This is a genomic window from Paenibacillus tyrphae (genome assembly GCF_027925525.1).
Classification (GTDB): domain Bacteria; phylum Bacillota; class Bacilli; order Paenibacillales; family NBRC-103111; genus Paenibacillus_G; species Paenibacillus_G tyrfis_B.
Map to the genome: position 1 here is coordinate 1 of NZ_BSDJ01000042.1, position 57,671 is coordinate 57,671.

The 57,671-nt window shown below is 53.2% G+C and carries 43 protein-coding genes and 2 pseudogenes (1 of these 45 running past the window's edge); 15 read left to right on the plus strand and 30 right to left on the minus strand.

What is annotated here, in order from left to right; all coding sequences use genetic code 11:
* The first annotated feature begins 423 nt into the window (after positions 1-423).
* On the plus strand, positions 424-573 hold the full coding sequence (locus QMG93_RS31630; RefSeq protein ID WP_281943685.1) for a hypothetical protein: 150 nt from the start codon (positions 424-426) through the stop codon (positions 571-573).
* 15 nt (positions 574-588) lie between these two features.
* Entirely contained in the window at positions 589-750 is a 162-nt protein-coding gene (locus QMG93_RS31635; RefSeq protein ID WP_281943687.1) for a hypothetical protein, read from the plus strand.
* Between the two features lie 58 nt (positions 751-808).
* Here the strand turns inward: QMG93_RS31635 and QMG93_RS31640 are convergent, their stop codons facing one another.
* The 4 genes from QMG93_RS31640 to QMG93_RS31655 form a co-directional block, all read right to left on the minus strand.
* The gene (locus QMG93_RS31640; protein WP_281943688.1) at positions 809-1,909 is read right to left on the minus strand and encodes a WD40 repeat domain-containing protein; all 1,101 of its coding nucleotides are present in this window, start codon (positions 1,907-1,909) and stop codon (positions 809-811) included.
* A gap of 46 nt (positions 1,910-1,955) precedes the next feature.
* Positions 1,956-3,641 (minus strand): DUF6138 family protein, encoded by a 1,686-nt coding sequence (locus tag QMG93_RS31645; protein WP_281943691.1) that lies wholly within the window; start codon positions 3,639-3,641, stop codon positions 1,956-1,958.
* Between the two features lie 21 nt (positions 3,642-3,662).
* Positions 3,663-4,631, minus strand: a complete 969-nt coding sequence (locus tag QMG93_RS31650; protein WP_281943693.1) for a DUF4261 domain-containing protein — start codon at positions 4,629-4,631, stop codon at positions 3,663-3,665.
* Between the two features lie 363 nt (positions 4,632-4,994).
* Positions 4,995-5,345: a VOC family protein gene (locus tag QMG93_RS31655; protein WP_281943695.1), complete on the minus strand. Its 351-nt coding sequence runs from the start codon at positions 5,343-5,345 to the stop codon at positions 4,995-4,997.
* 223 nt (positions 5,346-5,568) lie between these two features.
* Here QMG93_RS31655 and QMG93_RS31660 point away from each other — a divergent pair, with 223 nt between their 5' ends.
* Positions 5,569-6,258, plus strand: a complete 690-nt coding sequence (locus tag QMG93_RS31660; RefSeq protein ID WP_281943697.1) for a YHYH domain-containing protein — start codon at positions 5,569-5,571, stop codon at positions 6,256-6,258.
* 92 nt (positions 6,259-6,350) lie between these two features.
* Here the strand turns inward: QMG93_RS31660 and QMG93_RS31665 are convergent, their stop codons facing one another.
* The 12 genes from QMG93_RS31665 to QMG93_RS31720 form a co-directional block, all read right to left on the minus strand.
* A complete protein-coding gene (locus QMG93_RS31665) occupies positions 6,351-8,246 on the minus strand; it encodes a chondroitinase-B domain-containing protein (RefSeq protein WP_281943699.1) in 1,896 nt (631 codons plus the stop codon).
* Positions 8,247-8,375: 129 nt separating this feature from the next.
* A complete protein-coding gene (locus tag QMG93_RS31670; protein ID WP_281943701.1) occupies positions 8,376-10,613 on the minus strand; it encodes a glycosyl hydrolase family 95 catalytic domain-containing protein in 2,238 nt (745 codons plus the stop codon).
* 17 nt (positions 10,614-10,630) lie between these two features.
* Positions 10,631-11,512 carry a carbohydrate ABC transporter permease gene (locus QMG93_RS31675; protein ID WP_281943703.1) on the minus strand — a complete coding sequence of 294 codons (882 nt, stop codon included), beginning with the start codon at positions 11,510-11,512 and terminating at the stop codon, positions 10,631-10,633.
* Positions 11,513-11,528: 16 nt separating this feature from the next.
* Entirely contained in the window at positions 11,529-12,485 is a 957-nt protein-coding gene (locus QMG93_RS31680; protein ID WP_281943705.1) for an ABC transporter permease, read from the minus strand.
* A 27-nt stretch (positions 12,486-12,512) separates the two neighbouring features.
* Positions 12,513-14,150, minus strand: coding sequence for an extracellular solute-binding protein (locus QMG93_RS31685; RefSeq protein WP_010497689.1), 1,638 nt, complete (start codon positions 14,148-14,150; stop codon positions 12,513-12,515).
* A gap of 216 nt (positions 14,151-14,366) precedes the next feature.
* Positions 14,367-16,679: a helix-turn-helix domain-containing protein gene (locus QMG93_RS31690; protein ID WP_281943708.1), complete on the minus strand. Its 2,313-nt coding sequence runs from the start codon at positions 16,677-16,679 to the stop codon at positions 14,367-14,369.
* A 160-nt stretch (positions 16,680-16,839) separates the two neighbouring features.
* The gene (locus QMG93_RS31695; protein ID WP_281943710.1) at positions 16,840-18,057 is read right to left on the minus strand and encodes a macrolide family glycosyltransferase; all 1,218 of its coding nucleotides are present in this window, start codon (positions 18,055-18,057) and stop codon (positions 16,840-16,842) included.
* The gene (locus QMG93_RS31700; protein WP_281943712.1) at positions 18,012-19,490 is read right to left on the minus strand and encodes an MFS transporter; all 1,479 of its coding nucleotides are present in this window, start codon (positions 19,488-19,490) and stop codon (positions 18,012-18,014) included. The genes QMG93_RS31695 and QMG93_RS31700 overlap by 46 nt, the downstream gene beginning before the upstream one ends.
* Positions 19,491-19,623: 133 nt before the next feature.
* Positions 19,624-22,341, minus strand: a complete 2,718-nt coding sequence (locus QMG93_RS31705) for a glycosyl hydrolase family 95 catalytic domain-containing protein (protein WP_281943714.1) — start codon at positions 22,339-22,341, stop codon at positions 19,624-19,626.
* An 18-nt stretch (positions 22,342-22,359) separates the two neighbouring features.
* Positions 22,360-23,211, minus strand: coding sequence for a carbohydrate ABC transporter permease (locus QMG93_RS31710; RefSeq protein ID WP_281943716.1), 852 nt, complete (start codon positions 23,209-23,211; stop codon positions 22,360-22,362).
* Entirely contained in the window at positions 23,211-24,116 is a 906-nt protein-coding gene (locus QMG93_RS31715; RefSeq protein WP_281943718.1) for a carbohydrate ABC transporter permease, read from the minus strand. The genes QMG93_RS31710 and QMG93_RS31715 overlap by 1 nt, the downstream gene beginning before the upstream one ends.
* A 21-nt stretch (positions 24,117-24,137) precedes the next feature.
* Complete coding sequence (locus QMG93_RS31720) at positions 24,138-25,484, minus strand: ABC transporter substrate-binding protein (RefSeq protein ID WP_281943720.1); 1,347 nt, start codon at positions 25,482-25,484, stop codon at positions 24,138-24,140.
* 267 nt (positions 25,485-25,751) lie between these two features.
* Here QMG93_RS31720 and QMG93_RS31725 point away from each other — a divergent pair, with 267 nt between their 5' ends.
* Positions 25,752-26,504 (plus strand): response regulator transcription factor, encoded by a 753-nt coding sequence (locus QMG93_RS31725; RefSeq protein ID WP_281943722.1) that lies wholly within the window; start codon positions 25,752-25,754, stop codon positions 26,502-26,504.
* A gap of 12 nt (positions 26,505-26,516) precedes the next feature.
* On the plus strand, positions 26,517-28,307 hold the full coding sequence (locus tag QMG93_RS31730) for a sensor histidine kinase (RefSeq protein WP_281943723.1): 1,791 nt from the start codon (positions 26,517-26,519) through the stop codon (positions 28,305-28,307).
* Between the two features lie 273 nt (positions 28,308-28,580).
* On the opposite strand, the gene QMG93_RS31735 is transcribed toward QMG93_RS31730, so the two are convergent.
* Positions 28,581-34,844, minus strand: coding sequence for a glycosyl hydrolase family 8 (locus QMG93_RS31735; RefSeq protein WP_281943725.1), 6,264 nt, complete (start codon positions 34,842-34,844; stop codon positions 28,581-28,583).
* 406 nt (positions 34,845-35,250) lie between these two features.
* Here QMG93_RS31735 and QMG93_RS31740 point away from each other — a divergent pair.
* A pseudogene (locus QMG93_RS31740) lies at positions 35,251-35,475 on the plus strand (DNA-directed RNA polymerase subunit alpha C-terminal domain-containing protein); the annotation flags it as partial.
* A 135-nt stretch (positions 35,476-35,610) separates the two neighbouring features.
* Here QMG93_RS31740 and QMG93_RS31745 read toward each other — a convergent pair.
* The 3 genes from QMG93_RS31745 to QMG93_RS31755 form a co-directional block, all read right to left on the minus strand.
* On the minus strand, positions 35,611-37,668 hold the full coding sequence (locus tag QMG93_RS31745) for a molybdopterin-dependent oxidoreductase (RefSeq protein ID WP_281943727.1): 2,058 nt from the start codon (positions 37,666-37,668) through the stop codon (positions 35,611-35,613).
* Positions 37,669-37,755: 87 nt separating this feature from the next.
* Positions 37,756-38,739, minus strand: coding sequence for a zinc-dependent alcohol dehydrogenase family protein (locus QMG93_RS31750; RefSeq protein ID WP_281943729.1), 984 nt, complete (start codon positions 38,737-38,739; stop codon positions 37,756-37,758).
* A 102-nt stretch (positions 38,740-38,841) separates the two neighbouring features.
* Positions 38,842-39,699, minus strand: a complete 858-nt coding sequence (locus QMG93_RS31755) for a phosphotransferase (protein ID WP_281943731.1) — start codon at positions 39,697-39,699, stop codon at positions 38,842-38,844.
* A 167-nt stretch (positions 39,700-39,866) separates the two neighbouring features.
* Here QMG93_RS31755 and QMG93_RS31760 point away from each other — a divergent pair, with 167 nt between their 5' ends.
* The gene (locus QMG93_RS31760) at positions 39,867-40,280 is read left to right on the plus strand and encodes a VOC family protein (protein ID WP_281943733.1); all 414 of its coding nucleotides are present in this window, start codon (positions 39,867-39,869) and stop codon (positions 40,278-40,280) included.
* 85 nt (positions 40,281-40,365) lie between these two features.
* Here QMG93_RS31760 and QMG93_RS31765 read toward each other — a convergent pair whose 3' ends face one another.
* The 4 genes from QMG93_RS31765 to QMG93_RS31780 form a co-directional block, all read right to left on the minus strand.
* Positions 40,366-42,960 carry a LuxR C-terminal-related transcriptional regulator gene (locus QMG93_RS31765; RefSeq protein WP_281943735.1) on the minus strand — a complete coding sequence of 865 codons (2,595 nt, stop codon included), beginning with the start codon at positions 42,958-42,960 and terminating at the stop codon, positions 40,366-40,368.
* 83 nt (positions 42,961-43,043) lie between these two features.
* Positions 43,044-44,027 carry an ABC transporter permease gene (locus QMG93_RS31770; protein ID WP_281943736.1) on the minus strand — a complete coding sequence of 328 codons (984 nt, stop codon included), beginning with the start codon at positions 44,025-44,027 and terminating at the stop codon, positions 43,044-43,046.
* Positions 44,024-44,770, minus strand: a complete 747-nt coding sequence (locus tag QMG93_RS31775) for an ABC transporter permease (protein ID WP_281943738.1) — start codon at positions 44,768-44,770, stop codon at positions 44,024-44,026. The genes QMG93_RS31770 and QMG93_RS31775 overlap by 4 nt, the downstream gene beginning before the upstream one ends.
* A 13-nt stretch (positions 44,771-44,783) precedes the next feature.
* Positions 44,784-45,734, minus strand: coding sequence for an ATP-binding cassette domain-containing protein (locus tag QMG93_RS31780; protein ID WP_281943740.1), 951 nt, complete (start codon positions 45,732-45,734; stop codon positions 44,784-44,786).
* A 176-nt stretch (positions 45,735-45,910) separates the two neighbouring features.
* On the opposite strand from QMG93_RS31780, the gene QMG93_RS31785 reads away from it, so the two are divergent.
* The 4 genes from QMG93_RS31785 (at position 45,911) to QMG93_RS31800 (ending at position 50,186) form a co-directional block, all read left to right on the plus strand.
* Entirely contained in the window at positions 45,911-46,618 is a 708-nt protein-coding gene (locus QMG93_RS31785; protein ID WP_281943741.1) for a DUF421 domain-containing protein, read from the plus strand.
* A gap of 119 nt (positions 46,619-46,737) precedes the next feature.
* Entirely contained in the window at positions 46,738-48,150 is a 1,413-nt protein-coding gene (locus QMG93_RS31790) for an MBOAT family O-acyltransferase (RefSeq protein WP_281943742.1), read from the plus strand.
* Positions 48,151-48,163: 13 nt separating this feature from the next.
* On the plus strand, positions 48,164-49,519 hold the full coding sequence (locus QMG93_RS31795) for a DHHW family protein (RefSeq protein WP_281943744.1): 1,356 nt from the start codon (positions 48,164-48,166) through the stop codon (positions 49,517-49,519).
* A 118-nt stretch (positions 49,520-49,637) separates the two neighbouring features.
* Positions 49,638-50,186, plus strand: coding sequence for an SMI1/KNR4 family protein (locus tag QMG93_RS31800; protein WP_281943746.1), 549 nt, complete (start codon positions 49,638-49,640; stop codon positions 50,184-50,186).
* Positions 50,187-50,284: 98 nt separating this feature from the next.
* Here the strand turns inward: QMG93_RS31800 and QMG93_RS31805 are convergent.
* A pseudogene (locus QMG93_RS31805) lies at positions 50,285-50,773 on the minus strand (SRPBCC family protein).
* A gap of 280 nt (positions 50,774-51,053) precedes the next feature.
* Here QMG93_RS31805 and QMG93_RS31810 point away from each other — a divergent pair.
* A complete protein-coding gene (locus tag QMG93_RS31810) occupies positions 51,054-51,509 on the plus strand; it encodes an S-ribosylhomocysteine lyase (RefSeq protein WP_281943748.1) in 456 nt (151 codons plus the stop codon).
* Between the two features lie 237 nt (positions 51,510-51,746).
* Positions 51,747-52,760, plus strand: a complete 1,014-nt coding sequence (locus QMG93_RS31815; RefSeq protein ID WP_281943750.1) for an iron-hydroxamate ABC transporter substrate-binding protein — start codon at positions 51,747-51,749, stop codon at positions 52,758-52,760.
* 55 nt (positions 52,761-52,815) lie between these two features.
* On the opposite strand, the gene QMG93_RS31820 is transcribed toward QMG93_RS31815, so the two are convergent.
* The 3 genes from QMG93_RS31820 to QMG93_RS31830 form a co-directional block, all read right to left on the minus strand.
* The gene (locus tag QMG93_RS31820) at positions 52,816-53,400 is read right to left on the minus strand and encodes a TetR/AcrR family transcriptional regulator (RefSeq protein WP_281943752.1); all 585 of its coding nucleotides are present in this window, start codon (positions 53,398-53,400) and stop codon (positions 52,816-52,818) included.
* Positions 53,401-53,436: 36 nt separating this feature from the next.
* Entirely contained in the window at positions 53,437-53,880 is a 444-nt protein-coding gene (locus tag QMG93_RS31825) for a DNA alkylation repair protein (protein WP_281943754.1), read from the minus strand.
* A gap of 70 nt (positions 53,881-53,950) precedes the next feature.
* A complete protein-coding gene (locus QMG93_RS31830; protein WP_281943756.1) occupies positions 53,951-54,421 on the minus strand; it encodes a VOC family protein in 471 nt (156 codons plus the stop codon).
* Positions 54,422-54,613: 192 nt separating this feature from the next.
* Between QMG93_RS31830 and QMG93_RS31835 the strand changes: the two genes are divergently transcribed.
* Together QMG93_RS31835 and QMG93_RS31840 are read left to right on the plus strand one after the other, a co-directional pair.
* A complete protein-coding gene (locus tag QMG93_RS31835) occupies positions 54,614-55,237 on the plus strand; it encodes a TetR family transcriptional regulator (protein WP_281943758.1) in 624 nt (207 codons plus the stop codon).
* Positions 55,238-55,267: 30 nt separating this feature from the next.
* Positions 55,268-55,813, plus strand: coding sequence for a GNAT family N-acetyltransferase (locus QMG93_RS31840; RefSeq protein ID WP_281943760.1), 546 nt, complete (start codon positions 55,268-55,270; stop codon positions 55,811-55,813).
* Positions 55,814-55,867: 54 nt separating this feature from the next.
* Here QMG93_RS31840 and QMG93_RS31845 read toward each other — a convergent pair whose 3' ends face one another.
* Both QMG93_RS31845 and QMG93_RS31850 read right to left on the minus strand, forming a co-directional pair.
* Positions 55,868-57,514 carry a DUF4179 domain-containing protein gene (locus QMG93_RS31845; RefSeq protein ID WP_281943762.1) on the minus strand — a complete coding sequence of 549 codons (1,647 nt, stop codon included), beginning with the start codon at positions 57,512-57,514 and terminating at the stop codon, positions 55,868-55,870.
* Positions 57,507-57,671: the end of an RNA polymerase sigma factor gene (locus QMG93_RS31850; RefSeq protein WP_281943764.1), read on the minus strand. The gene runs 354 nt beyond the window's last position; 165 of the gene's 519 nt are visible here — the last part of the coding sequence; the start codon falls outside the window, past its right edge — the gene reads right to left on this strand; it ends in the stop codon at positions 57,507-57,509. Before QMG93_RS31850 ends, QMG93_RS31845 begins: the two co-directional genes overlap by 8 nt.

Consider the following 57,671-nt stretch of genomic DNA (forward strand, 5'->3'; position numbering starts at 1 on the left):
CCTATTTGTCTGAGAATTTTTACTTCTCGGGTTTCTAGACACTCTGGCCGCCATGCTTGGCGGTTCAGGCTATTTAGAAAATGATTTTGACAAGAATAGTGAAACATACGAAGGTGGGGTATCTACTGGAGGAGCGATAGCGTTCGCCTTTGTCTGCGGGAAATACCCGCTGCTAAGCGGCTTCAAATAAAAATTTCCTGCAGACCCGGGGTCCCCGCAAAGTAATCGGATTAAGCTTCCTCGATTCAACTTCACTTTGTGGGGTGGAGCAGCGACCGGAAGTAGATACCCCACCCCATCGTAACCTCTATAGCCTCATTTTCCCGCTTTCTCAACACTTGACCGCCATGCATGGCGGTCTTTTTAATTAGAATAAAAATGCTACCGGCTGTAAATGATATCCATTGTAAAGGAGATGAAGCCATGCCGCAGGATAAGCTGGAGAAGGAAACGGACGGAAATCCCGAAACGGTCTATGAGGACCTTACTTCACATGAACGTGACGGATTTCGAACGGATGATACCCAGGAAATCGGAGATCGCGAGAAATTGGATGGATATTCGCTTGAATAAATACAGGAGGTAACGATGGACAAAGAAACTCAAGCAGGCATGGAAAATCTTGAGACTACGGCGGAAGCGGCAGATTTATTGACGGTTCCCGAAGGCGCCAAAGATTATGTCGATATCATTGGAGACGAAAATCTCGATCCCTATGGCAAGCCTTCTTCAAATGCGGATCAGCTATAAAGCAAATGAAAACAAGCCTGAGTGCAACCGAAATTGCGCTCTGGCTTGTTTTTTAGTGTTATGCAAGAGCATAGAGGCTCACACAGCCATAATCCGTATAGACGGCGAGGTAATCCTGTGTAAAGGCAAGGGCGCAATTTTTCACGACATGCTCGACCTCAAATGCTATTGTCGGTTTCATGGTATGGAGATCGAACAGCTGAATCTTGCCGTAATTGTAAACGGCGAGCAGCCTTCGGCGTTCATGGATTGCAAAGCTTTTTACATCCGGCGACATCCAGTCCTTACATCCGGTCATCGTATTCAGGTCGTAGCACTTAAGCGACCATGAACCGTACTGCTCCTGCGTGAACAGCAACCGGTCGTCCGGTGAAAAAGCCATGCTCGACGTCATCGCATGTTTGTCCTTTGCGATTGTGTGCTCCTGCATGGTCGTCATATCGACGGTTACGATTTCGTCGGTCCGCGTACAATACGCCATCAGGCGGCCGTCGTGCGACAAGGCTGCGCAAAGCTGCGTGCTATGTCCGCCGTACTTCTCGCATTCCACTTGTCTCGTATAGCGGACGGTACTCGTCCCCAGATCATAGACGACAAGGCTGGAATTATCGTACCAGAGTGCCGTCGAGCCGGATACCGCCAACGTGCTTGCCGGCATTTTGGGAGTGTATCGCTCCATCTCGCCGTTGCCCAGAGAAAGCCCGGCAATATGATGGTCAATATTCAACAGCAGGACGTTCTGTTCGGCACAGTGCCACATATCGAAAATTAATTGCTGTCCCGGAAGCTCGTAGGTTGTTTGTTTCTCCCCTCGATCGTCCATGAGATAAATCTCTGCTTTTTCAAACTGGCCCACTACATAGCTGCAAAAGAACGCGTTCGTATCTTCCATCGCAGCCAGCGGCATAAACCCGGTGTAGCCGCCTCCGATGTAACGGTGCAGGACCGGCTGTCCGGCTCCCGCCTGCGGGTTATGCAGGACAAACCCTTTTTTCAGCCTGCTCCACGTTTCCTTCTGAACATACTTTGCCGCTTGCCCCGGTTCATCAAAGGCTTTTTCTTTGGCTTTGCCTCCGTTGCTTGAAGTGATAACTTGATTCCCGGTTTGTCGAATCGACCATGTTTTATTGCTGATTCTGTCCGTTAACGTTCTTTCCATCGTATCCTCGCCTTGTCTATATCGCTTAGCATTCTTCTAACGTTGCCTAACGTTGGCTTTTCTTGGAGGATGCAGCCTGCACTAGCTCTGACAGCAAAGCCCCCTTCTCCCCTTTGGCTTTGGCAGCGACAGCTCTAAGCTTCTCCACGCCGCCCCAAATCGCATAGACGATATGCTCCGCTTCATAAGGCTGAAGGCCGCGAACCCTGTCGAGCAGAAGTCTTGCATGGGCTTCCTCTTCCAGCGCTGGCTTAATCTTCAGCTTAATCGCTTCAGTGCTATGTAGCAAGCACGTCACTAACGTGGGGATCGTCTCTGCATTCACGCCATACTGTTCGACGAAGGCGGTCGTAAAGCCATTTTGCACGGATTGATGCTCGTCATCCACCAGCTTCATATAATTCTCTACCAGCGCAAAATAGCTCCGGTCCGCCAATCCGAGGCCGAAAACGGCATAGCTGCCCGGCATGCAGCATTTCTCGCCTTCCGTATCCGCATACCATTCGAACTCTTCCATTGCTGCGCGGGCATATTCCTCCAGCAGCGGGTGCAGCTTCGGGTATTCCATAGCGTTTGCGAAGAAACGATGTGTGCCCGACTTCGCCAATCCTTTGATGGGCAAGAACTGCTTGACGCCAGATTTCAGCTTAATCTGATAGTTTTTGGGAAAGCCTTGCTGCAGCAAGCGGCAAATAAACCGGAGCGCACGCGCGTAGCTCTCCTCGGCTTCCTGCTTAATGGTAATTGTTACGGTAGAGAAGACGTCATTGGCCGTGCATTCCACAAGCTCATTGCGGAAATACACATCTTCCTTGGCAAACGTTCCGCTGCCTTCCTTCAGGTATCGGGATGCCCGGGCGATTCCCAGCTCGACGGCCCGTTCCAGGAAGGCAAGCCCCGTGCTTTTGCTGTAAGAAGGCTCATATTTGATGATGGACACCGCCGTATATAACAACAGCTCAATCGGCCCTTGCTCGGTATCTTCAAGCGGAATATCGTTTTTTCTCGTGTACTCGGTTTGGCGCCATTCATCCTTGCGAGTCTCGAAATAGCGGGGAAGAAACGTCTCCTCCACCCAATTCCGCAGAGCTCTCACGATATTCGAACGATGCTCGGCAAGCCGCTCTTTCTTCCCTTTATTCAACTCCAAAATGTTCTCGAACACGGAAATGATCCGCCCGGCATCCGGATCGGGAAACAAGTTCTCGTCGAGCAGGTGTCTGGAGAGAAAGAACGTCTCCAGCGGCTTGGTAGGGTATTTCCCGTCGTCGAGCTTCGTTTGGATATAAGATGCGATGGCATTCAGCAGCCGCTCCTTCTTCGCCTCGTTGATATGCTGGAGAATCGGGAGCGTCACTTCGCCTTCCTGCACGCGAAATTTTCCCCAGAACGTAAAGTTATAATCGATTAAAGCCGGGGACGGAAGGCTGTCCAATTGCTGCTGCATGAATGCAGCCAAGCGCGGGACGATCTGCTCCCGAACTTGTTCCTCCGACAATAGCTCGGCAGGCTCACCCAACCGGGTCTTGACTTTCGGCGACAAGAAATCGAGCTCCGTGTCCGTCACGCTGACTCTGCCCTTGGCGTACTCCAGCAGACCGTAGTCATGAATCCCGACCTGCAGCGGGGTACGGTTCACAATTTGTTCCGCATCCTTATCGCCAATGAACACGAACCATTGCTCAATGGCCTGCTTCATTTCGTTGATGAGATCTTCGAGCATGCTATCCATACGATCGTTCCGCCTCCCGCATTATCGGTTTTCGTCATGATGTTGTCTGCCGGCGTAGTAAGGCTCGCCCGGGTCCAAGTCCAGCACGTAACGGCGCGGCGCGGCCAATGCATATTGATGTTCGCAGCGCCAGCGCTGCTGCTCCGTTACGCCGACCGTCTCGCCGTCCTGAATGACGTCTCCCCGGTTATACACGTAATAACCGAGATCACCTAGAACGGAGGCGACTTCCCCCGGCTCCATATCGTAAAAATGACACTGCATGTCCGGCAGTCCCAGTGCGGCAAGACCGGTCGTGTCCATCAAAAACTCCCGGCGCTCCGTTCCCCTGCCCTGGACGTTATAAAATCTGACGTTCATCGCCCCGTACAGCGTCTGCCCATCCGCCAGAGCGCTCTGGTACGGCCCTGGATCCACGATTTTGTCGCTTGCGCTCCAATAGAGGGCATCGCACGGGGCAACCTCCAGCAGAGCCCGCAGCGCATTCTGGAACAGCTCCAGCCGTTCTTTATAAGGAAGGCCTGCGGCGCAGAAATCGGTAAGCAGCACAGAATGCCGGCATGCTCCCACCGTCTCGCGGGCTTCGGGCCAATCCCACGCTTGCTGCAACGCCGTTTCGTACTTTTCCGGCTTCGTCTCTTCATTGGTCTGGAATACGCACGTTTGCGCCGGCAATTCGCCTTCCGCATAAGCGACTTTATAGTTAAGATGGAAAAACATCAGCGTATCATTGCTTGGGTCCGGATCTTCCGCTTCCCAGACGGCAAGACCGGGAACATCGGCCTTGTCCTCTTCGTCCTCGGTATCCTCATCATCCGGGACGTCAACCTGTCCCGTGTAAGCTTCCATCTTCGCGTACAGCGCCTCGCGGGACAGCTCCGGCTTCGTCTTGTACAGCAGCTCCACCATATAAACCCGGGCAAAGCCGGAATCGTCCTGCTCCTCTTGTTCGTTTCCATCCTCTTCGAATCGGTCTTCCAGCTCCGTCATTTCGTTCGCTCCTCTTGTTCGTTATCTATTCAAACCGCGGTCATACTTGCAGAACCGTTCCGTCCTCCACCAAGAGGTCCGAAGCTCCCGGTACGGCTCTTTCATTATTCCATTCAAACGATTCCGATGACAAGTTATGCCATTGTTTTTGAACCGATAGACTTACAAACCGACGAACTATACGCCTATTATCCTGTTTTTGCAAGAGAGAACTGAAACGAAAGGCATATATTTTTATGACATTATTCGACAAAATTATAGACCATAGATCCCCATACAGAACTGAATCGCAGCTACAAAAAATGAACCGGCTGAAGGACTGTGCCTCCGGCCGGCTCGTATTTTTTCTTATCGCAGCTTCACTTAAGAGAGGACCTCCACGGTAAAACCGCCCGGGGCTTTCACGTAGAACGTCCATCCATGCGATCTTTGCGGCGGCTTAACATCGAATCCGTCGTCCTTCATCCTTTGGTTGATCTCATTCACCTTCTCTTCGCTCTCTTGAATGAAGCCGATATGAAACGTCTTAGGGTACTGAACCTCGGCTCCTTTCATTAATGTGATCACCATTCCGTTATCGTCAAACAGCACCGCGAATGAACTGCCACGCGCATCTCCGCTCGTATCCATCGGCTTGAGTCCGAAATAAGTTTCCAGAAACTGTTGAGCGGCCGGCACGTCCGTGACCGTCAAATTGATATGATTCAGTTTCATCACATCCACCATCCTTTGGTTAAAAAGTTGATTTCTCCTAAATCGTATCACATTCATGCAAATGATAACTTTTTCGCGGTTTGTTGTTGAATGATGTGTGAAAACCCGTCATGTGATTGAATCTATTTCATCATGGATTAAATCTGCTTGATGCAATTGTCCTATTTTCCTATTGATGGTAGAATTATAAGAAGATAGAACTACATAGTAGGGGGTCATGTTCATGAAACTAAAACAAGCCGTTGTAGGGATTGCTCTGTTCAGTCTTACGTTCTCGTCGATCGCATCGATCGCAAGCGCTCATCCCGGCAGAACGGATAAAAATGGAGGGCACACGTGCAGAACCAATTGTGCAAAATGGGGGCTTGAAGACGGCGAGTATCATTATCATAATGGAGGAAGCGGCACTAGCGACAGCTCTGGCAGCAAGTCAAGCTCGCCGAAGGCGACTCCCTCTTCCCCGGCAAATGAAGAAATCCCTGATGGCATGATCAAGGTGAATCTGCCCGCTTTCAAGGTCTATGTAAATAATCAGGAAGTTTCCAATGCTTCTGCGCAGTATCCGGTCATTACCTACAAAGACATTACCTACTTCCCGATGACTTGGAGCTACACGCAGGCTTTGGGACTCGAAACCAAGTGGGATAAAGAGACGGGATTCGTGATCCGGAAGACAGCCAACAAAGCAGCCAAACTGAATCCCGACCTTGGCACCCCGCCTGCAAAGCTGTATGCCAAGCTTCCCGATTTCAACGTATTTGTAAACGATGCCTGGTTTGACAACTCGACAGAAGCGTATCCGCTGCTTGTTTTAAATGATGTGACCTATTTCCCGATGACCTGGAAATTGGCTGTCGAGGACTTAGGCTTGACGACAAAGTTTGAAAATAACGCCTTTTACATCTCGAAGTAAGGCTGCCATCAGGCGGCTCTGGACGAGAAAAAGTGCCTCTCCCCGCGGGGATGGCACTTTTCCTTTTTTCTGCGGCAAATGTAAAATTGAAATTATGGCGCGTCCGGCCCTACGTCGGTCTTCTGCAACGGGCGATTCTTGAAGGACGAAGCCGTGGAAAATTCGTCCGCTCCGATATCATGGGCGGAGGAACGAACTTCGCCATCCATATCTTCCTTGATATAGCTGTACGTTCCAACTGCAGTGTCAATCGCCGCCTTACTGGCGGAGGATAATTTTTGCAATCCGTTCACGGTTTGAAATATCGGGTCGGCGTTGCGAATCTCCGAAGCCGTTCTCGATTTATTGCTCAGCGTGCTGCCATACCCGAGGTTGCCTTTGAATACGGTGTTGCTGGTGGCCGCTTCGTTATAAAGCGTCCCCGTGGAATTTTTCACGATGTTGTTTGCCACGACGCTGTCTTGAGGAGCGTATGCCTTCCCTGACCCGATAACAATACCCGCCTTGCTGCCTACGATCGTATTGTTGACGACTTGGGCGCGGTAAATTTTCCAATGCGCTTTCAATTCGTCGCTCGTCGGATTGGGCGGATACCCGCCGGTGCCGCCGTCAAAGCTGCCGCTATCGAGATGGATGGCCGTCCCGGTAAGCTTCTCGAAGTAGTTGTTGTAAATTTTATGGTCGTTGCCATACACCCGAATTCCCGATTGCTCCATTCCCTTTTTCTCCGGTTCTACGCCGTCGCCAAGGAAGAAGTTCCCGTAAAACTCGTTGTTATGGCCGTGCCGCGAAGTAAGTCCTCCTTTTGAGGTTTTGAAGGTATTGTAGCGGACCGTGTTACCGCTGCTTTTGACGGAGACGATTTCGGGCTCGCCGTCGCAATTCTCGAACAGATTGTATTGAATGGTGTTGTACCCGTTGGACAACGAGACTTTGGATAGCCCCAGACGTATCGTTTCCTTGCCGTTGTCTACCCACGGGCCGACATCATGGAAGTAGTTGTATTCGATCACGTCGTACTGCGAGATGTTCCCCTTGCCGTCGCCTTCGTAGGCAATAAGCGGATTCGTGTCGTTCTTGGGACCAAAATCATTATGGTCGATTCGGTTGTGATGGCTGTTCGCTCCGCTCACCTGCAGCCAGATCAAGTCTTTTCCGGTTGCCGGCAAAGCGAATTGATTTCGGGTCACCCGAATATTGTTGGAGCCGTCCAAGAGGAGCGCCGTGTTGCCGGTGTTCGTAAACTTCAAGCCCTCAATCGTAACGTAGGACGATTTTTGAATTTTGAGCGATGCTCCGCCGGAAATGACGGCCTGACCCGGATTTGCCGCTTTGATCGTAATCGGGCTGTTCGCCGTGCCGTTCTTGCCGCTCACGACGAAGGGAGCATCCTGCGTGTAGGTACCGTCGGCGAGCACAATCGTCGTGCCGGGAACCGCTTTGCCAATGGCCGCAGTCAGCTCGGCAGAGGTGGAAACCAGCACACCTTCGCCACTTTCGGCACCCTCCCCATAAATCTCCACTTCGGTGTAGCTGTTCCAGGCATTAGCCGAGTTGCCGTGCCCAATAATTTTTACGTACCGGGCCGCATTGACATCGGGAAAATCAAAGGTTTGCAGACCTGCATTCAAACTGCTGGTCACATTCGCCTTAACCGTCTTAAAGCTCACATTGTCGGTCGAGGTTTGAATATCGAACTTGGAGGTTCTGGAATCTCCGTTTAGAAATGCCATTTTCAAATAGCTGACCTTCTTGTTGGCGCCTAGATCGAATTTGATCCATTCCCCGTCACCGTTGGCGGACCAGCGCGTGGCCAGATTGCCGTCTACCGCATTGGCAGGAACGTTGCCGTCGTCCTTACTCGCCGTTACGGCAGATGCCGGAAACGGCAGCTTGGCATCCGCTGCATAACCGGGTGCGTCAGGAACAAGTGTAAGCAGCAAGCAAGTGCATGCCAAAACCGAAAACCGCTTTGTTTGTCTTATCATTTCATCTCTCCTTCGTTTCCTTCGTTTTTTAAATTGCAGAGTGCACTCCGGTTTTATTTTACAAAGAAAACCGGGCAAAAGGAATCATCAAAATGCCGAATAGATCATTAAAATCCTCAATTTAGGGCCTCAAAACGGAAAGCCGTAAAGCCGCCAGGGCTTATGCCCGCCAAAATAGCAGACGGGTCTTTCAGACGGCGATACCGGCCGTATGCGCAGATCCGGGAGCTCGCCGTCTGGATACAGAATCGCCTCCTCTCCCTTTTGCAAATCCAATGCGATATCTCCTTCCAGCGTTCCCAAATCGACCGTTGCTTCAGCGGTGGCTGTTCCTGTTTTCCGCCACCGGACGACGCCGGTCCACCCGGTCCGGACAATACACGGCTCCCCGGCCAAGCTTTTCACGCGGATAAACCGGGTGATGCCATCCCTGCGCACGGCGCTGACGAGAAAAGCCCCTTCGGCGCGCAGATCGTGAAACGCTGCATCCCGCCATTCGTCCGGGACCGCTGGAAAGATGCGGATCGTCCCGCCCCAGCTTTGCAGCAGCATGTCATGAATCGCCTCCGCTCCCGCGAGCGGTGTCTCGATGACGGGCCCCGCTTCTTTGTACATCGTATTTGGCTTAATGATCAACAGCAGCGCTTGCAGCAGGCGAAGCGCTTCATTCCCCCAGCCAAGCTTGGCGGCGATGGATGCTGCGCCGGTCAGACTGAAGCCGCGCAGATCGCCCTCCTTGCCGATCCAATGGCGAAGCGAGGTAGCAATCAGCTCCCGGTCCTCCTCCCTGTCGCAGCCGAGCAGATGCAGTGGAAAGACGGCGAGCAGGTGGCTGAAATGCCGGTGGCCGTACGCAAGCGGCGTATCGCGGCCGACCATGAAGCCGGTCTCGTCCACAGGCAGCGGCGTCAGCCGGTCAAGAACGTGCAGCCATTTCCAGCACGTCGGGTCCGCTTCCCCCAGCCGCTCGCTTATGGCCAGCAACGTTTTGCAGCCCCAGCGGATGAGCGCCAGATCGTAATGGCAGTCGCGCACCTTCGTCCGCATAAACGAGCCGTATTCGGGGGAAATGGTCGGCGGCAGATGCAGTCTGCCGTCTTCACCTTCCTCCAGAATGTGGAAATAATAATTCATGCTTCTCCGCAAGATCGGATACAGCACGTTCCTCAGCATCTCGTCATCCATAGAGTACCGATAATGCCGCCAAACGTTGTGGCAGATCCAGGCGAGGTTGCCGACTTCGTCGCCCACTTCGCTTTTCAGATCATAGCTGCAGCTTCGGCCCAATCCCGCCGAATCGTGCCGGAACGGCTCGGGCACGTTTCCGATCAAATGCTCCCTGTTCTCGTCGAGCGCCCGCACGAGCGATTCCCCGATCTCCAGCCGGTTCGCCGCATAGACCGGTGAATAGCTCATTTGCACGTTCATGTTGAACCAAATCCCCGGCCAAGGCGTCGGGGCAAGCCACGGTCCCTGATTGTCGATCAGCGGCCGGTCGGCCCGTGTGGCCGAGGCCAGCTTATACATCTGAATCCAGTAAAAGCTTTCCAGCCGCCCGTCCGGGATCGAAACATAGCTTTGCCGGTAATACCGATGCCACCATTGGCGATGCGTGTCGACCCACGCGCCGAAATCGCTCTCCGAAGCGTTCCTCACCGCAGCCGCCGCTTGTTCCTTCGCCTTCTTGTCATGGCCGTTGGCGATGCTGACATACCAGATGCTGCGACGGCCTTCGGCGGCCCGCACTTCCTTCCAGGCCGCGACGCAACCTTCATCCGGGGCGAACTGCTGAGCGGAGATGGATATGCCGTCCTTCCCCGTCGTTTTGTCCACCTTTTCCTGCGGAATATATTGGTTCAAATTGACGCCGTCGGCATGCTTAAGCACCGGGTCCACCTCGGAATTCGCGTACCACGCCAAGCGCGCGCCGGCTTCCCCTTCCGTCGTTTCGAGCTCGACGGCCATAACTTCCGCTTCGCTGTGGACGAATGCCCTAACCCGAACCTCTCCGCGGGTCGTCGTCAGTACGGCCCGCAGCTCGGCATTCCACAAATCCAGCCGCATCGAAGTCGGATGATAAATCATCCCTTCCAGCTCCAGGTCGAGCTCGCCGACCGGCACGCGCGGGCGGAAGCCCGGACCGTCCGCCCGGGTCGACGTCACGTCCGTCCGGCCCGCAACGAACCGCAGCACGTTCCGCTTCTTCGCATTCTCCTCTCCATAAATCATCGCGCCGATCAGCCCGTTGCCGATAAAAGCCCCTTCGTCCCAGCTGACGGGCTTGACGACCCATTCCATATCATTATCGGCCATAAACCGCTCCCAATTGAGATCCAGGCGGATATTTTCCGTTTCGTTACCATTCATGCTGCGGGTTCCGCTCCTTATCCTTTGATTGCGCCGACCAGCGCGCCCTTCACGAAGTACTTTTGCAGGAACGGATATACGAAAAGAATCGGCACCGTCGCAACGATAATCGTCGCGTATTTCAGCGTAACCGACAGCATCGCCACATCGCTATCCGTCGCGCCGACGGCCATCGAGCTCGCTTCGCCCTGCAGCAAAATTTCGCGGAGCACGAGCTGGAGCGGATACAGCGATCTGTCCTGCAGGAAGATCATGGCATGGAACCAGGAGTTCCAGTGACTGACGCCATAATACAGCATCATGACCGCGATGACGGGCATGGACAGCGGAAGCATGATGCGAAACAGGATGACGAAATCGTTCGCCCCGTCGATCTTTGCCGATTCCTCCAGACTGTCGGGGATCGCCTCGAACGATGTTTTCATGATGATCAGATTAAACGTATTGATTGCATGCGGAATAATAAGCGCCCAGAGCGAGTCGGCAAGCCCGATTCCTTTGACCGTAAAATAAAACGGGATCAGCCCTCCGCTGAAGAACATCGTAAAGACGATGAACAGCATGAGCGGCTTGCGGTAGCGCAAGCTTTTGCGGGATAAGGCATACGCCCCGAAGGCCGTAAGCGACAGATTGAACGCAAGCCCGACGATAACGACGAACAGCGTATTCCCGTAGCCCTTCAGTATCATCGGATTGTTAAACACGCTCGCGTACGCCTCGAGCGAAAATCCGAGCGGCTTCCACAGCATGCCTTTGTGCGCCATCAAGCTTGCGGCGTCGCTGACAGAAGCGAAGGCCACGTACACGATGGGGTAAACGGTGAGTACCATCAGCAAAGTCAAAAAGACGATATTGCCGGCATCGAAGCATTTTTCCGAAATGGTGCGCTGGTTCAGCATCGGCTGTTCCTCCTTTCTACCATAAGCTCGTATTGTTCAGCTTGCGGCTCAACCAGTTGGAAAAGATCACGAGAATAAAATTGATTGCGGAGTTGAACAACCCGACCGCCGAGCTGAAGCTGTAATTGAAGTCCTGCAAGCCGACCCGGTACACATACGACGAGATGACGTCGGCTGTCTCGTACGTGCCCGGATTGTACAGCAGGATGATCTTTTCGAATCCGACATTCATCAGCCGTCCGATACTCAAAATAAGCAGGATGACGATCGTCGGCATCAAGCCCGGAATCGTGACATGCAGCATCTGCTTCCACCGTCCGGCACCGTCCATCCTGGCGGCTTCGTACTGCTCGGGATCGATGCCGGTCAAGGCGGCCAAAAAGATGATCGTTCCCCAGCCGATATGCTGCCATATCCCGGAAGAGACATAGATTGAGCGGAACATATCCGGTTCAAGGAGCAGCGACAGACGTTCTCCCCCCATGTAGACGAGGATATCGTTAATAACGCCATCGCTGGCTGTAAAGTCCTTCACAATGCCGCAGATAACAACGAGCGAGATGAAGTGCGGCAAATAGGTGACCGTCTGCACCGTGCGCTTGAATAGCGTATGTCTCACTTCGTTAAGCAGCAGGGCAAGCACGATCGGCGCCGGAAAGCCGAACAGCAGCTCGTAGAAGCTGATCAGCAGCGTATTTTTGATCGTTCTCCAGAAATAAGCCCCGGTGAAAAACGTCTTGAAATGCTCGAAGCCGATCCATGGACTGTCCCCTATGCCAAGCCGAGGCGAAAAATCTTTAAACGCGATGACGGCCCCATACATCGGAGCGTAGTGGAATATCACGTAAAAGAGCAGCACCGGAAGCAGCATGAGGTACAGCAGCTTATTTTTCCGGATATCGACCAGCAGGCCGATGCGCGCGCGCTTCTTCGGAATCACGGCGATCGTCGTTTCCGGGTTCATGGCGCTCATGTTCTCTCTCTCCCTTCCAAGCCCGATTTATCGCTTATTGTACCGATCCAGCGCTTCTTGATAAATTTTCGTTACCTTATCGATTCCCATCGATTGAATCTGCTTCACGTAATCGTCGAATTTGTCAATCGGTTCCTTGCCCATAATAAATTTCACGAACATTTCTTCCTTGTAGCTCGCAATCGCCGTATTCAGCTTGGCCACTTCCTTGCTCTCCTCGACCGTCGGCGTAATGAACGACGGCATCACATGCTTGGCGGCATCGGTTTCAGACCATATTTTTATGGCTTCATTCTGCTCCGGAAACGTGTTGAAGTTTTTCCGGCTGTCTCCCGGAAACGGTCCATTCGGCTTCGTATATTGAGTCACCATTTGCTGGAGATTATATTTCTCGTTTTTCGTTATCTTGTCGGTGAATTGCGGTGCACCGTCCTTCATCGAATAGCTCTCGCCCTCAATTCCGAAGTTGAACAGCAGGCTGCCCTTCTCGCTGAAAGCGTAGTCCAGCCATTGGACGGCCAGCTCGGGATGCTTCGTGTCGACGGTTACCGCTTTGCTGGCGGATGGATTGTATTTGAAATCACGCTGCCCGATGAAGGCCCGTTCCCCTTTTTTCAAGGTCGGATACGGCGCGGCGACGAGCTGGAATTTCGGATTTTTCTTCTTGCCGGTTTCCATCCAACGGCCCATGCCGCCGCTGAGCTGAGAGACGGCGGCCCCCGAATTTTCGCCTATTATTTTGCTGTCCAGTGTCTTCGAATCCGTGTTCAAGGCAAAATCCTTATCGATCAGCCCTTCCGCATACCATTTCCGGAGAAGAGTGAGCGCTTCCTTAAATTGCGGATCGATCGGTCCGTACTTTACCTTGCCTTGATCGTCGATATAGAACCGATTCGCCGTACGGTAGGCTCCGATGAACGCGTCTTGAATATTAAACTCGCTGCTGTACTTAAACTCGTTGCTGTACAGCGAGGTGAACGGAGCCGACGCTCCCTTCTGTTCTTTAAACGCTTTCAAAACGGTGTACCATTCGTCGATCGTCGTCGGCACCTCCAGCTTCAATTCGTCCAGCCAGTCTTTGCGGATCATCGGCCCGCGGAATACAAGCCCATTGTCGGGGCGGATCATCGGAAATACATAATATTTGCCGCTGTCCGTTTTCACCATCTTGTCGAGCTCTTTGTCCTGCTGCAGCCGCTTTTTCAGATTGGGCGCATACTTGTCAATATAATCGTTGAGCGGCAGGATGACCTTGTCGGCGATCGCCTTCTCCGCTCCTCCGGGATAGGAGCTGTTCCAGTCGTATTCGATGACGTCCGGCAATTTGTTCGACGCGATCAGCAGATTGAACTGCTCCTTCGCCTGCCCGTCGGCCGGATGCGTATACTTGACTTTCACGCCGGTTTCCTTTTCCAGCTGTTTGCCGAACGGCGATTCGGCCAAGTTGGGCACGAAGGTGATCAGGTTCGTATTGATCAGCTCCCACGAGGTCAACGTTTCCTTCGTTTGGATAGGGTACTGTCCAGCTTCCGATGACGGTGCCGATGTTTTCGGCGTATTCTGGCCATCCCCGCTATTCTGTTTGGTGCATGCGACGATTAGGCTGGAAGCCAAGACGACGCATGCCGCAGCGCGAAACGATTTACCGGCAGAGCTTTGTTTCATGCGAATCCCCCTATGAGTTGAGAAAGTGTGCATTCCGGGTTGCTGCACCTTAGGGCCATTATGCTACGAAGCGCACCTTGAAGGCTATATGCAAAATCGAAACTCCACCGTTAAAACCGGTAGAATGGCGCCATGCTTTTCCGCAATCCCTATACAAAAAGCGAAAAAAGCCGCGCAAGCATGCTTGAACGGCTTTTTCGGACGAGGCCGGTAACCTTAGAGCTCTCGGTATTTTCCCGGCGTAATGCCTTCGAATTTTTTGAAAATCCGGTTGAACGTGTTAATGTCGGCGTATCCGACCTTTCTGGCAATTTCCGCAACCGACAGCTTGGCATCCGGAAGCAGCCGCTTCGCTTCCTCCAGCCGGGTCATGCTGATCACATCGAGCAACGCCTTGCCCGTCTGAGTCTTAAACTGCTTCGACAAATAAGACGGGGTCAATCCGAATGCTTCGCCGAGCATCGAGATGTTGAGGTTTTCATCGTTGTAACGATCCTTTATGTAAGAGAGGATCTGCTGACTCAGCAGATTGCTTTGCTCCTGACTGCGCTCGTCTTGGATCAAGCGGCATACCTCGCCCAGCACCTCGCGGAGCTGCACCTGCATCTCCATGATCGTTTCGCAGCCGGTCAACCGGTCCACTGGATTGACCCGCTCCAGGAAATCCCGCTTGCCTCCCGCGCCGATTTCGTCCATCGTTTTCAGAAGTGTGCCGATCATATCGAACATGAGACATTTAGCCAGCGGTACGGACAGGGACGCGCCGGAGACGTTCATGCTGATAATTTCGTCGATCATTGCACTTGATTTCTCGTGGTCGCCCGTCTTGACGAAATTAATCAATTGCTGCTCCACATGCAAAGGGTAGTAGTAGCTGCCGGACGGACGCGCCGTATCCGAACCGGGCAGATCGCCGTAACGGATAATTTCCCCGCTCCCCATCACGAGGCGATATTCCAGCGCCTCCAGCGTTTCCTGATACGCGTGCGGAATCCCGTACAGCTCTTGATGAATACCGCTGATCGCTATCGTTAGGCGGATATGGAAATGTTCGAGCAGAAACGATTTGACCTGTGCCGCGATTCGCCGCAGCTCTTCCTCATCGGGTTCCGTCCCGAAATTGACGATGCATGCCAGCATATCGTCCATTTCCGTCGTGAAAGCATGATGGACGCTGCCGACCACTTCCTCCACCACGTTCATGATGATAAAATGCAGCAGCCTGCCCATCCGGGGATCGGGATACCCGGATGAATCCAGCTTGCCGTAATGATCGATGTGAAACAGAAGGACGGCAAAATATGGTGAAGCCAGTCGGACATCGTGGGCGGCGAGCGACTCGTGTACCGGAACATTTTGCTCCAGCCTGCCCTTCAGCAGACTCTGGAACAAATGGGAACGGATGGCGTCGCGATGCCGGCGAAGCCGCTGGTCGATCTTCTCCTTCTCGGCAAACGTCGTATTGAGCGCCTCCTCCAGGTACCCGTATTCGTTCGACCCTTCGTCGAAGGAGACGCCTGACTTTACCGAAAGGCTGCGAATCAGCACGCTGATCGGATTGTAATTTTTTCGCAAGAACAAGAACGTCACGATTCCGCCGATAACGAGGCTTAGCCCGATGCTCAAATAGATGAGTAGCTTCATCGTTTTCATCTTGTCGTCAAACAGCTCGGCGGGAATCATCGAAACGTATTTCCAGCCCGTGCTGTCCGACGTCGTGTAGGACACGGCAACCTCTTTGCCGGAGATCGTCTCATACAACAGGCCATGCTTGTTCGCGAGATGGTCGTAAGCCGGTGCAGCCGGGTTATGGTCGAAGCCTGTTGAGGCGACTAGGCGGTTCTGCTTGTCCACGACGGCGATCGAAGCTTGATTGGCGGGCGCGATATTGTCCAATAGCTTCGAATCCTTAATGACGAACAGGATCACCGCTCCCGGCTGATCCGTATGGTCGAGCGTGACCGACCTGGCGTACATGACGGCCTTGACCGGCTCGCCATCCCCGCGCAGCGTAACGGGGACGTATTCCTGAATGTACCGCTTGTCGAAGAACGTCCTCCATTCCTCGTAGCTCGTCCCGTCGTTCTCGCGCAATTTCCCATACAGCGTCCGGCTGTCGATGTGTTCCCGGGCCGACAACACAGTATCGCTGTTTTTGTAATAAATGTAGATCTGCTCGATAAAATCGTTGGCCACCTGATACACCCGCAGATCGCCCGCGATACTGACCAAATCGTAATAGTCGCTGTCCGTAAGCGGCTGCTGCGCATTGATAAATCCGGCTACCCGCCGGTTCAACGCAATTTCGAGGCTTAACCGTTCGATCCCTGCCAGATTGCCGTCAATCGCCTGCTCCATCTGCCGGAGCATCGATTCGTTGGCGCGGTTGATTTCCGTTTCCACCACATGCCAAGTGGCGGCATATAGAATCGCGCTGATCATAATCGGAACAAGCAGCACCGAAATGTAGGAAATGAGCCACGTGACGATCACGCTATGTTTGTTGATACGAATTCCTAACCGACGCAATTGGCCCGCCCCCTGCATGTCTCCCATAGAAATTGTAACTGCTTTCATTCCATTATACAGGAAACGGTTCGGGTGAAAAGCCTCTTCTTGCTATTTTCCTTATTGGCAGCCGCAGACTTTGTCCACCGTCCGCCCGTGAAGCGGATCAGCGGACCTCACTTTATCTATTGATAGTGGCAAAATAATTCGTTATGGCATCGGCTGCTCGCTTATAGCCGCCGGCCTGACGTAAAGATTCGCCGATAACGTAAGCCTGCTGCTTATAAGCCGGATTGCTCAGCACTTCTGCCAAAGCAGCTCTCAACGCAGCAGGGGTGAGGTTATGTTTATCCAAAGCAATGCCCGCTCCCAGCTCCTCCACCCGCTTCGCCACAAGAGGCTGATCCGAGGTTAGCGGAATCATCACCAGAGGCACATTGTAATACAAAGCCTCGCTTGTGCTGTTCATGCCCGCATGGGTAATAAACGCGTCTGCATGCTGCAGCATTTCCAGCTGTGGAACGTAGGGCTTTACAATAAAATTGGCGGGAATCCGATCCTTCAACGGTGTCATATCCGTAGATTTGCCTGAAGATAAGACGAACGTCACCGGTAAATCCTCAAATGCGTCGAAGCAAAGCTTGTAAAAATCCAAATCTTTATTCAAGATGGTGCCCATCGCGATGTAAACCGTCTGTTGATGTCGGCCGCACAGCTGTTCGAACGGGAAAGACGGAGCATCCTGACGCGGTACGATCGAAGGACCGGCAAAAATAAAGCTGTCGTCCAGCTTTTCCGCTTGCGGTTGAAAATAGCGGCTTGTATAAACGAGCTTTAATCGCCCCGCATGTCTGGCAATCTCGTCCATAACCGGGGTACCCACTTGAAATTCATTGGCCAGTTGCCGCGTCAGCTTCATCGTGGCCTCATACAGTTCCTTGACGTCCTTACGGTTCTCATCCAAGCCTTGGTCAGCCCCCAAAGGCTCTACGAAAGCAAAGGAAGCGATCGAGCATACCGCAGGGATGCCCAGCTTTTCTGCAATGATCGTGCCTCCCCAGCCCATCAAGGAATCGAAAATCAAATAATCGAACGTTTCATTCTCCGTAACCCGCAGAACTTCCGGGACGATCTTCCGAATAATCCCGCCGACCATCATGTAGACGAACTGGTAAGGATGCTTGTACTCCGCGGGCTTTAATACCGGATCATGGGAAAAAGCGTCTTCGGGAAAAGGATAAGTCCGCAGCTCAGCTCCGGTTTGTTCAATTCTGGCGCGATACTCCTCCGTGCATACATAGACAACTTCCTCGCCGTTGTCCATCAACTGCTTGACCAATCCCAGAGACGGATTCACGTGACCTTCCGCCGGAGTGATGACAACCAACACACGAGCCATTTTCTATACCTCCAAATCGTATGAGTCTCCCCGCATACTGCAATGAAGCCGTTATTACATTGGAAGCTTTGTCTCCGTCTCGTTAAGCGGGTGAGGGCTTTCTTGAACCCGGGCTGCTGGAGAAACAACGCCATCATAACGCCTGCAAATATTCCCCATTGTGTCGTCTCGCTTAGGGCGATCAGAGCGCCGCTTACTCCGATGCTCAATCCGATACTGAACGAATCAACGAATTGAAGCGTTGCTGATATTTCTCCTTCCTTCCCTGCCTGGGCCTGCTGTAATGCAATCGCTCCGGTGGTCGGATTCGCCAATCCTACGCCGAATCCTGTAATGATTTGCGAAAGCAGCACGAGCACAACCCCGCCGCCTGAAAATGCGATGGCTGTTATTACAAGTGTAACCCCGACGATCATAATCCCTATACCGAGGATTACCCTGCTTTTTCTGCCATGACCGCGATCTCGTTCATCGAGCTTGGATTGCAGCCATGCTGCGGCGGACCAGCTTAATGCGCCTGCGGCTACAATCAGACCGGCAAGCTCTTCCGAGAAGCCTTTCACTTCGGTTAGAGCCAAGATAACGAAGCTCTCCGTGGCAAAGCAGCAGGCAACATACAGCCCTCTGGAAGCCATCGTCGCAGGCAAGCCTCTTTTTACTGAAAAGGTGCCTTGGGGCAGCAGCTTTCGCAAGGAGGGAATCATGATGAACCCGCCAACAATAGAAAGTACAACGCCCTTCCAATCGGAAATCATTCCCAGCCCGGTTAATAGCAATCCTGTTCCAATGGCCAGTACGATGGCGTGTATTTCTTTAGAACTGTCTTTTGGGGCCGAAGTCCTTTGAGCTTGCAGGTTCTGCAGGTTTCGAAAGGAACGGAGCGTTAAGCTTAACGCCAGCACAATCAAAGGCAGAACGATCCAGAAAACAAATCTCCAAGAAATATGTGCAGCTATAAGTCCTGCCACATAGGGACCGATTAATGAGGGCAGAACAAAGGCCATGGAGAATGCAGCTAAAATTTTCGTTCGAAGGGCATCGGGATAGCTTAATGTAACGCTGGTGTAGACACAAGTGATGAGAGCGCCTGCCCCAAAGCCTTGAAAGGCTCTTCCAACAATAAGCATGTGCATATTGAAGGACACCGCCGCAATAACGATGCCGAGAACAAAAATACCGAAAGATGCAGGAATGGATTTGAAAACGCCGTGCTTATCAATCTGCTGACCCATGACGGTGGTGCCTACAATTTGAGACAACAAAAAGGCGCTGAAGATCCAGCCGTAGAGATGGATGCCCTGTAAGCTTTGTGCCAGATTCGGGGCAATCGTCGTAATAGCCAGCCCTTCGAATGCTACAGTCGTAAGAACCAAAATAATACCGATCGTCAGAGCCCTGTACTTCACATCAAAAATTGAGTTTGTTGTGCTCATACACCTCCATAAAGGAATGGTTTCAATGGAAACTTATCCATTATTATCCTAAATATACAATAAACCCATTACTTTGCATAGAAAAAACTTTACTTACTAAAAAACCCCCTCGAAGGGGGCTTGCTGAATTTCTTTACTTCGCACGCAGCTTGTAAGTCGCATCCGCTTCGGTTTGGAACGTGATCAGTCCCTGAGCTTGGTCAACCTTAACGGGCGCCTCGCTCGTACCGTCTATTTTCACCACCTGAACTTGACCGGTGCCGAACGGGTTCACGATATGAACGGGACCGCCCTTTTCGCTGGTCAGTCTCACATCGACGATCGCCCCTCCATGCAGACCGCTCGACACCACGAACGCGCCTCTGGCCCGCAGCTGTCTGAAATGCGCTTCCGGATACTTATGTTTCGGCAGCATGGGGAACAGATGGATCACGTCTTTTCCTCTGCTCTCGTCGAAATAGCTTTGCAGCATTAAGGCGTTAATCGTTTCTACGCTGCCGGATGTCTCGATGCCGCCGCCTTTTTGGTACACCGTCAGGTTGTTGCGCATCAGCAAGGAGCTGCTTTTGCTGGAGCTGATGATTTTTTTAAAATTGGTTAGCACTGCGTTCACATCGTAGCCGATCCGCACAGCCGCCGGAAATTGCATGGCGAACGAATTCGTCTGTTCCCAGGAACCGTACGCCTCAACCGTATTCAGCGCGATCTGCTTCAAACGCGAAGTCGTGCTCAAATTAATCTCATCGCTCGGCCAGAACAAGCCCGTCATCACAGCATGCCAAGGCCCCTTCACATTCGTCCCCCCGATAAACGGCCGTCCCGGATTGACAATCCGTTTGCCGGTCTTGCTGTCGATATAAGAATCGGACTCTTTGAACACTTCTTTTCCGGTTACGGAGTATACGAACGTCGGATAATCGGTTAATTTGTCGATGATATCCTGCCATTTGACGCGCCGGGCCGCATCGACATCCAAATCCCGGCTTGCCGTAATAAGCCCCTTCATCAAAAATTTGACCATGGCGATGTCCAGAATGGAGTTGTTGTCGTGCTCGTTCGCCTCACGCGGCGCGCTGTCCTTGATGGCATATTTGCCGTTCTCCATCACCAAGTAATCTTCCCAGAAATCGGCAAGCGAGATGAGGTACGGATAAGCCTTGTTTCGCAAAAACTCCTTATCTTTCGTGTACGTGTAATGGTTGATGAAGTTTGTAGCCAAATACGCTCCCAGCATCAATTGGTCGTTCAGCTTGGATCTGGTTTTCTCGGGAGCGACCGGACTTGCCGGAATGCGGGCCGGGTCCCATCCGACCGTCGCCGGGCCATACGGCCTCGCTAACGATCGGGTTGTCGAGAAGCCTCGGTATCCCGCTTCATGCGTGCGGTTGATGCCGTAAGGCACATAGCCCAGCACCTGATCGAAATAGGCGTCCGCCAGCTCGGGCCGGTTGCTGGAAAACACGCCCCAGTACGGGTTCTCGAAGTTATAGTTCAAAAAGTACCGCGCCCCCCACCCCGGCGAATCGTTCGTCACCCAGCTGCCAAAAATGCCCGGGGCTGCTTTGCCCGTCCGGTTGCTCGCGGCCAGCGCATACAAAGCTCCGAAATAATATTTGTCCAACCACTCGTCGTTCGTAATCGCATACGACTTGAGCCAGAAGTTTTTCCACCATGCCTGGTGCGCTTCATGCTGCGCGGCAATCGTTGCCGGCGTCGTTCCCATGACCCTGGATTGAGCTAATTTCAAGTAGCTCGCCGCTTCGGGAACGTCCGGGTTTTCTCCGCCCCCGCCGCTAACTTGCGTCACAAGCGTTACGGTCGTATTCGGCTGCAAAATAAAATCGGCTTGCGCCCTGCCGCCGGACGAACGGAAGTCCGTAAGCGGCGCTCCGAGCAGTCGCGTGACCAATACCGCTCTGGATATCCACTCCTTCGCCGCTTGGTTCGCGGAGCTTTCGCGAGCCGCCCATAACACGCCGCGGGCGGCATCCGTTCCCGACTTAAACGGCTTGTCGTCCGCCTCCGGAACCCATACGTCAACCGTTAACGGAACGGGTGCCGCAGCTTGCGTCCGAAGTTCGGTTATGACCAAATTGCTGTTCGCATCGACCCACGTTTTCATTTTGAGCTGGACATTTTTCAAGGTCACGTCCGCTCTTACCTCCGCATTCAACATATCCTGCTCGTAACGATAGGACGGGGCGGGACTCGTGCCGTGCGCTTTATTGGTTATCGTCACTCCGCCGACCGTCAATTTGCTGCTTTTCATCCAAAAATCGTTTTTATCGATATAAAGCGTCTGCGAATCGGCCGTACCGCCCGACACGGTGCCGACATCGCCATTTCCCAGCAACGGACCGTCCGCATACCCTTTAAAACCGCCGGGCAATTTGGTATAAACGCCCGTCATGCGGGAAGGAGCGAGACTCTGCAATTCCTGCCAATCCGACATGGCATGATCGTTCTGGCTGCGCTTGGTCGCCAGGTTTAGCGAAGCTGCCGCCGACAGGTTACCGGCCGCATCTCTGGCTCGTACCTGAAACGCATAGGAGGTATCCGGCAGTAAATCCGAAATCGTCACATTCGTGTTCTCGGTCAGTATTGTCTTCGTCCCGTAGCTTATCTCATACTGCGTTACGCCCTCGTTATCTTTGGAGGTAAGCCAGTTCAGAACGACGGCCGTATCCGTAATCTCTCCGGCTCTGAGGCCCGTCGGCGCTGTGGGCGCTTCCGTATCCGCGCGTGGTCCTGCGATATCCGGCGTGCTATCCCCAAACACCATGGCAGCCGAAAGCAGCGTTGTTAGTAACGTCAATATCAGAACAAGGCTAACAATCCGTTTGATTTTCATACGTTACCTCCCCGTAAACTATCCCTTCAATCCGGTCGTCGCAATGCCTTCGACGAAATATTTTTGCGCGAAGAAATACAGCAGCACGCTTGGAATCATCGCTGCCAAAGACATGGCCAGAATCCGGTTCCATTCCACGGAAGCCGCAACATCGAGAGACATCCTCAAGGCCAGCGATATGGTGAATTTTTTTACGCTGTTGATATAAATGAGCTGGCCGAAAAAATCGTTCCATGTCCATATAAACTGGAAAATGCCCGCCGAGAAAAGCGCCGCCTTGGAGAGCGGGAGCAAAATTCGGATCAGAATGGTGAACGAATGGCCGCCGTCCATTTTTGCTGACTCGTCGAGCTCCTTCGGCAGCCCCCTAAGGAACTGGATCAGCAGAAAAATAAAAAACGGACCACCGCCGCACAAAGCCGGCACGATAAACGGGTAATAGCTGTTCAACCAGCCCAACTGGCCGAAGAGCATGAATCTCGGAATCATGGTGATTGCCGCCGGCAGGAAGAGCGTCGAGATCATTAAAGCGAAAAATAATTTTTTCAGCGGAAACGTGAATCTGGCAAATCCGTAAGCCACAAGCAAACTGGAGGCGACGGTAAATACGACGGTCGGTATGACAAGAATGAACGTGTTGAGAAAAAAAGTGCCGAACGTATACTGCCCGCTCCCTTCCCAGCCCTTGCGGAACGAATCCCAGACATACTCTTTAGGCAGCAAATGAATACTGCCGAAAATCTCCGTATTCGGTTTAAACGAGGCGAACAGCAGCCAAATGAGCGGATACACCATCACGAGGCCCAAGCCCGTCAGGAAGACGTAATAAAGCAGCTGCAGCCATATCATCTTATGCGCAGGCGCCGCCATTACTTATCGCCTCCGTCCTCGTAATGGATCCAGGTTCTCGACGATTGGAAGATCAGCGCGGTCAAGATCATGAGCACCACAAACAATACCCAGGACAGAGCGCTTGCATACCCGATGTTATAGAATCGAAACGCCTCCTCGTAAAGCTTCAACGCGTACAAATAGGTGGACTTCAACGGTCCGCCGCCGGTAATGACGAACGCCCCGGTAAAATCCTGAAACGCCCCGACCGTCTGCATGACCAGATTAAAAAAGATGAGCGGCGTCAGCATCGGTATCGTAATCGTCATAAATTTCCTGATCTTCGAAGCGCCGTCGACCGTAGCCGCCTCGTACAAGTCCTGCGGGATTTGCTTGATACCGGCGAGAAAAATGACCATGGACGATCCGAACTGCCACACGGCCAGCATACTGACGGTATATAGCGCGACGTCCGGACTTCCGAGCCAATCGACCGGCGGCATATGCAGCTTCTCCAAGAACGCGTTGATCATGCCGTCCCGCAAAAACAACACCCGCCACAAAACGGAAACCGCCACGCTACCGCCCAAGATCGACGGAAGATAGTAAACCGTACGATAAATATGGATGAATCTGAGCTTCGCACTCAGCATCATCGCCACCATCAGCGCAAAAATGAGTTTGACGGGGACGGCAATCAACACATAAGCGAAGGTGACCGAGAACGATTTATAAAAATCCGCATCCCGAAAAAGCTGGCTGTAATTGTTCAACCCTATCCAATGATAAGCTCCGATGGGCCCCGCGTCCGTAAAAGACAGGATGAACGAATACAGAAAAGGATACAGCTGAAAAACAATAAAGCCGGCCAGCCAAGGCAAAATATAGAGGAATCCGGTATAGCTCCCCTTCCTTTTCCATCCGTTCTTTGTTATCGATGCCATGCTTTCACCCGCACTTGTTTATCATTTCTTCGGCGCCTTCAATTCGTTCAGCTTGTCGCCGACTCGCTTCAAATAATCGTCTGCCGCTTGCTCGGGTGTTGATTTGTTGAACAGCAATTTCTGGAGCACTTCATCCTGAACGGCACCGATTTGGGAGTTGTTCAGGAGCCCCGTAATCGCCTTCGATTGATGTTGGAGCACGATATCTACCGCTGCGCCTACGTCCTTGTCGATTTTTCCGGCCTGTATCGCATAATTTTTGGCTGCTGCAGAGGCGGGAACCGATCTGACATCGCCGAGAATGGCGGCGGCTTCCTTGTCGTTCAAGAACCAGTTCACGAATTTAGCGGCTTCGCCGGTGCTCTTGGAGCTTGCGTTGATCGACAGCACCATGGAAGGCTTTAATAAAGTGCCGGGATCTTTGCCGTTGTTCAACTGGGGCAAAGCCGCGATGCCGATGGCCGAATTGGGGATTTGTCCTTTCAACTTCGCGATCTGGCTCGTAAATTCAATGATGAAAGGCGCATCCCCGCTCACCCATTTCGGGTTCGGGTCCTGGCTCGGAGCATAGCATTCTTCGGCGGAAGGCAGCACATGGTTATCCGCCAGCTTTTTCATCAAGGCATAGGTTTCAACCAGCTCCTCCTTCGTCCAGGGCATGGTCAAGTCGCCGCTTTTCAGCCTTGCGCCGGTGCGCTCCGTATGCACGATATCGAACAGCATGGGCGGGTAGCTTTTGTCGACGCAGTAGGTAAAGGTGCCTTTCGGATTGCTACCGCGGATTTTTTGAGCCGCAGCGAGCACGCGGTCCCAATCCCAGGCTCCGCTTGTGTCGATTCCCAGCTTGTCGGTTATCGTCTTGTTGTAAATAAGCACATAGCCGTTCGTTCCCATGGGCAGCCCTACCGTTTTTTTACTCGTGGACAAGGAGAAGTCCTGAAGAAGCTTTTCGTCAAAAGAAGACGTATCGATCTCAGTCAACCGGCTGATATCGGCCAAAGGCTCGGACTTGCTCGTAAGCTCTTCCAGCCATGTCTGATCCAGCTGCATAATATCCGGGGCCTGCTTGGCAGCAATTTGCGTTTTGACCTTATCGAGATATCCCTCGTAGCCTTGGTATTCCGCCTCGATCGTGACATGCGGATGTTTTTGCCGGTACCGATCGATCGCCGCCAGCGTCGCCTTATGTCTGATCTCGGAGCCCCACCACATGAATCTTAACGTTACCGGTTTTGGCGCCGAAGCGTCGGCGCCGCTTGCGGAAGCCGGAGTCGATGAACCGCCGGCAGCGCCGCATCCGGCGGCGAGCGCGGCAAGAACGGCCATCGTGCAAACGACGCTTGCTTTGCCAACCATCCTGTTGTTCAACAGATTCCCCCCTCTCTCACTGTTTCATTTTGTAAGCACTTACAAATCCAATTGTAGCATCCCCCGCAATCGGTCCAAAAGACACCTTAGATGAGAAAAAGTCTCTTCCATTCAGCAGTATTTCAACAGGAACGAATAAAAACAGTCATTTATTCAGATTTACAGTCCGTTTTGCAGATCCATATCGCAGCTTCCATTCGCTATTTCTATTTTACAATGATTAGATTATATTTAAATGTAATCCAATTTCAAAGGCAGGGGAAGCCGATGTACAAATTGCTCATTGTGGACGATGAAAGCGAAACAAGAAACTCCATAAGCAACTATTTTCCTTGGGAAGACATCGGATTTGAGATCGTCGGGCAGTTGGAGAACGGCAGACAAGCGCTGGACTTTCTCAGCGAGCGCAAAGCGGACGTCGTACTGTGCGACATCCATATGCCCGTGCTGTCCGGCATTGATTTTGCCCGGGAGATCAAGGACAGGAAGCATCCGGTTATGATCGTCTTTTTCAGCGGCTACCGGGAGTTTGAATATGCGAAGCAAGCTCTGTCGCTGGGAGTGAAGGAATACATCGTGAAGCCTCCCAAGTACAAGGATTTGGTAAGCGCTTTCTCGTCGCTCAAAGCGGAATTGGACGAACAAGCCCGGCGTATGGCGACTCCGTCCGATCAGCTCGATGAAGAGCCGGAACAAAGCTATAACGGCAAAATTATTTCCATCGTCAAGCACTTTGTCGAAGAAAACTTCCCGCATGCTTCTCTTGAAGAAGCTGCCAAGCTTGTCCATATGAATGCGAATTACTTGAGCCAGTTTTTCAAAAAAAATACGGGGAGCAGCTTTTCCGATTATCTTCTTACGGTAAAAATGCAGAAAGCCAAGGAGCTTCTGCTGGATGTCCGCTACCGCACCTACGAGGTCGGCTCGCTGGTAGGCTACAGCAACTCCCGCAACTTTGCCCGGACGTTTAAAAAATATTTCGGGACGACACCGAGACTTTACCGGAATCGGAAACCGTAAATGGAACCGGCGATGAAAAAAAATTTTTTTCTCAAAAACCTTGCCGTTTTTCTCCTTCCGATCATGATACCGATGATTTTGCTCGGTTCCCTATCCATCGCCGTGCTGCAAAGCTACATCAAAAATGAAATCAGCAGCAGCCATATCCGCCAATTGAATCAGACCAAAGAACATTTGGAGCTGATGTTAAATGAGATGGACTCCCTCATCTTGACGCTGGACAACCATTCGAAAATCAATAATGTCTTAGGTAGCCTATTGGAAAATCAATTGCCGAAATACGAGGATCTTGTTCCAGGCGAAATGCTTCAAGCGTTCCTAAACGCTCCCGCCAATGCCAGGCCGTATATCCACTCCATTTACGCCTACTATCGGAATGATCATGGTTTGTTCGTATCGTCCAATGTCGGAGTGGCGAATCTGAACAACTATTGGGATACCGGCTGGTACGACAGCTACAGGAATCATGACGGGAAAGCGGAACTTTGGACGGAACCACGAAATATAAAGCAGTACAGCTTTGAAAAGGACGCGAAGCGGATTGTCACGGTTTACCGGAAGCTGCACACCAGAGACGGGATGATCGCGCTGAATTTATCAAGGGACTACATCGAAGACATCCTTCGTTCGCTTGTGGTTTCCTCCGAACAATGCATTCTTGTATTCAACGAAAAAGGGCAGCTTCTTTTTAGCAGCAGCATGCCGGACGACTTGAAGCAGATGCCATTCGCGCAGGCGCAGACGGACCATGCAAAAGAAGGTCTGCTTGCTCTCCAGTCGCATAGCGATTCTTATATCGTCAACCAAGTCAATTCCAACCGTTACGGCTGGGAGTACTTTTCCATCGTGCCGAAAAAATCGCTGTTTCGCGTGCCTACCCAATTAAGCGCCGTAACCCTGCTTCTTCTTCTGGTTTCCCTCGTCGTCAGCATGCTGCTGGCTTATTACTTTACCTCGCTGAATTATAACCGCCTGTCAAGCATGATGTCGATTATCGACTCGGCCGTCCGAGGCAGGCCGCTGCCCCCGCTCCCGGTCACCATTAAGGACGAGTACGGCTATATCCTTCATAACATTTTGACGACGTTTATCGAGCAAAATTATTTGAGGGTGCAGCTTTCGGAGCAAAAATACCGTCTTCAGGCTGCGAAATTGCTGGCCCTTCAGTCGCAAATCAATCCGCACTTTCTGTACAACACGTTAAATGCGATTTATTGGGAAGTATTCAAGCTCACGGCCAAACCGAACCAAGGGACCGAAATGATCGAGAATCTGTCCCATATATTGGATTATTCGTTAAGCAGCCCGGCACAGACCGTGACGCTGCAAGAAGAAATCGACCATACGCAAAGCTATATCCGAATTCAGAAGTTCCGGCACAAGGACAAATTTGAGGTCACATGGAAAGGGAATTTCGGGGAGATTCAACACTTTAAAATCGTTAAACTGCTCCTGCAGCCTCTCATAGAAAACAGCATTTATCATGGAATCAAGGAAACGACAACGAGAGTTGTCATCCGAATCAAAATCATGCTGCGAGGGAACCGTTTAACAATTTCCATTACCGATAACGGCATGGGGATCGAAAAAGACCGTCTCGCGGAGATCCGGAGGCAGCTTAGCGAAGGAAGCGAATCGCCCGGGCACATCGGTCTATTTAATACCAACATTCGGCTGAAATTAAGCTACGGGGAACCCTATGGCATTGCGATCAAAAGTAAGCGCGGATTCGGAACATCGGTATCTTTCGATATCCCCGTTGCTGCGCCTCCCCATGACAGCTCCCCCCGCTGCCGTCAGTAAGAGGAATATTAAAAAGGCTGCCGAGAAAGTGGTTTATTGAGGTAACGGAGGTTACGAGGGGATGGGGTATCTACTTCCGGTCACTGTTGTCCGCGGGAAATTGAAGCTGTTGGACAGCAGAAATTTCCCGCAGACAAAGGCGAACGCTACCGCTCCTCCAGTAGATACCCCATCTTCGTATGTATCTCGGTTCTTGTCAAAACTACTTTCGCAACAGCCGTGGGGCCTCGTCGGAGGCCCCTTTTATAGAATCTTATACCCTAGGTGCAAAAATTACTTCCCGGATTGCTTCAGCTTCAGCAGCACCTTGACCGCTTCGGCTCTTGTTGCGCTGGCACCCGGGGCGAAGTGGTTGTCTTCCCGGCCTTCGACCAGGCCAAGCTTGTGAATCGCCTCGACGGCGGCTTTCGCCCATCCCGGGATGTCGGCGTCGTCCGAAAAACCGGTCGAACCGGCCGCTTGACGTGCGGCTCCCTGCGCATTGGCGATCATGACGGCCATCTCAGCCCGTGTGATCTGCGCATTCGGACGGAACGTGCCGTCCTCGTAGCCTTGAACGATGCCCGCTTGGACAGCCTGCGCTACGGCTTTCTCCGCCCTTGCGTCGATCTCGGAACGATCGGCGAACGTAAGGGCGGCGCCCTCCTTCGCAAGCTTCATCGTCCCAGTCAGCATGACGGCAAATTCGGCCCGGGTGACGACATGATCCGGTTTAAAGGAACCGTCCGGGTATCCCGTAACGATGCCGCTTGTCACCGCTTGCCGGATGATGCCTTCCGCCCAGTGCCCTACGGTATCGGTGAACGATACCGGCTTCGGCTCCGCCGGCGTTTCTACGGTTTTCTTATCGACGGCAAATACCGCGAAGATACCCGCATCGTCCACGTTCACCTTGATCGTGGAACCGTCGACCGTGCCTCCGATATTCGTCCACTGCTTCTTTTTGCCGTCGTAAACGAACACGGCAGGTGTCTGGTTACTCCGCAGCAGCGACGGATCGAAGGCGATCGTCAGCGTAATCGGCTTTTTGAACGGGACGGTAATGTTTTTCGTCAGTTCAAACACCGGACTGAGCTTTGTCTCTTGCTGGGTAAGGAGCTTCGACGGGTCCGCCACTTTCTCCACGGTCAGCGTCAGCGCCTGATCAGCCGCTCCTGCCGGTACGGTGACGGTGATCTCGTTCCCTAAGCTTGCGGTGCCCGAGCCGCCTGCCGGGATCGATAGCTTCCCGTCAGTTGCAGCCGATGAACCGCCGCCGCTTCCCCCGCCGGAACCGCTGGACCCGCTCGAATCCGAATCGGAACCGGAGTCGCTTAAGGTGGACACCACTCTCACGTTGCTTATTTTCGAATAATTGCCCGCTGCATCGAAAGCCATCACAAAATAACGATAAGTCGTATTCGGCGAAAGTCCGGTGTCCCGGAATTCGGTCTTCGTCGTCGTGTGGATTTCCGCATTGTTGCGGTAAATTTTGTAGCCCGCAATCCCGAAGTTATCCGTCGCTCCCGTCCATTTCAGATCGATCGCCGAGCTAGATATCGCTTCGGCCCGTTCGATGGTCGGTTCCGTCGGCGCCTCGGTGTCGACGATGGCCGGCGTCCACCAGTTGCCGGAAACGACCAGCATGCTCAGCAGCCGGAGGTTGTTACCGAAATAAAGCGCGTCTTCCGTCAGTATGGCCGCATTGTAATCCCATAAATCGTTCAGCCACTGCTGATTGGACGAGTCGGTCATAGCGCTGACCATAAACGGAGCGGAGAACGAAAGATCCGCATCCTCGCCTAGCGCCGCCGAGCCGTCCAGCTTATAGCCGGCTTTGATGCCTTCCGGTTTGCCGCCGGTTTTCGCGCGAATCCAGCCGTTCAACCGGCCGAGCTGCTCTTTCGCCCGCCGATCCCCGGTCAGGAGGAAATCGGTGCCAAGCCGCCACGGCACCCGGGAGGCGTTGTAATTATAGTCTCCGTCATGCTCGTCTTCCAGGAAATATCCGTTCTCGGTATCCCATTTCTTCTCGCTTACCGGCTTGAATTGGCCGTCCGTATCCTTGAATACGAAATCGGGCAGCAGTCCGGAATTCGGACTGTACTTCTCATGCACGCTCCGGATCATGCGGTACGTTTGGTCGATCACTTTGTCCCAGCGGCTATCGCCGGATACGATCCGGAAATCCTTCAAATGCTGGAGCATGAAATCAGAAGGACGGGAAGCTTTGCCGTACATCGGGTCCTCGTCCTTCGCCCAGTCGGCGAGCTTCAAGGTCCATTCCGTATGGTTAACTTCGCTTTCCATGATCGCGTCGATCACCTTGCGGGCCTGCTCCAAATAGTTGATTTCGCCCCCGCTTCCCCACTGCCGGTCCGCCAACAGCAGCGCGTACGCGATATCCATATCCCCGTCCGTAGCGGAATCCGCGCCGTTGATATCGACGATGGCGCTGCCATTGTCCGCCTGCTGCCATGCCATCAGCTGCGGGTTAACAGCGCTCGGATGCGCCCGGAAATACCGGTACATCGCGTCAAAATAAGTCTTCGCCTCCGGGTCATGCCCCGCCATCAGCGTGGTGATCAGCATGCCGTATCCGTGGGCCTCCGAGACAGTAATTTCCCCGTCTTTAAACCAGTCCCCATCCGCATACCATACGTAATACTGCGTCGGGTCGTAAGGATTCCGCTTCAAATATTTTGCCTTCCATTCCTTGTAAAGCCGGGTCACCGTTGCATCCATTTCGACTTGCGTCACATGATTCGGCTTGATCGAATCGCCCGCATACACGGTATGCTGCGGATACGCCTTGAACGGTCCGTCTCCAGAGGACGCAGGCTTGGTCGTGATTTCGATCCGGTTGCTTGGCAGCGACTCGATCGTTTCCGCATTATACGCCTTCACTTCGTAGCTGTAGCTCGTAGCGGGCTTTAATCCCGTATCGCTGTAGGAGGTCGCCGTTGTCGTGCCGACTTTGACGCCGTTGCGGTAGATGTTATAGCCTGCCGCTTCCGTTTTTCCGGCGGACGCCTTCCAGTTCAGCTGAATTTGAAAAGCGGAAACCGCGGTGCCGCTCAAGTTCGTCGGCGCCGAAGGCGGATCGGAATCGACCGGTCCGTCCTGGGTGCTGACTTCGACCGCATCGGAATTGATTCTCGTACCGACCGCTTTCACGACGAAATCGTATTTTTTCGCGGGGTTAATGTCGGCAATCGCATAGGTGTACTCCGCTTGCGCCCCGGCCGGAACGTAGACGCTCCAATGCGTTTTCACCTTATCGTTCTTCTCATAGATCCGGAAGCCTCTGACCGGCTCGGCACTGGCGGCAGGAGCCTTCCACGAAAGGACGGCTTGATTGCCGGTGACTTGAACTTTGGCGTCCTCCACCTTCGCAGGCTTGCCGTCCGTTCTCCGAATACCGTATCGGTCGTAGGCTTGCACCCCGCTATCCCCCGGTTTCTCGTCTTCGACCGCCGCCGTGTAGGCCGTAAACTTGAGCACCTCATCCGAGACGGAGACGTCGGTAAACATTTTTTTGAACGGCTGGGTATCGATGGCTGCAAAAAAATCGTCATAAGGAACGCCGTTCTTATCGACATACTTTTCGTAAAATTTATTCCCGAATGCATTGGACATCAGGTAAACCGTGCCCTTCGGATTCACGGCATTGCCTTCCTGGTCAAACGTCAGCTGGCTTGCGGGAATAATCTTATCGTTGTACATCTGGAACGATCTCATATACATGTGATCGTGCGCCTCGAACACCATGTCGATGCCCATTTCGTCAAAGGCCGGAATCAGATACTTTCGGTAAAATTGTACCCGTTCGTCCTCCCACTCGCCCGCATTGTCTCCCGCCGAATAAGGGCCTTTGTGGAAGGCGACGAATTTCCATTTCTTGTCGCTCTTCGCGACCGTATTTTTCATCCACGCCACTTGATCCCAGAACTGTTTATCGGCCCATTCCACGTCGACCCCGTTCTCCGCCAATCCGCCGACAAACTGGGAGTTGAATACCAGATACAGCGCATCGCCGTATTCGAACGAGTAGACCGACCCTTCGTGAGTGCCTTCCACCTCCTGCTTCGGCAGGTTGAAGTGATTGTAGAAGTTGTTGTTCGGCGTCGTTTCGTCTCCGTCCCAGTCCTGAACCTCATGTCCGCCAAGCACGGGGACGAAAGGCACGTTCAGTAGCTCGTTCTGCGCCGCTCCCAGCATCCACTGCCATTGCTCCTCCAAATCTCCGTTATCCACCAAGTCCCCGGCGTTGATCAAAAATTTGGGATCGCCGATATGATCGATCGCTTTTCTGAACGTATCGCCCCACGGCTCGAATCCCGATTTGCTGGAGGATTGCGAGTCCGATCCGGCGATGAAACGATAGCCCGCCTGTTTGCCCGCATCCGTCTTGAACGACCCGACGGCGCTCCAGCCGTCCGGCTCGCCGTTGCCTACGCGGAACTTGTAGGCGGTCCCCGGCTTCAACCCGGCTGCGATTGCTTTATGACTCGTAAATTTCGTCTTCCGGCCGGTTTCCCGGTCGCCTTTCTTCATGAAGGTCTCGATTTCCTCCGAGTCGCCTGTATAAGCAACGGCTCCGGCTTCCGGAAATACGCCGTCCTTCACTTTGTCGGCTTCGGCCACCTGAACGACCGTTCCCGTCTTCACATCGGTGTACCAGGCAAACGCAAGACTTGTTCGGGAATCGCCGTTAAACGTCATGTTGATCAGCTTCGGCATGTAAGGCGAATCCTGCACCGTAAAGCTCCAGACGATATCCCGGGCGAGCGGGACTTGGTCGTCCTTGCCACGAATGAGCTCCTTCGGAAGCTTCACCGTGTACGTCTTGCCGTACGCAAAATTCGGATGCTGAATGTTCAGCGTGACTTGATTGACGATATCAAGCGTTACCGGAGCAAGCGTCCGGTTGTGATCGTCGACAATCGCCGCTTCATATCCGGGATTCAGCGCGATCGGCTTATTGAAGGTCACCGACACCGGGGCAGCCGCTGACACTTGAACGACGCCATCCTTAGGCAGCTCCGCCGTATCGATCGTCGGGATGACAATCGGCACGCCGTCGATCCGTTTGCCCGATACCCGGATATCCTTGATCCGGCTAGAGCCGGAGCCGCCGATGCCCGAGGAGCCTTTCGTATTCGTATCCGAGCGGACAATCCAGCGGATATACAGGATATCCCGATTGTCGGCTTCCGTTGGAAGAGGAGCATCGATCAGCTTGCACGACTGGTTCGCGCAATTGAAGCTGGAAGTGACCATCGTCAGGTCCGTATTCGGCACGTCCGTCCAAGTCCGCTTATCCGTGCTGAGCTGCACCTTGAAATCGCGCGGTCCCGAGCCCGAGGAGTTTTGCTGCGAGGACAGCACAATCTGCTCGAACCCTTTCGTCGAGACGGTCGCCAGCCAATATTTGCTGCCGCTGCCGTTGTCCCAGCCTTGATAGCTTATCGCTTGTTTGTCGCTGTCGTAGGCTTCGAATACGCCGCCGATATTGCGAAACGTCGATGCCGACTTGTAGGCGCCGTCCGTGGCCGGCCACACGCCGTCGGACCCGGCGCCCGCAAAGGTCCATTCCGCAACCTTTTGACGGGATGCCGCCGCAAGTGTCGAAACTGCGGTCTGGTTGCTCGCGCCCGATTCATTGCCCGCCCAATCATAAGCCGTCACATGATACGTGTAGGTCTTCGCCGCCGCAAGTCCGGTGTCTTCGTAGGATGCGGCTGGCGCCGTTCCGATTTTTACGCCCTCCCGGTAAATGTTGTAGCCTGCGACTCCGACATTGTCCGTAGAGGCCGTCCAGGTCAACCGGATCGATGTATCGGATATCGCTTGCCCGCCAAGTCCCGCCGGCGTAGTTGGTGCCGTCACGTCGGAGGACGAGCCCTTGCGCACCCCCTTGACAGTGACGCTGATGAGCTGGCTGGAGCCGGATTCCCCGATAGCCGTCCCGCTTGTGCTCACATTCGAAACGACAAGCCAGCGTATGTACAGGCGCTCACGATCGCTCGCGATGCCCGGCAAAGGTACGTCGGTTAACCGCGTAGCCGTGTCTTTATTCATGACGAGATCGGGCAAGCCTGTGCCATCACCCGTCAGATTGGTCCACTGCTGCCCGTCCGTGCTGAATTGCACCCGAAAATCGCGCGGGCCGGTCGAGCCCCTGCCCTGCTGCTCGGAAGAAAGCGTGATCTGCTGGAAGTCCTTCGTAGAGACGGTGGCGAGCCAATATTTTTCCTTCCCTGTCTCTTCGTGCCAGCCTTGATAGCGGATCGCTCGGAGACTATCGTCCCAGCCGAACGTTTCCGTAGCCCTGGCAGGAACGGCCTGAAGGGCGGAGCCGTCCTTGTAGAGGCCGTAAGTTGCGGCGAATACGCTTTGATCGGCCGGATTCGCGCTATATTTCCATTCCGCCAAGGTGGAGGAAACCGGCGATACGTCAGCGGATGCCACACCCGCAAATTGGAGCGTTAACAGGACAAGCGTCAATAAGAGCGAAAGCATGCGGTTTCCGGTTCTTCTTGCATGGTTGTTCATTATGAGGGATTCCTTTCTAACATGAAGTTGGAATACTGCTTACTGCGTGGCCTTGCATCTCCTTCTCGGTCCTCATCCGGCTATAAGCTGCCGTACTCTGTCCTCCTCCCTTGATATTATGCGCTTTCATTCGAAGTAATCCCGCCTTTGAAAATTAAAACGTTTATACTTTCAAGAAAAAATAAAAGCGCTATAAACTTCAAAGACCGAAGATCCTAGCCCCCAGAATATATTTCATTTTCCAATCGATGTCAACCGTTTTTCGCCCAAATATTTCTAAGGATTTTGTAAAGACGTTGCCCATAACAACAATTTCGGGGGGGCCGATCAACAGGTTTCATTTCATTGTTGATCATCCACGAACGTTCGTTCTATAATAGTCGTAACGATGAAATCGGAAATTCTTCTTTCAGAAAAGGAGCGATGTAAAATGGCAGACGGTTTTCTATCCCTTCTCTCGGCACCGGCAAGACGCGCGTTGGAACATAATGGGATAACTACTTTGCAGCAACTCTCAAAGTATAGCGAACGAGAGATCTTGCAATTTCACGGTATGGGGCCGGCATCCTTACCTAAACTCAGGACTGCATTGAAGGAAGCCGGGTTATCATTCAAAAACGAAACGCCATGAATGACGTTCTATTCCCCTGATGATTCTATACTCTTAAATCCTTGGCGGATAAAAAATACCCCCGGATGAAGCACTGTGGCTTCTCCCGGGGATATCCGCATTAAACGACTGTGTTGACGTATGAAAACCTCTCGACTAGCTGACGCTCTCCAGCTTTTCCACCTTAACCCGTCCCGAGAAAAAGACGGCCCCGCCGCCCATATCCGCCAGCCGGTCCGGGGTCAGAGCATTCACCAGGCGGCTGCTTCCTTCCGCATCCGCCCATAAGCCCTGGCTGACAACGGTGCCGCGAACAACGTCGTCGCCCACTGTCGCGGTCAGCTCGCACGAGCCGCGCGAGTTCCACACCCGGACACGTTCGCCGCTCCGGATTCCCAAGCTCGCGGCGTCTTCCGTATGCATATAGAGCTTCGGCTCTCCGCCTTCCAGCCGGACATGCTTTGCATTATGCGAGAACGTCGAGTTTAAGAAATTATGATTGGGCGCCGGGATAAATTGAAACGGCAAATCCTCAGCCTCGTCCGCCGGTAGCGGCATGTACGTAGGCAGGGGCGGAAGGCCTTTCAGCTCCATCGCCCTGGAGTAGAGCTCGATCTTTCCGCTCGGCGTAGGCAGCTTGCCCGGAAACAACGGCTGGACGTTCGCTCTCGCGTACTGCTCCTCCAGAAGCCGCTCATACGTAATGCCTTCCAGATTCGGATTGGCCGGATTGTTCAACGCCTGCCGGATCATGTCCTCGTCCGAATCGCGCAAAGCTTCTTCCTCGAAGCCCATGCCTTGGGCCAACAGCCGGAAGACGTCCGGATTGGACTTGCTTTCGCCGTAAGGCTCAATGGCCGGTTGTTGGATCTGGACGTAATGATGCCAGTAGGAACGGTAAATATCATGGTTCTCGAAGGAAGACGTCGCCGGAAGCACCAGATCGGCGTACCGTGCAGTCTCCGTAAGAAACAAGTCATGTACCACCGTGAACAAATCTTCGCGCATCAGCCCTTGCCGTACTTTGCCGGCATTCGGGGCAACGACCGCCGGATTCGAATTGTACACGTACAGCGAACGGATCGGCGGATCGAGCTTCAGAAGCGCATTCCCCAGCAGATTCATATTGACGGAGCGGGCCGGTTGCTTGCGCAATTGCGGACGCTGCAGGGCCGCTTTATTGAATTCCAAATAGCTGCCGTTGCCTTTGATCGCCCCGCCACCGCGATGCATCCATTGGCCTGTCAGCGCCGGAAGACAGGCGATCGTGCGAACGCACATCCCTCCGTTGTCATGGTGCTGAATCCCGTTGCCGATCCGAATGAAGGACGGAGTCGTACGGCCGTACAGCCGGGCAAGCTCATAAATGTCTTCCACAGGCACGCCCGTTACGGAGGATACGAATTCCGGATCGTACGACTTCACATGCTGACGGAGCTTTTCGTGCCCGACCGTATACGTTTGTAAGAACGTTTCGTCCGTCATGCCCTCTTCGAACAAAATATGCATCAGGCCAAGCGCAAGAGCAGCATCCGTTCCTGGGCGAATCGGAATGAACCAATCCGCCCATTTGGCCGTCCGGTTGCGGTGAACGTCGATCGCCACGATACGGGCGCCGTTCTTGCGCGCCTTCTCCGCAAGCACGATCTGGTGCAGGTTGGTGCTTACCGCATTAATGCCCCACATCACAATCAGCTTGGCGTGAACCGTATCCTCCGGGGACGTTCCGTAGCTGCCGCCCATCGTATAACGGTACCCTTCCGTTCCCGCGGCTTCGCATATCGTCTGCTCAAGCCGGCTGGCCCCCATGCGGTGAAAGAAGCGCCGGTCCATGCCTTCCGTTCCGATTCTCCCCATGTTCCCGTAAAAGCTGTACGGCAGGATGCTTTCCGCCCCTTCCGTCGCGATAAGTGTCTTCCATTTGGATACGATCGTCTCGATCGCTTCCTCCCACGAGATACGCTCGAACGCGCCGTCTCCCTTCTTCCCCGTCCGTTTCATTGGATAGCGAAGACGGGCCGGGTCATACAAGCGCTCGGCCATATGGCGCACTTTGTTGCATATGGCGCCCTGCGTCATCGGATGCGCGGGATCTCCCTCCACCTTCACGATTCGCCCTGCCTCTTTGTGCAGCAGCAAGCCGCACTGATCAGGACAGTCCAAAGAGCAGACGCCCCGCACGATTTCTGTCGCTTTATTCTCTATCGCGTTCATTGCCTTGCCTCCCAGCGAATCAACATCTTTCTTATCTTTTTCTCCATAGCGCGTTCATTTCCTGCCGCATCCGGTGCGACTGCCTTATTAGCTCAACAATAGAACTTTTCCGCGGATGCCCGACTCTGCGGCATGGATCGCCCTTTTGACGTCCGTTAATTCAAATTTGGCTCCGATCCTCATCATCGCCAGTTTTTTCTCCTGCACAAGACGCAACACTTGCTCAAAAGCCGCCTCCCATTCCTCCTGCGACGAATGCCGCACCCATTGCCGGAGATAAAACGGCAGGACGCGGACCCGCGTTCCCCGAACCGCTTCATGCCACACGGCCGGAATACCTGATAGCAGGCCGATGCTTAGGATCGTTCCGTCCGTCTTCACACAGCGCACCAGCTTTTCCCCTTCGGGTCCCCCGATACTGTCGATGGCCGCCGTGGCGCCTTGGCCTGCCGTAGCTTCTAAAATTCGATCCCGGACGGAGTCTTCCGCCGTGTTAAACACATAGGCCGCCCCAAGACGCAGCAACTCGGAGGTATGGCGGTCGCTGCGCGTCAGCGCAATCATCCGGTATCCGAAAATAGACGACAATTGAGCAAAAATACTCCCAATGGCGGAACCCGCCGCATTGACAACCAACACATCCCCGTGCGTTAACCGGAGCGCCGTGCGGCAGATCAACCAAGCCGTAACCGGGTTAATATAAAGCTGGCAAGCCGTGTCGTCGTCGATGTCTTCCGGTACGGGAATGGAAAATTTAGCAGGGGCTGTCACATAGTCCTGCCACGTGCCGTCGCCTTGCAGAGGGAGTACGCGCTTCCCCAACATTTGCTTCGGAACTCCCGGCCCTATGGCTTCCACCACCCCTACCCCCTCGTAACCCGGGACTGCGGGTAACGTAATCCGGTGAGAATACGTTCCCCGAATCGGGATCACATCTGACGGATTAATGGGCCGCGCCTGCATTTTGACGGAGATTTCACCCGGTCCCGGCACAATCGGCGGTTTCTTTTCGATTTGTAGCACCTCACCGGGTTCACCGAAACGATAATAACGAACAACATTGGCCTCCATGAAAGCTCCTACCCCTGTCTTTTAAAATCAGCCTGACAAATTTTGATTGTTTAATTATAATTCCTGAAAACCATAGTCCACAAGGAAAAGCCGTACTCCTGATCAAGGAAGAAGGGCTCTCCAGTACTCCCACGCCTTTAAATAACCCTCCAAATCATTCGGATGGACTTTCGCACAGATGCCGATCCGGCAGTACAGTTGAAAGATCGTTTCTTCGACCAGCCTTGATTGATCAATTGGTTTATGACGAAGGAGCTCGAAGGCGGCAAACAAGGTATCCAGGTTCAAATCGTCCGGAGAGGAACAAAAGGCGTAAGTAAAATCATAGGTAACCGGGCCGGCCATGGGAGACGGATCGATGACGCCTATCAGCTCAAAATGGTGAAATACGAAATTATGGACACCCGTATCCCCGTGTAATAAATACTTGGTTTCCACGTTCGAAATGCGTTCAATCAACGATTGAACTTTATCATAATCTTCGGCAGGCAGAAGAGGGCCTATGTTCTCTCGCGCCTCTTCCAAGCCCAGCTCATTGAACTCAAGCCAAGAATCTCGCGGTAGAGCCAGCCTCCCCCATGTTTCCGTTCGGTGATCCATTTTGTAATGATTGAGCAGGTCTTTGACCAGCAGGGTCATCCAATCCAGCTTGCGCCCCCGTTTATCATGGGTTGTACCGGTCAAGTACGGGTAGATCATAAACGTTTTAGCCGGATCGATGTACAGAAGCTTAGGCAAAAGACGGCTTTCCGGATAAGCTTGAACACATTGTTCAACCAGACAAATGTTTTGCGGGCTATCGAGCTTCAACACGTATTTCGGTTCGTCGTGGACTGCAAGCGTGTAGACCCGTCCGTCGGTGGTTCCTTTCATTTGATACGCTGCTTTTATCTCGCTGTCTAGTACGCTCTTTTTGCGAAGATCTTCTAGGATGTCGTGAATATCCTGCTTGAATGTCATGTTCGGGTCCCCCCAGAAAATTTTCCAAATGCTGATTGACGACATGCATGACGCTGTTTAAAATGGCTCCGGTTCGAGGTATACTGGTAGAGGCAAGGCTATACGACGAAAGCGAGAACATAGCCCATGCTTGCAGACCATCCCATTCGAACGAAGGAGCGAAATTAATGGCTATCAATGCGTATCTGAACTTCAACGGAAATTGTCGTGAAGCGGTCGAATTTTACGCGGAGGCTTTCGGAACGGAAAAACCGCAAATCATGACCTTCAGCGATTCGCCGCCTAATCCGGAGTACCCGCTGCCGGAGGAAGCCAAGCAGATGGTCATGCATGCCCGCATTACCGTTAACGGAAGCGACTTGATGTTTTCCGACGTTTTCCCGGGCATGCCTTTTACCGCCGGAAACAACATCAGCCTTTCCGTCATGAGCAAAAACATCGATGAAATTAAAACGTATTTCAATAAGCTCAAAGAAGGCGGTAAGGTAGGCATGGAGCTGCAAGAAACGTTCTGGAGCAAGTGCTACGGCCAAGTAACCGATAAATTCGGTATCCAGTGGCAGTTCAACCACGAAGAATAGCAAACGGTTCGCCCGTTCGGCCGCACAACGGCCTAAAAAAGACTCATATCCGGCACGCGCCGGTATGAGTCTTTGACTTTTTCCGTTAACGAAGCCCCAGCTGCCGCGCTTTCTCCACCGCCTCGATCCGTCCGGATACCCCCAGCTTCGAGTAAATGTTGATGATGTGCGTTTTGACGGTTGCCAGCGAAATACACAGCCGTTCGCCAATCTCTTTGTTCGACGCTCCCGTTGCCAGCACTTCAAGTACTTCCCGCTCTCTGTCGGTTAAGCATTGGCTGTCGGAGGCCTCAGGTCCCCATAGCGCGAACAATTCCTGTAAGAAGCGCTTCTCGGTAAGAGACAGCTCGGAGGACGCCTGATCTTGACGCAGCAGCTCCGCATATGGCCGCACGGCAGGCTCCTCCAACACAAAAAGCGACTTGATCCCGTATGACGAAGCGTAGTGAATCGCCTCCCGGGCCAATTGAAGCTGCTGCCGCTTATCGGCACGTCCTGCCGCGCCCATGATTTCAAGCTTCAGCAGCGCCGCCTCGACAATCGTCCAGTAGTCCGCCTGCTTTCGTGCTCCGGCCAGAACGGCGTCGATCTGCGCCAGCGCCTTCTCCCGCAAGCCGCGATGAGCCAAGGCTTTCGCATAGACAAGCTGCTCCTCCGTGCGCAGCGTCCCGGCCTGATCCCCGCGTTCCGCTTCCTGCTCGAACGCTTCCAGCGCATGCGTCCGAATCTTGTCGAGCTTGATCGTGTAACTCAGGATAGCCGGTACGTAGTGAGCACTTTCGTAAATGCCCATCGCTTCCAGCCTGAGCAGAAGCTGCAGGGCCGCCTCCCGGTCGCCGCGAAGCAGCTCAAGCTCCATCCGGTTATAGACGATGGCCATATCCAATGACAAATAATCGATTTTCAGCTCGGCTTCCGCCTGTCTCAGCGATTGCTCCGCTTCGTTCAGCCGCATCGTTTTCAAGTAAATCCCGGCGATGCCGATGAGCGCATTCACTTTTAGCGGCGCTACGATCGTATGTTTATCCAACATCTGGAACACCTCGTGGTAAAGCTGCTCCGCAAAGATCAACTCTCCACATTTTTCCAACAATTGGCATTTGAGCGTAACCGTAAAAAAGTAAATATACGGATTGTGCGCCTTCCGTTCGAGCTTAATCGCCTGGTCGAGACAGGTTAACGCTTCCTTATGCCTGTCACGGAAGGAGCACATCATGCTGGCTGTCATGTAGGCAATAGCCTTGGTGATGTCGCTGACATGCATCCCGTCAATTTCTGCGATCCAATCCAGCGGGTCCGATCTCGACATCGTGCTGTCATCCTCTATGAACAATCGGGCCATCGATAAGATCGACCAGAGGCGATCCTCCCGGGAAATGCGCCTGATGTGATTCATCATGTCGCGGCAGCATTCCATCTCCAGATTGCATAGATGGTAAAAGAGCCTCTGGAACAGCAAGTCCCGATGCTCCAGCAGCGCATCGATCGGTAGCTCACGCAAATGCCCCCATACTTGCACGGACGTGTCCAATAAACCGATCATTCGAATCGCTTCGTCCGTTTGGCCGGCAAGCAATGCGTGACGAATCCCCTCTTCGACATCGCCGATGTCTTCATATACGGCGGATGCCCGGGCATGCCAGGCTGCGTTGTTCGAGCCATCCTCCTCCAGCCAAAGCCGCTGCAGAAACTCCCCGAACATATGATGGTACCGGTAAATTCCCTCCTCCTCGTCAATGGGGACGAGAAACAAGTGCCGATCGGCAAGCTGCCGCAGCATAGCCCTGGAGTCTCCCGTTCCCAGCAGCCGGTCGCAGATGTCGGCATTGAAATAGCGGAGGTTCGAGGTCTGAAGAAGGAACCGCTTTTCCTGCTCCTTCAGGCCGCTGACGATTTCGTTGGACAAGTAATCGACGACATACTTGTTCACCGCGCGCACTTGACCGACAGCCGCCTGTCGATTCGCGTCCAACGCCAGCGCCGTCAGCTGCAGGCCGCCGATCCATCCCTCCGTTACGCGATGCAGACGCTCCGCATCCCCCTCGGCTACGGTCATTTGCAGGGTCATCTGCAAAAACCGCTTCGTTTCCTCCGGAGAGAACCGCAGCTCCTCTTCTCCGATATCGAGGCATTCTCCGGCCATCCGCAGATCGCCCAAGTACATCCAAGGCGCGCTCCGGCTCAGGAGAACGAGGTGAAAGCTCTGCGGCGCGTAGCGGAGAAAAAATTGTACCGAAGCGAGAACCCCGGTGCTGTCGATCACTTCAAAATCGTCCAGGACAAGCACCAGCGTTCCTCCACGACTCTCCAACTGATTCACAAGCAGCACGAGAAAGCTTTCGATATCTTGGCCGTGAGGCTTCGAGACGAACAGCGTTAACAGCGATTCGCCGGCTTCTCCCAGATCCGGCTTTAGCGCCTCCAAAACGTAATACCAGAATAGTTCTACCTCGTTGTTATCGGCGTTCAGCGAGATCCAGCGGGCCGGAAGCTCCGGCCGTTTATTTAGAAACGCGGAAAGGAGCGACGTTTTTCCGCTCCCGGCCGCTCCTTGAATTAAAGTTACTTTCGCCTCCGTCAAACGCTCCAGTTTGGCGTCCAGCGCTGCGCGCGGCACGAAGTTTCTCCGGGGCGATGGAGGCCGCAATCTGGCGGTTAGCAGCCTTTGGTTAGAGATCATGGCGCACCACCTGTTCTAACTGGCAATCATGTCGGAGCATCACGCCGCTCCGCGAAATTATCATAACATAAATGACCGGGTATTTAGTAGCAGCCTTCGCGAACACGGCGCCGGACGACCGCGAGTCCAGCCAGAAGCAATATAAGCGTCAAGGCGAGCACGTACCCGAGCTGACCCGCATAAGCGGATATCCCCTCGTTCCGCTCAAGACCGCTGACCAGCTCAAGGAAACGTTTTTGCGGAAGCAGGCCGGTGATCCAATACATGATCCCATATTCCGCCGTTTTGCTGCCGAAGCTCCCGGATAACAGCGAGGTGAGCAAAATGATCGTCGACGCAAGCGGCATGGCGTTATCCAGCTTTTCGATGCAGGCTAGAAGAAACCAGGCAAAGGCGGTGCCGAGAGCTACAGGGACGGCCAAGAGTCCGGCGTATGCGGCCAGCGAGAACCCGATGTCCAACCCGAACGCAAGCTTAATCACGGCAATTGTCGCATAGGTCGGCACGTACACAAACGAGAAAGTAAAGAGCGCTTGTGCGGCCATATACCGCCCGATCCCGACGGACGATACGATCACCCGCTTGAATGTGCCGTTTTCCTTGTCCTCCGTGAACAAATTCATAAACAGCATCCCTTCCAGCATCAGAAACATCAGGAGGAAGCCGGCGACATTCGTACCGACGCCCCGCTTCGACGGGTCCGGCCGCACTTGCTCCGGATGCTGGATAGCTTGCAGCACAAGCTGTCGAAATTCCTCGCTTTTGAACGTTTCGATCCGGTACTGCCCGTTCCCTTCATCGAAGACGATGGCGTCATACTGCCCGCGTACCAAAGCCGACTTGCGGGGAGCCTCCTTCAGCTCAGTCACCTGGAACCCTTGCGGCCGAACGGCTTCCGACGACCCGTTCCCGATCCAAGCCAAATGCCCCCGAACCTCGAACTTCGCGGTAAAATAGACGGCCAGCGACAAGGCCAGCAGCGAAAACGCCAGAACGAGCAGCAGTATGCCTTTGCGGCTCCACATCCGACGAAAGTTGTTCATATAAAGATCGACGATCGTTCTCATACGTAATCCTCCGTCTTGAAGGTCAGTTTACAGCCAAGCAGCAGCAGCGCGGTTGCACCCAGCATCACCGCGGCGGCAGTCGCAAACAATGCGGGATCATGATCGTAGATGATACGGAATATCGCTTCCGATACCCATTTGACCGGGGAGAAGTAGGATACCTTCGCTACCGTTTCGCCGAGTCCGTCCAACTGGAAAAATAAACCACCGAGAAGAGCAAGCACATTGTTGATCATACTTAATAATTTGTTCGATGCCTCTTCGCTTTTAAACAAACAGCACAGCCACACGCCGAGTGCAGCCGACATGAGCATCAGCAAAAGCAGCAGTACTGCCACATACCCGATGTCCGCACCGCCCAGATGAACGTCCATTCCCCAGTTCAGCACGGCCAATGTAATAAGCATCGATAAGCCGCAAAACAGAACCGTCGCCGTAATTTTCGAGAGATAGACGAAGGCACGCGGAATCGGCGAGTACAAAATACGCAGATTGCTCGATTTGAGGGTCCGTTCCATAAAGCTGTTCGCGGCCGTCATCGATACGTTCACAGCCGTGTACACCATGATCGTCACGCCGTAATAATCGTAGCCGTTCATTTCTTCGCCGCTGTATGCGCCGTTGCTTAAATAACCAAGGACAAGCACAAGCACCAGCGGAAATACCGTATTGGTCAACAGAAGAACCGGGTTGAGCGCCAGATTGATGAAGTCCCGCTTCAAAATAACGTAAAACGAATACATCTCCCCGCCCCCTCTAATCCCGCAGCTTGCGTCCGGTCATCTGAAGGAACACGGACTCCAGGCTCGCCGCCGAACTCGTCAAGTGTTGGATCTTGATGCCGCCTTGCATTAGATGGACGATGATCTGATCCAGATTGTCGATTCCGCTTACCGTCATGATGCGCAGCAAGTTATCGACTACCCGCACCTGCTTCACCCCGCTGATCCCGTACAGTTCATCCGGATTCAGGCCTTCGGTCCTGTCGACGACAATTTCATACATCTTCTCGCCGGCCAACCGGTCCTTCAGCTCTTCCTTCGTTCCGGAGCCGATGATTTCGCCATGATCGATAATAATAATGCGGGTGGAGATTTCCTCAACCTCTTCCATATAATGCGTCGTGTATAAAATCGTTGCCCCCTGCTCGCGCAGCTGACGGATCGAATCCAGAATGTGATTGCGCGATTGCGGATCGATGCCGACCGTCGGCTCGTCCATGACAATCACTTCCGGTTGATGAGCGATCGCACAGGCGATGTTCAGCCGGCGCTTCATCCCGCCCGAGAACGTCTTCGGCTTGTCGTCTTTGCGGTCGGACAAGCCGACGAAAGCAAGCGCTTCTTCCGTCCGCTCCTGCAGCTCCTTTCCCCTCAGCCCATACAGCGAAGCGAAGAAGCGCACGTTCTGTTCGGCCGAGATTTCTTCGTAAATTGCCAAATCCTGCGGGACGATTCCGATACTTCGCTTCAAGCCATTCGTCTCCTGCACTACCGGTGTTCCGCGAAAGCGGATTTCGCCGGCGTCCGCCTGCAACGCCGTCGAAAGAATATGGATCGTCGTGCTTTTGCCTGCGCCGTTCGGACCGAGAAAGCAAAGAATTTCCCCCGAGTATACGGCAAATGATATCCCTTTTAACGCTTGATGCGCCTTGAAGCGCTTGGTTAGACCGTTGACTTCGAGAATCGGTTTTATGGTTTCCTGCATATTCCTCACTCCTTACTTCTATCTTAAAAGGAGCGGTAGAAAAGCAAATCAACCGAACGGTTGATTCGCCCGGTTGATTTGGATTTGTCTTCCCTATTCTGGAATTAACCCACCCGACGATGGCGATACTATGGGGCAATTGAGGATCATTAGCTTTGAGGATAAGGAGATATGGCATGGCACATATTGGCGATACGTTACTGAGGTCTATCGGGGCTTTTATCGTCATGATGATCATTACCCGCATTCTTGGAAAATCGACGATTTCCCGGATGACGTATCATGATTTTGTCGCAACGATTACCTTGGGCGCTATGACCGCGAATTTATCTATTAATACATCCATGAACGCATGGCAGGTGCTGATCGCCATCGTCACGTTCAGCGGCATAGCCTATTTGCTGATGGCTCTGGCGCTTAAGAGCCGGGCGATTCGTAAATGGGTCTCCGGTCAACCGACCGTCATAATGGAAGACGGCAAAATTCTGGAAAGCAATATGCGCAAGCTGAAAATGACGATAGACACCTTAAATCAGGAGCTCAGGGAAAAAAATATTTTTAATATCGAAGAAGTTCAATATGCCGTGCTCGAGCTGAACGGGAAGATCACCGTGCTGCGCAAACCGGAATACCTTCCCGTGACGCGCAAAGATATGAATCTGCAGATGAACAAACAGTCGTTTCCGGTTGAGCTCATTATGGACGGGCAGATCATTTCCGACAATCTGCATCAAAACCATCTCAGTGAAGAATGGCTTGTTTCGCAAGCCCAATCGAGAGGCCTCGCCATCGGGGACATCTGTTATGCCGTAAAAAGCACGAACGGGCAGTTGCATTTCGACCGGTACGATGATCGGATACGCCAGCCCGTAGACAAGGAATAATCGTATGCGGACCGGGCGTCTATCCATTTGCGGAACTGGTTCTTTCGGTGCATGACGAATGGAATTTCGGAGCAATATAGGAAAAGACTGTTACTGCAACCCGAGGAGGATGTCCTGCCGTGGTCTTTTCCAGCTTCGTCTTTCTTTTTGCCTTTCTTCCCCTGGTGCTTCTGCTCTATTTCTGCTCTCCGAACAAGGCCAAAAATGCCGTGCTTCTCGCATTCTCTTTGCTGTTTTACGCTTGGGGGGAGCCGCTCTGGATTGGGGTTCTGCTGCTGAATGTGGCTGTCGGTTGGGCGGGAGGACTTCTCATCGAACAGGGCCGCGGCCGCCGTCTGGCGAAGACCGCGATGGTCGCAGCGCTTATTTTTCAAATCGGCGTGCTCGTTTATTTCAAATATACCGGTTTTCTTGTGCAGACGCTTCAGCCAGTCCTTCCTTTTCCCGTGCCGTTCCGCGATCCCGGTCTTCCTATCGGCATCTCCTTCTTCACCTTTCACCTTATCTCCTACCTGGTCGATGTGTATCGGGGGGATGCCCCGGCACTGCGCTCCTATTCGAAGCTGCTGCTGTATATTTCACTGTTTCCCCAACTGGTCGCCGGACCGATTATCCGGTATGCGGACGTTCAAGAGCAGCTAAGCCGCCGCAGAATTACGCTGGAAGGGTTCAGCACCGGAATCGCGCGCTTCGTCGTCGGCTTGGGCAAAAAAGTCGTGCTGGCCAATACACTTGCTGACATTTCCACCGTTTTCCTCGACGGAGATCTCGGCAAGCTTTCGCTGTTGGGCGCATGGCTTGGCATCGTCTTGTTCGCGCTGCAAATCTATTTCGACTTCTCCGGTTATTCGGATATGGCAATCGGCCTCGGCCGGATGTTCGGGTTCCATTTCAAGGAAAACTTCAATTATCCTTACATCTCCCGCAGCGCAAGCGAGTTCTGGAGGCGCTGGAACATCTCCGTCGGCCGCTTTTTCCGGGATTACGTCTACATTCCGCTCGGGGGCAACCGCCGAAATCCGGCGTTCAACCTGTTTGCTGTGTGGTTTCTGACCGGGCTCTGGCATGGCGCCAGTTGGAACTATGTGCTGTGGGGCGTCTATTTCGGCATTCTCATCGCGATGGAGCGAAGCTTTCTTTTCCGCATCCTGTCAGTGCTGCCCTCCTTTGCGTCCCATATTTATTTTTTGGCGATCGTACTGATTGGATGGGTGTTTTTTTACTTCGAATCCATCGGCCGCGGGTTGGCTTACTTGCGGGTCATGCTCGGATTCGCATCGGCACCATGGACGGATGCGGAGCTCGCGATTCATCTGCAAAACCATTTGTTCCTGCTCCCGTTCGCCGTCATCGCCGCTACACCGCTTCCGGCCGTTCTCCACCGGTGGCTTGCGGCACACATGCGCCCCGGCTTCGCGCGCGGTCTGTATGCGAATACTTTGGTCCCTCTCGCCTGCTTGGCGATATTGACGGTATCCGCTTTGTTGTTGGTCGGGAAAACGTACTCCCCCTTCTTCTACTTTCGGTTCTGATCGGAGGCTTGCCATGCGCTTCGGACATTGGCTGCAAATCGGATTGTTTCTCGCTTTCTTATGCGCAGGGACGGTTTCCTCGCTCTATGCTTTCGGCTTGGGCTATGCCGTCTCGGAGACAGAAAACCGGGCGCTGGCCTCGCTCCCCCGCTGGTCGATCGGCGAAGTGAAGTCCGGCACATATTTCCGCCAGCTGGAAAACTATTGGGCAGACCACGTCGCTTTTCGCGACACCTTGGTCAGCGCAGGCCAAAAGGTGGCCTCTTGGCGCGGCTTGTCAGGCGGAGAGCATGCCGTCCTGATCGCGTCCCAAGCGAACAATACCGGCGGAGCGAACGCTGTCCCTGCCCAAGAGCAGACCGCCTCTGCTTCTTCGATTGAAGCTGCCCCCCGAACAACGGTCCCCGAAGCCCCGCGTGCCGTCGAAGGCACGTCTCAAGAGGCCTCCGCCTCCAAGGAGAAGGGACGCGTCATCGGAAAAGTGTTGGTCGTAGGCAACAAAGCGGTGAATCTGTTTACCTCTGATCCTGCCGCCGGACAAGCCTATGTCGATGCCGTAAACCGGTTCCGCGACGAATTCTCGCTCGCACTGAGTGGCGAAGCAGCGACCTTCGTGCTTCTCGCGCCGACGGCAGCGGAATGGGTATCCGCAGCTTCGCTGAAATCATTGTCGGACTCCCAGCGCCAAACGATCGAGGATGTCTACAAGCGGCTTCATCCGCAAGTGAAGACGATTGACGCATGGTCCTCCCTGAATGCCCACAAGCAGGAGCCTTTATATTTCCGTACGGATCATCACTGGACTGCGACCGGCGCCTACTACGCTTACGAGGCTTTCATGAATGCGCAGGGCGTCCCGCCCGTTCCGCTAGCCCGCTATGAAACGGAGAACGTAACGGGCTTTTTGGGCTCCTTATATTCCGCGACCTTGAGCTCCCAGCTTCAGAAGGCACCGGATACTCTTGTGCTGTACAAGCCGTTCGTCAAGCACGAATATGTGGTGCACTACGCCGCTCCGCTGCGGATGGAGCTGCTGGACAAGAGCCATGCGGCCAAAAAGAACAAATACCGGATCTTTCTCAGCGGCGACCGGCCTTGGGGCCTCATTAAGACCGAAGCTGAGAGCGACCGCCGGATCGCCGTCGTCAAAGATTCGTACGGCAACGCGCTGATTCCTTTTTTGCTTCCGCACTATAAGGAAATTTACGTCATCGATCCGCGCCAGTTTGACCAGCCGCTCGTTCCTTTTTTGAAAAAGCGCCAAATCCGCGAGCTGCTGTTCCTCAACAATACGGAAGTCGCGATGTACGACGGCTTTTCGCAGCAAATCGGCAAGCTGCTGACGACTCCTGGGGCGGGTGCAAAATAATCCCCCGGAGCGTGCCTTCGATCCCCCGTGGCCATTCAGCGAGTTGATGCCCGGCTTCGTTGTACTATATAATTGGCTGACATCATCAAGAGCAGCGTACTATTGGGGGAATTTGTCTATGTGGAGCAGCGTGTTTGAAATGCCATATCCTATGCGGGAAGGAACGACTCAAGCCGAGCTTGACCGCTTAGTACAGACATGGAACAAGAAGCTTTCGCCGCAAGAAATCGCCGGGATTACGGAGCGGCAGAGGAATCCTTTTCCTGTGAATCATCCGCTTCATACGCAATACAAGCCGTTTGATCCGTCGTTGTGGAATCTGCCGCAGAAGAAGCTGCCAGACAGCTACCTGGACTTTTTGCGCTATTCGAACGGCGGGGAATTTCAAACCGGAGAGCGTTATTTTCAATTTTTCGGCACGAACGAATTGAGAGAATACAACTTGGCGTACGAATTCCCCGAATATATGGCCGGCTCCGTTTCGATCGGGATGGACGGCTGCGGGAATCATTATATTTTGGATATGAGAGAAGAAATGAACGGGGACGAGTATCCGATCTTGGCGGCGCATTCCGGCAATCTGGGCTATGAGGATTGCAAGCAAGTCGCCCGTTCGTTCCCGGAGCTGTGCAGGGGAACCACATCGATGGATGGGGAGCTGGATTAAAGCTCGGCGCCGGAAAAGCTGCGGCCCGCCATACTTTAGCCCAAGGCCCCGGGCCGCAGCTTCGTAATTATCGATCGGGCAGCGCCCCTCTCTGCTCCTTATTCGTCGGCACTTCCAAGTGGCGTCAAAATCCGGACGTACTGCTCGTGCCAAGTTTTCCATTCATCTTTCCGAAAGCCGGCTGCCCGGCCTGACAATAGCGCGTCGATCACATCCAGACATACGTGCTAGCCCGCCAGATCCTTGGAGGTGTGGCCGGTGATCTTGCTAAGCTGCTCGACGAGAACCAGCAGGCAGCCCTCAGGCTCCGGGTAGAGCTCAAAACGAACGCGATCCTTGCCCCAAGTGTAACCGAGTACCGAATGCCTGGCAAGATCGGTAATCGTAAGCTCTTCGTATGTTCCGTCCTGCATGTCGAACTTGATCAGCCCGCCCTCGCGCAGCTCATCGATCCGAAGCTGAGGAAACCACTCGGCAAGCCGGTCGTTCTCCGTTAGAACCGACCAGACTTGATCGACGGAATGCTTCAGATGACGCTCGAAACGGGCCGTATACCCGCCGTCCGCTTTTTGAATGGAAGCTAACATGTTTTATTCCCTCCGTACGTAAATTGCGCTCGCAGCAGTCCACCCTCGTCAGACCGCGATGGCTGCTTTTTCCACTTTATATTACCATTTGGCGGTTATTTCATACCTCCTTGAAGAAACCGACCTTCAGCGTAGGCTCGCTCTCGTAACCGTTCTCGCTCCCTTTAAGGTCGGTCGCTGAAGTATCGTATTCTGCATTTATTTTTGCATCCGGACTATTTACTTATAATTCCGATTGTGATACTTTGAATAAAAAATGCAGTGAAAGGAAGAATCCCCCATGGCTAAAGTCGAAAGCTTCGAATTGGATCATACGATTGTTAAAGCGCCGTACGTCCGTCTGGCCGGTACGGAGAAAAACGAAAAAGGAAGCACCATTCAGAAATATGACCTGCGTTTCCTGCAGCCGAATCAAGAGACTCTGCCTACGGCCGCCGTACATACGCTGGAGCATTTGCTTGCCACCTATCTGCGCGATGAATTGACAGGAGTCATTGACGTCTCTCCGATGGGCTGCCGAACCGGATTTTATATGATCCTATGGGATGAGCATGAGCCTGCGGACGTTGCTGCAGCGTTGACGAACGTGCTGAACAAAGTCATCGCCACGGAAACGGTGCCTGCCGTCTCGGCCTTGGAATGCGGCAATTATAAAGATCATTCGTTATTCAGTGCGCAGGAATATGCCAAAATCGTACTTCAGGCCGGCATCAGCGACGATCCGTTCCGCGCTTAATGAGGGGTTCGAGGATATGCCGACCCTTGATTTTACTGGCAAAACGCTTGGTACCTTATTGCAGCCCGTTCTCCCCGGAGGGGGCGGGCTGCATTTTTTTCCATTCTTCAGGACGTCGGCCCGTTCAACGAGACAGATAGGCTCCCACGATTTGTATTGACGATCGAGAATCATATTTGATATGATCTTTACCGATAATGATTCTCATTTTCAATCCTGAACTGACGGAGGGAACTCATGTTTAAGAACAAACCGCTTCGGGCCGCAGGCCTGATTTATTTGCTTCTCGTTACGCTGCTCACCGCTTGCGGCGGTACGGCAACGACCGCCGGCGATCCCGCCCCGGCCAAGCAAGCTCCCAAGGAGCCGTCGACGGAAGCATCGGCCGCCGCAACGCGCAGCTTCTCCACGGTCAAAGGCAATATCAACATCCCGGTCAAACCTAAACGGATCGTCACGGATTATTACGGCGGCGAACTGCTATCCGTAGGCGCCAATGTGGTCGGCGTCGAACCTACCACCTTCGACAATCCGTTTCTGAAGAAGCTGCTCACAGGAGCCGTCGACGTAGGCACGCCGGTGAATGTGGAGAAAACGCTGGAGCTTGCACCTGACCTAATCGTCGTTATGTATGATAAAAACTATGAAGAGCTTTCCAAAATCGCTCCTACCCTACATATTCCTTACGGCACGACATCCAACATTTACGAAACGGTAAAATTGTTCGGCGATATTGCCGGTGAACCGCAAAAAGTGGAGCAATTTATCGCGACATTCGATCAAAAGGCGGCGCAAGGACGCGAGAAATTGAAAGGGGTCATCGATCCGAACGCCACCGTCGGGCTCTACGAGTTGACCGATAAAGGTACTCTGTGGGTATTCGGGGACAACGCCGGACGAGGCGGCCAAACGGTGTATAACGCGTTGGGGCTGAAGATGCCGGACTTGGTCCGTTCGGAGATTAAAGGCAACACCGGCTCCGTGCAGCTGTCGATGGAGGTGCTGCCTAAATATGCGGCCGACTACATGTTTCTGACGACCTATGATCCGGAGAAAAAAGGCGAAGCTTTAAAGCAGCTCCAGGCCTCGTCGGTGTGGCAAGGCCTGAATGCGGTTAAGAACAATACGTTGTTCATGAATGACTTTGATACGTTCTACCGGTACGATCCGATTGCCGTTATGGGGCAGATCGACCTATTTGTGGACATGCTGCTTGCGAGAACCGCAGAGAACAAGGCGAACAAGAACTGATCTAGCCTGTTTATCGCAAAATAGACCGCTTCCTTTGCCGGAACGGTCTTTTGGCTTACCGCTTGAGCCCCTCCACCAATAAGGCAATGACCGTCATGGTCTCCTCCAGCGCTTGCTGCTGATCCGGCATCTGCGCAATCCAGAGCGCTGATTCGTTCAGTGCGCCCGACACAAAATGCGTCATGGCCTCGATGGATGCAGGCCGGAAGCACCCTTGCTCTTTCATAATTTGAAGCTGCCCGCGCAGCAGCCGCATCGAATGCTGCTGATCCATTTTGCGCCAGACGTCCCAGCCTAACACGGCAGGGCCATCGATCAGCAGAATCCGTTGGCTCCGGGGTTCTACCGCCGCCTTAACGAAGGCGCGGCACCCGAACAACAGCTGCTCCCACACATCGTTGCTTTGGGATGCCTCCGCCTCGACCTGCTCCGCGACCTCCTTCTGCACCGCTTCCAGAACGACGTGAAACAATCCTTTTTTATTCCCAAAATGATGGTAGAGTGCCCCCCGCGTCAGCATCGCCTCGCTTACAATCTCTTCCAGAGCGGAATCCGCATACCCTTTTTCCGTAAAGTGCCTTCTGGCAATGGCGATCAGCTTGCGAATCGTTTCATCGGTTTCTTCTCTATTTTTTTTCACAGAACAATGCTCCCTCCTTCCGGTTCGTCTGCCCGGTTAGTCGAAGCTTCTCAGCAGCTCCAATACTTCCTGGTCTCCGGATTTCGCCAGTGAACGCAACCCGTGCCTGGCGATCCAAACGATGTGCTTCCCTCCGCGGTTCAATCGATCCCGAATCCAGTTTATCGTAATCTCCCGGTGGTCTTTCGTCAAATCGTTCAAATGATTGGCGACCGATTTCCTGACGTATAAGGAAGGATCGTCTATCAGCGGCTCCAGCAGAGCAAGGTTGAACGCGGGGTCTCCCCGGAGGACTCCGATTCGTTTGGCCCAAGGAAGACGCGGACGGGTTCCCTCGCTGACGAGGCGGCGCACATGAAGGCTGGGATCATGAGTCCAGCCGTTCATCAGGCGCAAGCTACCCTCCAAATGATGCTCCAAATAAGGGTGTATCGCGTATTCCGACGTATGCCGTTTGGTGATTTCGTAGAGCGCCTCCATGGAAAGCCCTACGCATGAGGCTGGATCAGACCGGTCAGCCGATGCGCCAGCTCGGCCCCGAAGTAATGCTTCAAGGCTGCGGTTTCACTCGTGCTTCTCCTCCGTCTTCGTTATCCGCCCAAACTTTCTCGGCATATTGCGTGCTTTCCGCTTGCGAAGGCGGAATAATTTTGATCACGTCTATTAAGACGCCGTTAGGATCGCACGTTATGAAGTGCCGTTGTCCGAACTCTTCGTCCCGCAGTTCAAGCTTCAAGGGCAGCTTCTCCCCGATAATGAGCCTCCGGTATTCCGCATCGACATCGTCCACTTCAAAATTAAGAATCAAGCCCTGCACCGGTCTGCAGTAGGCCTCGGGTATCGTATGATGCGCAGCGTCCAAGATTGCCAATTCGTAGGAAGCGCTGGCCTGGGACATCCGCAAGCTTACGTACCAATCCGCTTCATATACCGTTTCAAAACCGAAATGCGTTTTGTAAAAAGCCGCGCTCGCCGCAACCTGCTCCGTCAAAATAACCGGGTAGAAGCTGTTTGTTTTCATCGCCGTGATCCCCTTTGGAATTAAGAATAGTTATGCTAGTTGCATATTAACATACATACAGTATGTATGTAAATGAAAAGTTTCCACTTTCGACCATTAGCGACTTGAAAAACGACAATCATGTCGTTTATAATTGCCTTGCGACCAAAACCAACATTAATATCGTTTTGTTGTCAGGAGGAGCTGATTCCGTTGTCCCCCAAAGTAAGCGAACAGTACAAGAAAGACAAAAAACACGAGCTGCTGCAAGCGGCAAGGCGCGTGTTTATCCGGGAGGGCTATACGCAGGCAACGATGCAATCGATCATGAACGAAGCCGTAGTATCCAGAGGCGCGGTGTATTCGTACTTCGACAATATCGAACACGCGTTTATGGAAGTGCTGCAGTTTGACGATCGGCAGGACATCCTCTTCTTCGAGTTAGCCGATTCCTCGCCGCTCTGGCCCCAGCTAACCGACTGGGTCAACCGTCAGCGGCACAGCCTGAAGATAGCCGGGCAAACGCTGCTGCTGGCCAAGGCGGAGTTTTTTCTATCCCCCGGATACAGGCGGAATAAAGAAAGCTTCCCGTATATCGCGGAACGTTACTTGCAAATCAAGGAGGCCATCGAGTCGGTCATTGTCAAAGGAACGGAGCGGGGAGAATTCCGGCCCCGCCTTTCTCCGGAAGCGGTCGCCTTGTATTTCGTTTCGTTTATGGACGGCTTAATGCTGGATACGTTCCAACTCGGAGCGGAAACAACCCTTGTGGAGGAACAGTTGACCGTCTTTCTCTTTTCGTTGAAAGAATTGCTCCGCCCAATTGACCAGGTTTAATTACCATCCTACCCTAAGGGAGTGCTTGCTATGTTGTTCGAATCCGACAGAATCGTTTTTAGAAAAGCTACGGCGGACGATGCGGAGCTGTATCATGCGTGGAGAAACGATCTGGAGGTGATGCGTTCCACGAATCCTTCGCTCGATATTTACGATCTCGAAGAGACACGCCAATTTGTGCATCAAGTCATCCTGGGCTCCCCCTCCTCCAAAAGCTACATTCTGGTCGACAAAACCTCGGAAACGCCGTTCGGGATTACATCTTTAATCAACATCGATTCCAAAAACCGGAATGCCGAATGCATCATCGATATCGGCAACAAAGCTTATTGGGGGAAAGGCTACGGAACCGAAGCCTTAAAGCTGCTGCTTGACTATGCATTCCTGGAGCTGAACCTGCACCGGGTCTCGTTAAGAGTGTTTTCCTTCAACGATAGAGCGATCAAGCTCTATGAGAAGCTAGGCTTCCAGCGGGAGGGAATTTCCCGGCAAAGCTTGTTCAGAGAAGGGGCATGGCACGACATTATTCATATGGGGCTGCTTCAGCATGAGTACGTCAAACGGCTGCCCCGATGATTTCGGACAGCCGTTACACAATACTGATCTGGCGGGGCCATTCCCGCATTTCATTTAATTAATAGTCAACTCCACCCTGCGACTGCTGTCCTTGTAGTGATAGAAGCCCGGATTCAGCTCCAGTTTACCCGGCTTGGATAGCAGTCCGGGGTAGCGGTCCACTTTCTTGCTCGTACCGTTGCCGCCGGGGGGCGTTGGATTGATCGGAGGATAAACGACCTCTCCGTCTTTCTTGACAGACGTTTGCGAGACGACGATAAAATTCGGATCGGTCGAATACGATTCGACGATCAGATCTTCGCCCTCCTTGTAATACGTAAACGTGACCGGAAACTGGTCCAGCTTTGTTTCGATCGTCCGCTTCGTATCTGATGGAGTCTCCAGCGGATGCCACGCCTTAGAGCGCTTCGTGACGCGGGCGTCGGACAGCAGCAGCTTCATCGGTGCCGAGGACCAATCCTTGGACCATTCCGGCAGCTGGAAACGGAGATATCCGCCGCTTTTTTCTGTGGGCCAGTTTCCGCCGTTAATCGTTGTACCGTTAAGCACAAGCTGATTGGTATCGTAAAATACCGATTCCAGATCAGGGGATTTGGTTTTCAGCTTATCGTCGTACATCAGACGAACTTCCAACGGCATCACGACAAGCTCTTTCAAATCCATATCCGAATCGTTAGCAACCGCCGTCGGGTCAAGCGGTTTGCGGAATGTCGCCTGGCTCGCCTTCACACCATCGGCTTCAAACGACGTGTCCCACGTGCCCGCGATCGTTTGTATCGTATCCAAGTAAGTGAAGTACAGCTTGGCGCTCTTCAGCTCGGAATCCGTCAGACGGAATGTGTTTTGCTGGAGCAAAATTCCCGATTTCTCCGTGGGCAATGTAGCAGAATAACTCGAATCTACCCTTTTTTCTCCTATTTTAAGGAACAGCCCCGGATTCAACGTTCTATCCTCCGGTCCGTTAATCGGAATTTCATAACGCAGGGTCAGTACGTCGTTTTCCCTTGCAGTCGAAACGATCTGCAGCGTTCCGAAACGAGTCCGGCTATCCACATGGTCGTTATCCTTTAACGACATCGGGCTGGCGTCAAGCTCCGTATCTTTATATTTGTAAAAAACCAGATTTTTCAGCGACAGCTTAAGCCGGTCCTTCTTATTTCCCAGTCCATTTTGCGTTTCCAGCAGGCCGACCATCTGGTTCGGCGAGTCGGCTTTGCGGACGAGGACGTTCAGCCGCATCGTTTCGCCTCGGGAATTCGTTATCGTCTTGTGCTCGAAATCAGCAATGTGATAGTCCGGCAACGAAGGAACGTCTAAGGTAAACATAACATCCGTCCGGCGATCGTCCGTGACAACGCCATGGAGAGCCAAGGAAGCGCCCGCCGACGTTACCGTGATGTCCAGCGGATTGCCCAAGCCGGACTCCATTGCGGTCGTAAAGCCCAATCGGTCAAAAAGCACCGGCCAGCCCATCGATACCCCGGCAACGACCGGCGCGGCCACGATGACGGAGGATACCGCAATGGCTAACGGAATGAGACGTTTTCGGCTGCGGGCCAAGCTTCTGCTTCTCGGTGCTGCCGAAGCATTTTGCAGATTCGTATTCGTTTGAATTCTTTCCCACATCGCTTCAAAATCCGGAAGCTTGGGACGTTCCTTGCGCGCCAGCTCCAGCAATTGCTCTTCCGTCAGCTTATTCAAGACATTCCGCTCCTTTCAAATTTGGATTGCTCTTTCCCAGCTCAATTCTCATCTGCCGCAGCCCTCGATTCAATCTTGATCTTACCGTGCCCGGTGGGATATTCAGCGTCTCTGCAATTTCCTGCAGGCTCAGCTCGTGAATATACCGCAATGTCAT

What these genes read in the sequence shown, in the direction of transcription:
- QMG93_RS31675 (WP_281943703.1), bottom strand. Translation starts at nt 11,512, where the DNA reads ATGCTGAACCAGCGCACCATTTCGGAAAAATGCTTCGATGCCGGCAAT.
- QMG93_RS31800 (WP_281943746.1), top strand. Translation starts at nt 49,638, where the DNA reads ATGTGGAGCAGCGTGTTTGAAATGCCATATCCTATGCGGGAAGGAACG.
- QMG93_RS31725 (WP_281943722.1), top strand. Translation starts at nt 25,752, where the DNA reads ATGTACAAATTGCTCATTGTGGACGATGAAAGCGAAACAAGAAACTCC.
- QMG93_RS31730 (WP_281943723.1), top strand. Translation starts at nt 26,517, where the DNA reads ATGAAAAAAAATTTTTTTCTCAAAAACCTTGCCGTTTTTCTCCTTCCG.
- QMG93_RS31650 (WP_281943693.1), bottom strand. Translation starts at nt 4,631, where the DNA reads ATGACGGAGCTGGAAGACCGATTCGAAGAGGATGGAAACGAACAAGAG.
- QMG93_RS31660 (WP_281943697.1), top strand. Translation starts at nt 5,569, where the DNA reads ATGAAACTAAAACAAGCCGTTGTAGGGATTGCTCTGTTCAGTCTTACG.
- QMG93_RS31830 (WP_281943756.1), bottom strand. Translation starts at nt 54,421, where the DNA reads ATGAAAACAAACAGCTTCTACCCGGTTATTTTGACGGAGCAGGTTGCG.
- QMG93_RS31750 (WP_281943729.1), bottom strand. Translation starts at nt 38,739, where the DNA reads ATGGAGGCCAATGTTGTTCGTTATTATCGTTTCGGTGAACCCGGTGAG.
- QMG93_RS31670 (WP_281943701.1), bottom strand. Translation starts at nt 10,613, where the DNA reads ATGAATGGTAACGAAACGGAAAATATCCGCCTGGATCTCAATTGGGAG.
- QMG93_RS31715 (WP_281943718.1), bottom strand. Translation starts at nt 24,116, where the DNA reads ATGGCATCGATAACAAAGAACGGATGGAAAAGGAAGGGGAGCTATACC.
- QMG93_RS31645 (WP_281943691.1), bottom strand. Translation starts at nt 3,641, where the DNA reads ATGGATAGCATGCTCGAAGATCTCATCAACGAAATGAAGCAGGCCATT.
- QMG93_RS31770 (WP_281943736.1), bottom strand. Translation starts at nt 44,027, where the DNA reads ATGAGAACGATCGTCGATCTTTATATGAACAACTTTCGTCGGATGTGG.
- QMG93_RS31775 (WP_281943738.1), bottom strand. Translation starts at nt 44,770, where the DNA reads ATGTATTCGTTTTACGTTATTTTGAAGCGGGACTTCATCAATCTGGCG.
- QMG93_RS31630 (WP_281943685.1), top strand. Translation starts at nt 424, where the DNA reads ATGCCGCAGGATAAGCTGGAGAAGGAAACGGACGGAAATCCCGAAACG.
- QMG93_RS31840 (WP_281943760.1), top strand. Translation starts at nt 55,268, where the DNA reads ATGTTGTTCGAATCCGACAGAATCGTTTTTAGAAAAGCTACGGCGGAC.
- QMG93_RS31760 (WP_281943733.1), top strand. Translation starts at nt 39,867, where the DNA reads ATGGCTATCAATGCGTATCTGAACTTCAACGGAAATTGTCGTGAAGCG.
- QMG93_RS31810 (WP_281943748.1), top strand. Translation starts at nt 51,054, where the DNA reads ATGGCTAAAGTCGAAAGCTTCGAATTGGATCATACGATTGTTAAAGCG.
- QMG93_RS31695 (WP_281943710.1), bottom strand. Translation starts at nt 18,057, where the DNA reads ATGGCTCGTGTGTTGGTTGTCATCACTCCGGCGGAAGGTCACGTGAAT.
- QMG93_RS31765 (WP_281943735.1), bottom strand. Translation starts at nt 42,960, where the DNA reads ATGATCTCTAACCAAAGGCTGCTAACCGCCAGATTGCGGCCTCCATCG.
- QMG93_RS31785 (WP_281943741.1), top strand. Translation starts at nt 45,911, where the DNA reads ATGGCACATATTGGCGATACGTTACTGAGGTCTATCGGGGCTTTTATC.
- QMG93_RS31655 (WP_281943695.1), bottom strand. Translation starts at nt 5,345, where the DNA reads ATGAAACTGAATCATATCAATTTGACGGTCACGGACGTGCCGGCCGCT.
- QMG93_RS31745 (WP_281943727.1), bottom strand. Translation starts at nt 37,668, where the DNA reads ATGAACGCGATAGAGAATAAAGCGACAGAAATCGTGCGGGGCGTCTGC.
- QMG93_RS31700 (WP_281943712.1), bottom strand. Translation starts at nt 19,490, where the DNA reads ATGAGCACAACAAACTCAATTTTTGATGTGAAGTACAGGGCTCTGACG.
- QMG93_RS31815 (WP_281943750.1), top strand. Translation starts at nt 51,747, where the DNA reads ATGTTTAAGAACAAACCGCTTCGGGCCGCAGGCCTGATTTATTTGCTT.
- QMG93_RS31640 (WP_281943688.1), bottom strand. Translation starts at nt 1,909, where the DNA reads ATGGAAAGAACGTTAACGGACAGAATCAGCAATAAAACATGGTCGATT.
- QMG93_RS31705 (WP_281943714.1), bottom strand. Translation starts at nt 22,341, where the DNA reads ATGAAAATCAAACGGATTGTTAGCCTTGTTCTGATATTGACGTTACTA.
- QMG93_RS31710 (WP_281943716.1), bottom strand. Translation starts at nt 23,211, where the DNA reads ATGGCGGCGCCTGCGCATAAGATGATATGGCTGCAGCTGCTTTATTAC.
- QMG93_RS31635 (WP_281943687.1), top strand. Translation starts at nt 589, where the DNA reads ATGGACAAAGAAACTCAAGCAGGCATGGAAAATCTTGAGACTACGGCG.
- QMG93_RS31795 (WP_281943744.1), top strand. Translation starts at nt 48,164, where the DNA reads ATGCGCTTCGGACATTGGCTGCAAATCGGATTGTTTCTCGCTTTCTTA.
- QMG93_RS31780 (WP_281943740.1), bottom strand. Translation starts at nt 45,734, where the DNA reads ATGCAGGAAACCATAAAACCGATTCTCGAAGTCAACGGTCTAACCAAG.
- QMG93_RS31735 (WP_281943725.1), bottom strand. Translation starts at nt 34,844, where the DNA reads ATGAACAACCATGCAAGAAGAACCGGAAACCGCATGCTTTCGCTCTTA.
- QMG93_RS31825 (WP_281943754.1), bottom strand. Translation starts at nt 53,880, where the DNA reads ATGGAGGCGCTCTACGAAATCACCAAACGGCATACGTCGGAATACGCG.
- QMG93_RS31680 (WP_281943705.1), bottom strand. Translation starts at nt 12,485, where the DNA reads ATGAGCGCCATGAACCCGGAAACGACGATCGCCGTGATTCCGAAGAAG.
- QMG93_RS31755 (WP_281943731.1), bottom strand. Translation starts at nt 39,699, where the DNA reads ATGACATTCAAGCAGGATATTCACGACATCCTAGAAGATCTTCGCAAA.
- QMG93_RS31665 (WP_281943699.1), bottom strand. Translation starts at nt 8,246, where the DNA reads ATGATAAGACAAACAAAGCGGTTTTCGGTTTTGGCATGCACTTGCTTG.
- QMG93_RS31685 (WP_010497689.1), bottom strand. Translation starts at nt 14,150, where the DNA reads ATGAAACAAAGCTCTGCCGGTAAATCGTTTCGCGCTGCGGCATGCGTC.